This is a genomic window from Streptomyces sp. NPDC004111, assembly GCF_042874215.1.
Classification (GTDB): Bacteria; Actinomycetota; Actinomycetes; order Streptomycetales; family Streptomycetaceae; genus Streptomyces.
Window position 1 is genome coordinate 945,804 of record NZ_JBIAMU010000001.1, and the last position, 56,057, is coordinate 1,001,860.

Annotated in this window: 51 protein-coding genes (2 of these 51 cut by a window edge); 23 read left to right on the forward strand and 28 right to left on the reverse strand. The window is 74.1% G+C overall.

Going from position 1 to position 56,057, the window contains the following annotated elements; all coding sequences use genetic code 11:
• From ACFYVL_RS04245 to ACFYVL_RS04270, 6 genes are all read right to left on the reverse strand, one after another.
• Window positions 1-1,732 carry the 5' portion of a phage tail sheath family protein gene (locus ACFYVL_RS04245; protein ID WP_389241229.1) on the reverse strand. It extends 320 nt beyond the left edge of the window, so only the first 1,732 of its 2,052 coding nucleotides appear in the window; its start codon is at window positions 1,730-1,732; its stop codon lies beyond the left edge, outside the window.
• A gap of 64 nt (window positions 1,733-1,796) precedes the next feature.
• Window positions 1,797-2,690, reverse strand: coding sequence for a Pvc16 family protein (locus ACFYVL_RS04250; RefSeq protein ID WP_389241319.1), 894 nt, complete (start codon window positions 2,688-2,690; stop codon window positions 1,797-1,799).
• 5 nt (window positions 2,691-2,695) lie between these two features.
• Window positions 2,696-3,061 carry a hypothetical protein gene (locus ACFYVL_RS04255; protein WP_389241230.1) on the reverse strand — a complete coding sequence of 122 codons (366 nt, stop codon included), beginning with the start codon at window positions 3,059-3,061 and terminating at the stop codon, window positions 2,696-2,698.
• Window positions 3,062-3,344: 283 nt separating this feature from the next.
• Window positions 3,345-4,442 carry a DUF2867 domain-containing protein gene (locus ACFYVL_RS04260; protein WP_389241231.1) on the reverse strand — a complete coding sequence of 366 codons (1,098 nt, stop codon included), beginning with the start codon at window positions 4,440-4,442 and terminating at the stop codon, window positions 3,345-3,347.
• A gap of 250 nt (window positions 4,443-4,692) precedes the next feature.
• Window positions 4,693-6,852, reverse strand: coding sequence for an ATP-binding protein (locus ACFYVL_RS04265; RefSeq protein ID WP_389241232.1), 2,160 nt, complete (start codon window positions 6,850-6,852; stop codon window positions 4,693-4,695).
• Window positions 6,849-7,517 carry a LuxR C-terminal-related transcriptional regulator gene (locus tag ACFYVL_RS04270; RefSeq protein ID WP_389241233.1) on the reverse strand — a complete coding sequence of 223 codons (669 nt, stop codon included), beginning with the start codon at window positions 7,515-7,517 and terminating at the stop codon, window positions 6,849-6,851. The genes ACFYVL_RS04265 and ACFYVL_RS04270 overlap by 4 nt, the downstream gene beginning before the upstream one ends.
• A 102-nt stretch (window positions 7,518-7,619) precedes the next feature.
• On the opposite strand from ACFYVL_RS04270, the gene ACFYVL_RS04275 reads away from it, so the two are divergent.
• Window positions 7,620-8,519: a DUF4344 domain-containing metallopeptidase gene (locus tag ACFYVL_RS04275; protein ID WP_389241234.1), complete on the forward strand. Its 900-nt coding sequence runs from the start codon at window positions 7,620-7,622 to the stop codon at window positions 8,517-8,519.
• On the opposite strand, the gene ACFYVL_RS04280 is transcribed toward ACFYVL_RS04275, so the two are convergent.
• Complete coding sequence (locus tag ACFYVL_RS04280; RefSeq protein WP_389241235.1) at window positions 8,502-9,992, reverse strand: MFS transporter; 1,491 nt, start codon at window positions 9,990-9,992, stop codon at window positions 8,502-8,504. The genes ACFYVL_RS04275 and ACFYVL_RS04280 overlap by 18 nt on opposite strands.
• 176 nt (window positions 9,993-10,168) lie before the next feature.
• Between ACFYVL_RS04280 and ACFYVL_RS04285 the strand changes: the two genes are divergently transcribed.
• Window positions 10,169-10,738 (forward strand): CGNR zinc finger domain-containing protein, encoded by a 570-nt coding sequence (locus ACFYVL_RS04285; protein WP_389241236.1) that lies wholly within the window; start codon window positions 10,169-10,171, stop codon window positions 10,736-10,738.
• A 34-nt stretch (window positions 10,739-10,772) separates the two neighbouring features.
• Here ACFYVL_RS04285 and ACFYVL_RS04290 read toward each other — a convergent pair whose 3' ends face one another.
• Window positions 10,773-11,258: a hypothetical protein gene (locus tag ACFYVL_RS04290; protein WP_389241237.1), complete on the reverse strand. Its 486-nt coding sequence runs from the start codon at window positions 11,256-11,258 to the stop codon at window positions 10,773-10,775.
• A 222-nt stretch (window positions 11,259-11,480) separates the two neighbouring features.
• Window positions 11,481-12,197 (reverse strand): GrpB family protein, encoded by a 717-nt coding sequence (locus ACFYVL_RS04295; RefSeq protein ID WP_389241238.1) that lies wholly within the window; start codon window positions 12,195-12,197, stop codon window positions 11,481-11,483.
• Window positions 12,198-12,293: 96 nt separating this feature from the next.
• On the opposite strand from ACFYVL_RS04295, the gene ACFYVL_RS04300 reads away from it, so the two are divergent.
• From ACFYVL_RS04300 to ACFYVL_RS04330, 7 genes are all read left to right on the forward strand, one after another.
• Window positions 12,294-13,097 carry an alpha/beta hydrolase gene (locus tag ACFYVL_RS04300; protein ID WP_389241239.1) on the forward strand — a complete coding sequence of 268 codons (804 nt, stop codon included), beginning with the start codon at window positions 12,294-12,296 and terminating at the stop codon, window positions 13,095-13,097.
• Between the two features lie 56 nt (window positions 13,098-13,153).
• Window positions 13,154-14,425 carry an ABC transporter substrate-binding protein gene (locus ACFYVL_RS04305; protein ID WP_389241240.1) on the forward strand — a complete coding sequence of 424 codons (1,272 nt, stop codon included), beginning with the start codon at window positions 13,154-13,156 and terminating at the stop codon, window positions 14,423-14,425.
• A 103-nt stretch (window positions 14,426-14,528) separates the two neighbouring features.
• Window positions 14,529-15,113 carry a DUF6609 family protein gene (locus ACFYVL_RS04310; protein ID WP_389241241.1) on the forward strand — a complete coding sequence of 195 codons (585 nt, stop codon included), beginning with the start codon at window positions 14,529-14,531 and terminating at the stop codon, window positions 15,111-15,113.
• 78 nt (window positions 15,114-15,191) lie between these two features.
• Entirely contained in the window at window positions 15,192-16,778 is a 1,587-nt protein-coding gene (locus ACFYVL_RS04315) for a CoA transferase (protein ID WP_389241242.1), read from the forward strand.
• A gap of 179 nt (window positions 16,779-16,957) precedes the next feature.
• Window positions 16,958-17,260, forward strand: coding sequence for a hypothetical protein (locus tag ACFYVL_RS04320; RefSeq protein WP_389241243.1), 303 nt, complete (start codon window positions 16,958-16,960; stop codon window positions 17,258-17,260).
• 220 nt (window positions 17,261-17,480) lie between these two features.
• A complete protein-coding gene (locus tag ACFYVL_RS04325; RefSeq protein ID WP_389241244.1) occupies window positions 17,481-18,206 on the forward strand; it encodes a 4'-phosphopantetheinyl transferase family protein in 726 nt (241 codons plus the stop codon).
• A gap of 69 nt (window positions 18,207-18,275) precedes the next feature.
• Window positions 18,276-19,328 (forward strand): aldo/keto reductase, encoded by a 1,053-nt coding sequence (locus tag ACFYVL_RS04330; RefSeq protein WP_389241245.1) that lies wholly within the window; start codon window positions 18,276-18,278, stop codon window positions 19,326-19,328.
• A 23-nt stretch (window positions 19,329-19,351) separates the two neighbouring features.
• On the opposite strand, the gene ACFYVL_RS04335 is transcribed toward ACFYVL_RS04330, so the two are convergent.
• Window positions 19,352-20,464, reverse strand: a complete 1,113-nt coding sequence (locus ACFYVL_RS04335; protein ID WP_389241246.1) for an NADAR family protein — start codon at window positions 20,462-20,464, stop codon at window positions 19,352-19,354.
• A 16-nt stretch (window positions 20,465-20,480) separates the two neighbouring features.
• A complete protein-coding gene (locus ACFYVL_RS04340; RefSeq protein WP_389241247.1) occupies window positions 20,481-21,140 on the reverse strand; it encodes a GNAT family N-acetyltransferase in 660 nt (219 codons plus the stop codon).
• A gap of 189 nt (window positions 21,141-21,329) precedes the next feature.
• On the opposite strand from ACFYVL_RS04340, the gene cutA reads away from it, so the two are divergent.
• Window positions 21,330-21,659 carry a divalent-cation tolerance protein CutA gene (gene cutA, locus ACFYVL_RS04345; RefSeq protein WP_389241248.1) on the forward strand — a complete coding sequence of 110 codons (330 nt, stop codon included), beginning with the start codon at window positions 21,330-21,332 and terminating at the stop codon, window positions 21,657-21,659.
• On the opposite strand, the gene ACFYVL_RS04350 is transcribed toward cutA, so the two are convergent.
• The 3 genes from ACFYVL_RS04350 to ACFYVL_RS04360 all read right to left on the reverse strand — a co-directional run bounded on the left by ACFYVL_RS04350 (window position 21,620) and on the right by ACFYVL_RS04360 (window position 24,310).
• Window positions 21,620-22,984, reverse strand: a complete 1,365-nt coding sequence (locus tag ACFYVL_RS04350; protein ID WP_389241249.1) for a cytochrome P450 — start codon at window positions 22,982-22,984, stop codon at window positions 21,620-21,622. The two genes, cutA and ACFYVL_RS04350, sit on opposite strands and share 40 nt — an antisense overlap.
• Complete coding sequence (locus ACFYVL_RS04355; protein ID WP_389241250.1) at window positions 22,974-24,095, reverse strand: cytochrome P450; 1,122 nt, start codon at window positions 24,093-24,095, stop codon at window positions 22,974-22,976. The genes ACFYVL_RS04350 and ACFYVL_RS04355 overlap by 11 nt, the downstream gene beginning before the upstream one ends.
• A gap of 134 nt (window positions 24,096-24,229) precedes the next feature.
• Window positions 24,230-24,310 carry a tryptorubin family RiPP precursor gene (locus ACFYVL_RS04360; RefSeq protein WP_389241320.1) on the reverse strand — a complete coding sequence of 27 codons (81 nt, stop codon included), beginning with the start codon at window positions 24,308-24,310 and terminating at the stop codon, window positions 24,230-24,232.
• Between the two features lie 385 nt (window positions 24,311-24,695).
• On the opposite strand from ACFYVL_RS04360, the gene ACFYVL_RS04365 reads away from it, so the two are divergent.
• The 3 genes from ACFYVL_RS04365 to ACFYVL_RS04375 all read left to right on the forward strand — a co-directional run bounded on the left by ACFYVL_RS04365 (window position 24,696) and on the right by ACFYVL_RS04375 (window position 27,545).
• A complete protein-coding gene (locus ACFYVL_RS04365; protein WP_389241251.1) occupies window positions 24,696-25,217 on the forward strand; it encodes a GNAT family N-acetyltransferase in 522 nt (173 codons plus the stop codon).
• A 391-nt stretch (window positions 25,218-25,608) separates the two neighbouring features.
• Entirely contained in the window at window positions 25,609-26,766 is a 1,158-nt protein-coding gene (locus ACFYVL_RS04370; protein WP_389241252.1) for a PP2C family protein-serine/threonine phosphatase, read from the forward strand.
• Window positions 26,767-26,894: 128 nt separating this feature from the next.
• A complete protein-coding gene (locus ACFYVL_RS04375; RefSeq protein ID WP_389241253.1) occupies window positions 26,895-27,545 on the forward strand; it encodes a hypothetical protein in 651 nt (216 codons plus the stop codon).
• A 2-nt stretch (window positions 27,546-27,547) separates the two neighbouring features.
• Here the strand turns inward: ACFYVL_RS04375 and ACFYVL_RS04380 are convergent, their stop codons facing one another.
• The gene (locus ACFYVL_RS04380) at window positions 27,548-28,399 is read right to left on the reverse strand and encodes a sirohydrochlorin chelatase (RefSeq protein ID WP_389241254.1); all 852 of its coding nucleotides are present in this window, start codon (window positions 28,397-28,399) and stop codon (window positions 27,548-27,550) included.
• Window positions 28,396-29,556 (reverse strand): uroporphyrinogen-III synthase, encoded by a 1,161-nt coding sequence (locus ACFYVL_RS04385; RefSeq protein WP_389241255.1) that lies wholly within the window; start codon window positions 29,554-29,556, stop codon window positions 28,396-28,398. Before ACFYVL_RS04385 ends, ACFYVL_RS04380 begins: the two co-directional genes overlap by 4 nt.
• Window positions 29,557-29,748: 192 nt before the next feature.
• On the opposite strand from ACFYVL_RS04385, the gene ACFYVL_RS04390 reads away from it, so the two are divergent.
• The 5 genes from ACFYVL_RS04390 to ACFYVL_RS04410 all read left to right on the forward strand — a co-directional run bounded on the left by ACFYVL_RS04390 (window position 29,749) and on the right by ACFYVL_RS04410 (window position 38,018).
• Window positions 29,749-32,184: a molybdopterin oxidoreductase family protein gene (locus ACFYVL_RS04390; RefSeq protein WP_389241256.1), complete on the forward strand. Its 2,436-nt coding sequence runs from the start codon at window positions 29,749-29,751 to the stop codon at window positions 32,182-32,184.
• On the forward strand, window positions 32,181-33,488 hold the full coding sequence (locus ACFYVL_RS04395; RefSeq protein WP_389241257.1) for an NAD(P)/FAD-dependent oxidoreductase: 1,308 nt from the start codon (window positions 32,181-32,183) through the stop codon (window positions 33,486-33,488). The genes ACFYVL_RS04390 and ACFYVL_RS04395 overlap by 4 nt, the downstream gene beginning before the upstream one ends.
• A gap of 122 nt (window positions 33,489-33,610) precedes the next feature.
• The gene (gene nirB / locus ACFYVL_RS04400) at window positions 33,611-36,217 is read left to right on the forward strand and encodes a nitrite reductase large subunit NirB (RefSeq protein WP_389241321.1); all 2,607 of its coding nucleotides are present in this window, start codon (window positions 33,611-33,613) and stop codon (window positions 36,215-36,217) included.
• Entirely contained in the window at window positions 36,214-36,669 is a 456-nt protein-coding gene (gene nirD / locus ACFYVL_RS04405) for a nitrite reductase small subunit NirD (protein WP_389241258.1), read from the forward strand. The genes nirB and nirD overlap by 4 nt, the downstream gene beginning before the upstream one ends.
• Window positions 36,666-38,018 carry a nitrate/nitrite transporter gene (locus ACFYVL_RS04410; RefSeq protein ID WP_389241259.1) on the forward strand — a complete coding sequence of 451 codons (1,353 nt, stop codon included), beginning with the start codon at window positions 36,666-36,668 and terminating at the stop codon, window positions 38,016-38,018. Before nirD ends, ACFYVL_RS04410 begins: the two co-directional genes overlap by 4 nt.
• A 25-nt stretch (window positions 38,019-38,043) precedes the next feature.
• Here the strand turns inward: ACFYVL_RS04410 and ACFYVL_RS04415 are convergent, their stop codons facing one another.
• Window positions 38,044-39,135 carry a YihY/virulence factor BrkB family protein gene (locus ACFYVL_RS04415; protein WP_389241260.1) on the reverse strand — a complete coding sequence of 364 codons (1,092 nt, stop codon included), beginning with the start codon at window positions 39,133-39,135 and terminating at the stop codon, window positions 38,044-38,046.
• Between the two features lie 85 nt (window positions 39,136-39,220).
• On the opposite strand from ACFYVL_RS04415, the gene ACFYVL_RS04420 reads away from it, so the two are divergent.
• Both ACFYVL_RS04420 and ACFYVL_RS04425 read left to right on the forward strand, forming a co-directional pair.
• Window positions 39,221-39,544, forward strand: a complete 324-nt coding sequence (locus ACFYVL_RS04420) for an L-rhamnose mutarotase (protein ID WP_389241261.1) — start codon at window positions 39,221-39,223, stop codon at window positions 39,542-39,544.
• 136 nt (window positions 39,545-39,680) lie between these two features.
• A complete protein-coding gene (locus ACFYVL_RS04425) occupies window positions 39,681-40,190 on the forward strand; it encodes a protein phosphatase (protein WP_389241262.1) in 510 nt (169 codons plus the stop codon).
• A gap of 25 nt (window positions 40,191-40,215) precedes the next feature.
• On the opposite strand, the gene ACFYVL_RS04430 is transcribed toward ACFYVL_RS04425, so the two are convergent.
• Window positions 40,216-41,790: an SPFH domain-containing protein gene (locus tag ACFYVL_RS04430; RefSeq protein WP_389241322.1), complete on the reverse strand. Its 1,575-nt coding sequence runs from the start codon at window positions 41,788-41,790 to the stop codon at window positions 40,216-40,218.
• 279 nt (window positions 41,791-42,069) lie between these two features.
• On the opposite strand from ACFYVL_RS04430, the gene ACFYVL_RS04435 reads away from it, so the two are divergent.
• A complete protein-coding gene (locus tag ACFYVL_RS04435; RefSeq protein WP_389241263.1) occupies window positions 42,070-43,017 on the forward strand; it encodes an RNA polymerase sigma-70 factor in 948 nt (315 codons plus the stop codon).
• Here the strand turns inward: ACFYVL_RS04435 and ACFYVL_RS04440 are convergent.
• From ACFYVL_RS04440 to ACFYVL_RS04485, 10 genes are all read right to left on the reverse strand, one after another.
• A complete protein-coding gene (locus tag ACFYVL_RS04440) occupies window positions 43,014-44,549 on the reverse strand; it encodes an aldehyde dehydrogenase (NADP(+)) (RefSeq protein WP_389241264.1) in 1,536 nt (511 codons plus the stop codon). The genes ACFYVL_RS04435 and ACFYVL_RS04440 overlap by 4 nt on opposite strands.
• Window positions 44,550-44,672: 123 nt before the next feature.
• Entirely contained in the window at window positions 44,673-45,611 is a 939-nt protein-coding gene (locus ACFYVL_RS04445) for a DUF5829 family protein (RefSeq protein WP_389241323.1), read from the reverse strand.
• 127 nt (window positions 45,612-45,738) lie between these two features.
• A complete protein-coding gene (locus ACFYVL_RS04450) occupies window positions 45,739-46,422 on the reverse strand; it encodes an NUDIX domain-containing protein (protein ID WP_389241265.1) in 684 nt (227 codons plus the stop codon).
• The gene (locus ACFYVL_RS04455) at window positions 46,419-46,805 is read right to left on the reverse strand and encodes a DUF4406 domain-containing protein (RefSeq protein WP_389241266.1); all 387 of its coding nucleotides are present in this window, start codon (window positions 46,803-46,805) and stop codon (window positions 46,419-46,421) included. Before ACFYVL_RS04455 ends, ACFYVL_RS04450 begins: the two co-directional genes overlap by 4 nt.
• Window positions 46,806-46,846: 41 nt before the next feature.
• Window positions 46,847-47,632 carry a DeoR/GlpR family DNA-binding transcription regulator gene (locus ACFYVL_RS04460; RefSeq protein WP_389241267.1) on the reverse strand — a complete coding sequence of 262 codons (786 nt, stop codon included), beginning with the start codon at window positions 47,630-47,632 and terminating at the stop codon, window positions 46,847-46,849.
• A gap of 94 nt (window positions 47,633-47,726) precedes the next feature.
• Window positions 47,727-48,683: a class A beta-lactamase gene (gene bla, locus ACFYVL_RS04465; protein WP_389241268.1), complete on the reverse strand. Its 957-nt coding sequence runs from the start codon at window positions 48,681-48,683 to the stop codon at window positions 47,727-47,729.
• Window positions 48,684-48,752: 69 nt separating this feature from the next.
• Window positions 48,753-49,673 (reverse strand): carbohydrate ABC transporter permease, encoded by a 921-nt coding sequence (locus ACFYVL_RS04470; protein WP_389241269.1) that lies wholly within the window; start codon window positions 49,671-49,673, stop codon window positions 48,753-48,755.
• The gene (locus ACFYVL_RS04475; protein ID WP_389241270.1) at window positions 49,670-50,650 is read right to left on the reverse strand and encodes a carbohydrate ABC transporter permease; all 981 of its coding nucleotides are present in this window, start codon (window positions 50,648-50,650) and stop codon (window positions 49,670-49,672) included. The genes ACFYVL_RS04470 and ACFYVL_RS04475 overlap by 4 nt, the downstream gene beginning before the upstream one ends.
• 4 nt (window positions 50,651-50,654) lie before the next feature.
• The gene (locus tag ACFYVL_RS04480; protein WP_389241271.1) at window positions 50,655-51,941 is read right to left on the reverse strand and encodes an ABC transporter substrate-binding protein; all 1,287 of its coding nucleotides are present in this window, start codon (window positions 51,939-51,941) and stop codon (window positions 50,655-50,657) included.
• Window positions 51,942-52,034: 93 nt separating this feature from the next.
• Window positions 52,035-53,288: a Gfo/Idh/MocA family protein gene (locus ACFYVL_RS04485; RefSeq protein ID WP_389241272.1), complete on the reverse strand. Its 1,254-nt coding sequence runs from the start codon at window positions 53,286-53,288 to the stop codon at window positions 52,035-52,037.
• A 205-nt stretch (window positions 53,289-53,493) separates the two neighbouring features.
• Between ACFYVL_RS04485 and ACFYVL_RS04490 the strand changes: the two genes are divergently transcribed.
• On the forward strand, window positions 53,494-54,579 hold the full coding sequence (locus tag ACFYVL_RS04490; RefSeq protein WP_389241273.1) for an ROK family protein: 1,086 nt from the start codon (window positions 53,494-53,496) through the stop codon (window positions 54,577-54,579).
• 258 nt (window positions 54,580-54,837) lie between these two features.
• Window positions 54,838-56,057, forward strand: the 5' portion of a protein-coding gene (locus ACFYVL_RS04495) for a discoidin domain-containing protein (RefSeq protein ID WP_389241274.1). The gene runs 793 nt beyond the window's last position; only the first 1,220 of its 2,013 coding nucleotides appear in the window; its start codon is at window positions 54,838-54,840; the stop codon falls past the right edge of the window.

Consider the following 56,057-nt stretch of genomic DNA (forward strand, 5'->3'; position numbering starts at 1 on the left):
GGCGGATGTTGACGTACTGCCAGTAGCGGTTCCTGGTGGCGGTGGTGCGGGCGCCCCACACGACGGGCGAGGCCGAGCCGGGGAAGACGCGCAGGGCGTTGACCCCGGCGAGGTTGAGGGGGTCCTGGTCCGCGTTGCTGAGCAGCCGCTCCAGGCCCAGTACACCGCGCAGGTTCGTGCCCGCGGGGGCGGTGTGGACCCCGGAGAGTGCGTCGGTGCGGGCGTACACACCGGCCACGTGCCCGGACGGCGGCCACAGTTCGATCCGCCGGGTGACCGGGTTGCGCACCCGCAGCCACGGGCAGTACAGCGCGGCGAAGCCCAAGTGGCCGCCGCGCAGTCCGTCGACCTGCGCGAGCAGGCTCTCCTGGTAGGTGGGCCCGGCGGGCGGCGGCGGGCCCGGCGGCACCGAGTCGAGGATCGCGACCAGGTCGCGGCGGCCCTCGCAGTAGTCCACCAGGGCCTTCTGCGCGTCGGGGGCGGTGGCCCCGGGGATGCACACGAGGTCGATCTCCCCGTACGGGTCGAGCCCGGCGAGTTCGGCGGCCGGGGCGGCCAGCAGCCCGGCCCAGGCGGCGGCCCGGTCGTCGTCCGCGCCCCCGTGGAGCTGGACCTCGGCCGGTCGCGGGCGGGGGTCGGCGGCGGGCGCCGCGGGCGGCGGCACGGGGTCGCGGAGCACGACCAGGTCCGGAGGGACCCGCACGGACCAGTGGTGGGGATGCTCGGCGTTCATCGACAGCAAGGAGTACGTCCGGACCAGGTCGGCCAGCGTCACGGTCAGGTCGAATTCGAGCGAGGCGACCCGGACGGGAGCGCCCGAGGTGACGTACCTGCCGGCCAGCGCCTCGGTGAGGGTGATGAGGGCCCACCCGCCGGCACGGGACGTGCTCGCTTCGACGGTACGGATGTCGGGGGTGGCGCTGCCCTTGGTGACGCTGACCGTGGCGCCGCGCGGCAGCGCCTGCTCCAGCCGTACGCCGTCGGGCAGCCGCACCCGCAGTTCGCGGGTGCCCGGCCGCAGGTCGGCGGAGCGCAGGGTGCCGTCGGGGACGAAGGTCTCCGCGCCGGGCACCGGCTCGGCGAGGACGACCGTGTCGGTGCCGCGGAGCGAGGCGACGGTCCCGGAGCGTTCGACGGTGCGGGCGGGTTCGGCCGGGTCGGGGGCGGTGAGCAGCACGGGCTCGCCGACCAGGAACCCGCGGTTGTCCACGACGGGGACCGTCCTGCGGTCGGCGCCGGGGCCGGTGGCCAGGCCGCTGCCGCGCACGGCGGAGGCGGCGAAGTGGACGGCGAGGGTGGTGGCGCCCGCACCGGCGGTTTCGAGCGTGCGGGCGAGCAGGCTGTTGTCCGTCACCTTCACCGTGATCCCGTCGCCCGCCAGGCCCTCCTCGGCGGCCTCCACGTGCAGCACCGACTCGACGGAGGAGGCGGGCCTGCCGAGCAGTTCGGCGTGCGCGCGCTCCGCGGTGGAGACGCGCAGCACGAAGCAGTCCGTACCGCCGTTGAGGAAGAAGCCGTGGACGGCGGGGGCGAGGTGGCTCGGGGGAGTCCCGGTCAGGAAGTCGCCGAAGGTGGAGCGGAACGCGTCCCAGCTGCTCAGCCGGGTCGGCCGGTGGGCGGGGCCGCGCCCGGCGGTGCCGAGGAAGGCGACGGTGCTGGTGCTGATGCCCTCGATGGGGCTGCCGGGCGTGAACTCCTCGATGTAGACACCGGGGTGGCTGTACTGGACCATGTCCGACCCTCTCCTCGCTCGCGGACGGCTGCTCGCGGTCGCCCTGTCCTGACGGCCCGCACGCTCACGACAGGGCGAGGTCGTAGCGGCCGGTGGGCGACGGCACGGTGATCGCGGTCGCCGGGGGCCCGTTGCGGCCGGGCACCCGCAGCAGCAGCCGGTGGTTCCCCGGCGCCACGTCGGGGAACGTGAACTCCCCCCGCCCGTTGGACCGCACCGCCCGTACGGGGTCGCCGCCCGCGGTCTCCAGCTGCACCCACGCCCCCGCCACCGGGACACCCCCGTCCCGCACCACCCCGGCGATCTGCAGCCGGGTCCCCGCCGCCCCGGGCGTGCCGTGCGGCCGGTCCGGGTCCTTCACCCGGTACTCGGCGAACCGCGTGGTGACCTCCGGTGCCAGGTACTCCACCGCCCGCGGCACCGGGGCGGTGACCACCAGGTGCACCACGGGCCGCCAGCGGGCCTCGTCCCCCATCGCGTGCCAGAAGTCGCGGAGCGGGCCGAAGCCGCCGGGCGGGAGCACGGCGATCGGCAGTTCCTCGCCGCCCGCGGTGAGCACCTGCGCCTGCACCAGTACGGCCAGCACCTCCCCCAGCACCCCGTGCTCGTCGAGGGTGCGGGTGGCGCGGTCGGCCGACGGGCTCCACGCCGAGATGAGGTAGTGGCAGTCGACCCGCATCGGGGCCTGCTGCCGCCCGGCCGGGCCCGGCAGCGCGGACCGGAGGCGTTCGTTGGACCGCAGCTCCCGGTTCTCCCGCAGCTCGGCCAGGTAGACGTTGAGCGCACGGGCGGGGGCGAGGTGTCCGACGTCGTTCGCCCAGTCGGCGTCCGGCGGTGCGAACCCGATCTGCGCCGCCGCGACACCGCCGGGCGTGCCGGCCCCGAGGGTCGTCATCCGCTCCCGGAACAGTGCCCCGAGCGCGAGGTCCACCCCGGCCCCCACGGTGCCCGCCGTCATGCCGCTCACCACCGCGACCGTGCGGCCACGGCCCGTATCGCGTCGGCCAGTTGGGCCGGCCGGACCTCGCCGAACGGCTCCCGGTGCGAGCGCAGCCCGTACGAGGTGGTGGCCGTGCCGTCGCCGGAGACGGTGAGCACCTGCACCCGGGGCCGTACCTCCAGCAGCTCCCGGCACTCCTGGCTCAGCCCCGGCGACTCCTGCCCGAAGACGACGACCTGCGCGTCGTCCAGGTCGACGGCCTCCACGAGCGGCACCCGGCGGGGGTGGACCCGGACCACGGTCATGTCCGGCCGGGTGTCGACGACGTCCCGGATGATCTGCCGCAGCAGTTGCGGCATGTCGATCAGTACGACCCTGATCGGCGGCACGGCCCCCACCCCCCTTCGCGCACGGTTCGGCCGGGGCCAGTCTCCGCGCTGCGGGGCGGGCGGTGACATGGATCCACGGGTCCACCCGGGGTCCATGTCGGGCCCGGCCCGGGAACGGCGGCGGTCCGGGCGCGGCCGGGCGCGGTCCGGGCGCGGCCGGGCGCGCGGTGTGCGACGGGCGCGAGGGGGCGCGGCGTGCGGCCGGGCGGCGAGTGTGGAGGGGTGCGAGGGGGCGCGGCGTGCGGCCGGGCGCGAGTGTGGAGGGGTGCGGCGCGCGGCCGGGTCAGCGGGACTTGGCCGCCGCGCCGCGGAGCACGCCGGGGACGAGACCGCGGTGCACGGCGGACAGCGGGGGCCAGACGATCCGGCCCAGCAGGCGGTCGTAGCGCAGGAACGTCACCAGCGTCACCCGCCCCTCGGCCGTGCGGACGACCAGATTGCCGGTGAGGAACCAGGAGGCGGTCTCCAGCCGGATCCAGTCCTCCCCGCGCGCGGCGACCCGCCAGCCCGCCACGGTGTCCGGTCCGCGCCGGTAGTCCAGCCGCAGCCCGAGCAGTCCGCGCCAGATCAGCCGCTCCCCGGGGCCGGGCACGTCGCCGAACATCGCCCGCGCCCACTGCTCGGGGGTGCGCTCCGCGCTGTCGGTGGCGAGGGAGAACGCGTCGGCGTAGTCGAAGTCCGGCATCGAGGAGAGGGCACGCAGGCGCGGCGGAACGCGGCTCCCCACGGCGCGGGCCACCGCCCCCGCCGGGACGCGTCCGGTGCTTCCCGCGGGCTTCGCCTCCGGCCCGGCGGGCCCGAACTCCCGCCAGGCACGCTCCCACTGCCGGGTCAGCGCCGGGTAGACGAGGAGGTGGCGGAAGGGGGCGATACCGGCCATGTACAGCCGTCCGAAGGTTCCGTTCGGCTTGACCAGGACCGCCATGCGCAGTTCGTGGTCGCCGTCGCCGGCCGCTACCCAGGACAGGTGCATGACCGTGTGGACCGTCTTGTTCGCCAGTTCGCGGGCGGCCTCGTCGTCGAGTTCGTACAGCGGCTTGAGCGGCATGTCCGGGTCGTCGGGGCCCTGCGGGGCCTCGCGCAGGTCGGCGGGCATGCGCCGGCGCAGCGAATCGACCCGGCCCCCGGTACCCGCCTCCGGCGTGTCCCAGCCGAGCAGCGCGCCGAGCTTCCAGCGCACCGCGAACAGGAACCGGACCGGCGCCGTCTGCCGGGCGGGGCCGCCCGCCGCGCGCATCGCCGCGAGCATGGCGGCGAAGTCCCCCGGTCCCGCGCCGGGGGTGCGGAACGCCCAGACGTCCTCCACCCGGAAGTCGCCCGCGATCTCGTGGATGCGCCACGGCCGGCCGGTGTGCGCGCTGGTGGGGAGTTTCGTCGCCATGACTGCCTCGTCTACCTGGAAGGGGCGGAGGATCGGAGCTCTGCGTGTGCGCCGGGCCGGGCGGGGCGGTTGTCCCGGTCCGGGCCGACGCGCTGTGCCGGACCCGGCGGGCGGCTGTCCCGGTCCGGGCCGACGCGTTGTGCGGTGGCGTACAACCCTCAGGTTAGCCACTTTGTACGGTGCCGTACATCCGGGGTGGCGGTGAGCTGGGGCACACCGGGCGGGCCCGGCTCCCGGGCGCCGCGCCCCGTCAGCCGCCGCCCTCCCCGGCGGCCGGGAAGCCGCGCCCCGCCTTCTCGTACTCCCTGCGCACCGCCCGCAGCACCAGCTCCGCCGTCACCGGGGTACCGGCCGCCGCCGCGAGGTACGCGGCGGCCAGCGCGACGTTCCTGATCTCGGCACCGCTCAGCGGGAACTCCCGGGCCAGCGCCGCCAGATCGAGCGGAGCGGCGAGCGGCACCCGGCCGGGGAAGGCCCGCTCCCAGATGCTCCGGCGCCGCTCCTCCTCCGGGAACGGGAAGCGGACGACGAAGCCCAGCCGGCGCAGGAACGCCTCGTCGAGGTTCTGCGGACGGTTGCTGGCGAGCAGGGCGATGCCGTCGTACGACTCCATCTTCTGGAGCAGGTACGAGACCTCGATGTTGGCGTACCTGTCGTGCGCGTCCCGCACCTCGGAGCGCTTGCCGAACAGGGCGTCCGCCTCGTCGAAGAGCAGCACCGCGTTCGCGGTGGCCGCCGCCGCGAAGATCCGGTCGAGGTTCTTCTCCGTCTCGCCGATCCACTTGCTGACGACGCCCGCGAGGTCGATCCGGTAGAGGTCGATGCCCAGCTCCCGCGCGACGATCCCGGCCGCCATCGTCTTGCCCGTGCCCGGCGGCCCCGCGAAGAGCGCGCAGACACCCCGGCCCAGGGTGAGCCGCGCCCCGAACCCCCAGTCGTTCAGCACCCGTTCGCGGTGCGCGACGCGGGCGCACAGCTCGCGCAGCTGGTCCAGCGAGTCCGGCGGCAGGACCAGGTCCTCCCACCGGTGCGCCGCGTCCACCTTGACCGCCAGCGCGCCCAGTTCGTCGCCGGTACGGCTGCGGGCGGCGGCGAACAGCGCGTCGGGCAGGTCGTCCGGCGCCGGGGAGCGCCCGCAGCGCGGGGCGGTCGCGTCCCGGGCCAGCGACACCGCCTGGGCGATCTGCGGACCGGTCAGCCGGAAGCGGTGGGCGAGCGCGGTACGGGTGGCGGCGGGGAGGCGCAGCCCGGCCCGGGACAGCTCGGCCCGCCAGAGCTCGGCCCGCAGGGCGGCGTCCGGCGGCGGGCAGTCGATCCGGTGCACGGGGGCGGCGGGCCGCTCCGAGGCCGGAGCGGCGGGCAGCGGGGCCGCCGGCCAGGGCTCCGCTCCCGCCAGCACCACCGGGCCCGTCGAGCGGCCCAATTCGGCCATGAACGCGGAGAGTTCGGCGCGCCGGTCGTGCGCCAGGAGCACGTCGACCCCTTCGACGAAGCACGGCGCGCCCCGGAATTCCGCCTCCCGGAACAGCAGGTGGGCCTCGTCGGGACGACGGAAGAAGCCGACGGGCGCCCGCCCGAGATCCGCCACCAGCAGTACCCGCCCCGCGCGCCGCGCCGCGGCCTCGGCGACCTCGCGCTGCCCGGAGCCCGGCGCTCCGCGCAGATGGACCCGTACCGCACGCCACTCCTCGGCCGCCGCGGCCAGCAGGTCGGCCACCCGGTGGAAACCGCGACCGGACTCCTGCCCGGCCCCCTCGCCCCCGGCCGGGGACCACGCGGCGAAACCGGCCAGCCGGGCGTCAAGACCCCGGTTCCCCAGCAGGTGGGCGACGATCTGGTCGTCCAGTACGAGCGGCCGGGCGAGCAGCGGGACGGCCGCCGCCTCCGGCACGGGCCGCAGCAGCCGGCCTCGTACCAGCGGGGCGTCGCCCTGGAAGTGCTCCCTGCGCACCAGCCGCTCCTCGGCCGTCGCGCACAGCAGGTGCAGGGCGAGGTCGACGGTCGGGCGGCGCTTGGTGACCTCGTCCTGGAGGTACCCGTACAGCCGCTCGTAGCGCAGGTCCAGCTCGGGGGCGAGGGCGACGACCAGCACGTCGAGATCGAAGGCGGAGAGACCGTAACGGTCCCTGAGCACGGCCGGGCGGGTGCCGTCCGCGAACGGCTCGCCCGCCGGCCCGCCCGCGCTGAGCAGCGGTTCCCCCGGAGCCCTGCGGATCAGCCGCACCACCTCCGCCGCGTCGATGTGCAGCCCGCGGAACCTGTCCCCGGCGGCCTCGGCCCCGTACGCCTCCTCCGCGCGCACGAGGGCCGCCGCGAGCAGCGTGTCGAGGCGGCGCAGGACCGCGGTCAGGCCGAACGGGTCCGGGGCGGGGGCCCGGCCGTCCCGGGCGGCGTCCCGGGCATCCCTCACCGGGAGCGCTCCAGCCCGCGCCCGTAGGCTGCCGCCGCGGCGTCGGCCCGGCACTCCACCTGGAGCTTGTCCAGGATGTTGTGCACATGGTTCTTCACGGTGGCGGGCGAGATGAACAGCGCGCGGGCGATCTCCTTGTTGGCGAGCCCCCTGCCGATCAGGTCCAGCACCTCCAGTTCCCGGGCGGTGAGCCGCGCCCGGGGCCCGGCGTCGGGCGGGCGCCCGCCGCCGTCCGCCGCGAGCGTGCCGATCCGGCGCAGCAGCGCGGCGGCGATCCCCGGCGAGCACGGCAGCTCGTCCTTCGCCACGCCCCGCACCACGGCCACCAGTTCGTCGACCGAGTCGTCCCGGGTGACGAAGCCGCAGACGCCCGCCTCCGCCCACGCCACGACGTCCTCGTGACCGCCCACGGACAGCGCGACGACCCGCACCGCGGGCGCCCCCGGCTCCTGGGAGCCGCCGGTGAGCCTGCGGACCGCGGTCGTCTTCTCGCCCGGCGGGGCGTCGAGCAGCACGATGTCCGGGCGCACCTCCGCGACCAGCGGAACCGCGTCCTGCCAGCGGCACCGGCTGCCCACCACCCCGATGTCGGCGTGCGCCGCGAGGATGCTCGCCAGGCCTTCGCGGTACAGCCGCACCTCGGCGATCACCAGAACCCGAAGCATGTATGCAGCGGACCGCTCGGCCGCCGCTCTGTCAATGGCGCTCAGGGGGGCGTGCGGGCGGCTTCCGGGGATCGGCGAGGATGGCTCCGTGCGAATGGGCGAATGTGGGAAAAGGGACGTACGGGCCGGTCGTCCCGCGGCTGTGCGCGGCGGGGCCCGCTGGTGCTGCTGGCCGTCCTGGCCTCCCTCGTCTCCGGGTGCGGGCAGCCGGCCGCGAAGCCCCCGGCGCCGCCGGCGGACACGGCGGGCCCGGCGGACCCCGTGCGTCCGGTGCCCTCGGGGCACGGCCCGGTGCTGTCGGTGCGGTACGAGCCCCCGGCGACCGCCGCCGACCGGCGCGACGCCGCCTTCCTGCGCACGTCCCGGGCCGTCGAGGAGGCCGCCGCCGCACTGGCCGGATTCCTGCGGTGGGGAGCGCGGCGGCCGGTACCGCTCGTGGTCCGGTCCTGCGCGGGGGAAGGGCCCTCGTACGACCCGGAGGCCCGGCGCGTGGAGATCTGTTACGACGAGGTCGCCGAGACCCGCGAACTGTTCCGGGACGCCGGCGTCCGCCCGGCCGGCACCGACGCCGACGTGCGCGCCGTGCTCCTCGAAACGCTCTTCCACGAGTCGGCGCACGCCCTCGTCGACGTCCTCGGCCTCGACGTGTCCGCACTGGCGCCGGACGGCAACGAGGAGGACGCGGCCGACCGGTTCGCCGCCCTGATGCTGCTGCGCGGCGGCGAGCCCGGCGAGCGCCGGCTGCTCGCCGCCGCCGGGGCCTGGCAGGCGTCCGCCGAGGTGTACGAGGAGGCGGCGGACGATGAGCACTCCTCGGACCGGGAACGGGCCGAGGCGATCCGCTGCTGGGTGTACGGGGCCGCGCCCGCCCGCCGCCGGGCACTGGCGGCATCCCCGGACGGGCCGCTCCCCGCGACCCGGGCGGCCGGGTGCGGGGAGGAGTGGCGGGCGGCGCGCACCGGCTGGACGGGGGCGCTGCGCGGGTCAGGCGTCCTCGGCTAGCCCGGCCCTGCTCCGGTCGGTCCCGTTCTGCCCGGTCCCGGTCCGGTGCGTGCCGCTCGACTCCGCCCGGTTCAGTTCCGTCCGCGTGACGTTGCGGAGGAACGGCCACACGGTGCCGGCCACCGCCAGCGCGAAGAGCAGGAAGGCCGCCCTGGTGCCCAGCCACTCGGCGAGCACACCGATCAGCGCCGCACCCACCGGCATACCGCCCCAGGTGAGCAGCCGGGCGGCGCTGCTGTAGCGGCCCATCAGGGCGTCCGGCACGACGTTCTGCGAGATCAGCCGGGCGTTCACGGTCCACAGGGTGCCGCCCATGCCGCCGAGGAACGCGGCCGTCGCGACCGCCCACACCTGGGTGGTGAGCGCGGGCACCGCCATCATCGCCAGCGTGCCCAGGAGGTCCGCGAACATCGCCCAGCGGCGGCCGAGCAGCCGGTTCACCCAGGTGACGGTCAGCGTGCCGGCCAGCCCGCCCACGCCCAGGGCGCTGAGCACAATCCCGTACTCCTGCGGCGACAGCGCCAGCAGTTCCTTGGCGACCAGCGGCATCAGCGCCAGCCAGGCGCCCCAACTGGCGCACAGCACGGTCAGGATGAGGGACATGGTGCGCAGGAGGCGGCTGCGCCAGAGGAAGCGCAGACCTTCGGTGAGCTCACCGAGGAGGGCGGGGGAGGAGCCGGCGGAGGCGGCGGCGCCGGACGCGCCCGGCCCGCCTACCGGGTCCGGCCCGCCTACCGGGTCCGGGCTGCCGGTGGCCGCGCGGAAGCGGCCCGTCAGCAGCAGGAGCAGCAGGCAGGCCGAGAGGTACGCGACCCAGGTGGTGCCCAGCGCGAGAGCGGTGCCGGCGGCGAGGAGCAGGCCGCCGATCATGGGGCCGCAGAACTCGTTGGCGGCCGTCTCCACGCCGGTGATCCACGCGTTGGCGCGTTCGCGTCCGGCACGCGGCACGACTGCCGGGATCAGCGCGCTCTCCGAGGTCTGGGCGATCACCTCGGCGACGCCCAGCGCCGCTCCCGCGACGAACAGCGTGTGCAGGGCGAGGGAATCGGTGAGCACCGCGTGCAGGAGCCCGCCGACGGCCAGCAGCCGTATCCCGTTGGCCAGCCAGAGCAGCCGCCGCCGGTCGGCGCGGTCGACCAGCACGCCGACCGGCAGCGAGAGGAGCAGCCACGGCAGCGTGAGGGTGAGGGCGACCAGCGAGATCAGGCCGGGGGAGCCGGTGAGGCGGGTGGCCAGCAGCGGCAGGGCGATCTTGGCGATGCCGTCGGCGAGGTTGGTGACGGCGCTGAGGGCGAGCAGGACGAGCGTGTTGCGGGTGCCGCGCGGGGCGTCGCCCGCTGTGGCGTGCGGATCGCCGGCCCCGGCGGGCGCGGGGCTCGTCCCGCCGTGCGGCCCGTACGCCCCGCCGCGCGAGGGATCCGGGGCCGGAACGGCTTCCGGGGGCCCGCTGTTCAGCGTCTCCGACACACTCACGAGGCGACCCCTAACCGGCTAACGGCTTCACTGGTTATTCCTGTCGTGAAGCAGACTGCCAGAACCTGCGAGCACCGGTCAACGCTTTAGCCGGTTAGCATGGAGAGGGAACACGGAATACTGCGACCAGCCAGCCAGCCAGCCCTGCCCCGCCGATCGCTGATGGGAGCCGCCGCATGATCGAAGCCCCGCCCCCGGCCCGACTGGTCGAGGCGTTCGCCAACACCGTCGACGTCGAACTCGGCACCGACGACCTCGACACCCCGGCCCACCTCGCGGCCTGGCTCACCGAGCACGACCTGCTCCCGGCCAGCACCCGGGTCACCTCCGCCGACCACGACCTCGGCCTCCGGCTGCGCGGCGGCCTCCGGGAGAGCCTGGGCCTGCACGCGGACACCCCCGACCCGGCCCTGGTCGCCGCCGCCGACCGGGCCCTGTGCGAACTGCCGCTGCGCACCACCGCCCGCCCCGACGCCCGTACGTCCCTGGCGCCGTCCCCCGAACTCCCGCCCGTACGCACGGGGTTGGCTGCCGTCGCCATCGCCTGGACCGAGATCGGCATCACCGGCGACATCGCCCGCCTCAAGCGCTGCGCCGAGCACGGCTGCGCCTGGGTCTTCTGGGACACCTCGAAGAACCGCAGCCGCCGCTGGTGCTCGATGCGCGTCTGCGGCAACCGCACCAAGGCCCGCCGCTACGCCGCCAAACGCGCGACCGCCCCACAGCCGGAGGCGACCGCCCCGTAACAGACAGCCGTCCAGTACGGCTTCACCCGGCGGCTCAGCTGCCGGGCACCTCCATCAGGGCCACCCGGTCGCCCCGCATCACGCTGTACGGTCCGCCCGCCATGCGCTGCCGGTAGAACTTCCGGCCCAGCACTTCGAGACCGCTGACCCCCCACTCGCGCAGCACCGTGCCCTGCCGGTGCGCCGACCAGAAGTCCAGCGCCGCACCGGTCGCCCCGGGCAGGTGGAGGGCCTCGTTCCAGTACCGCAGCTCGGCACGGTCCGCCGCGTAGCGGGCGTTCACCAGGGCCGGGAAGTCGTGGGTGATCCGTTCCAGGGCGCGCCGCACCTCGGCGAGCGGGGCGGCGGGCCCGCAGACGCTCAGGGTGATGTGCCAGAGGGTGTCCGGCGCCTCGTCGGCGCCCGCCCCGGCGTCCTGGCCGGTGGCGCCGGGGGAGGTGTGGAGGCTGAGCACCCGGGCGGTGGCGGGGGCGTCCTCGGTCCCGGGCGTCCCGTCGGTGTCCCCGTGGTCGTCACCCATGCCGTTCACCCTCCCACCAACCGCTTCCGTGCACTCTCGCAGGTATCCCGCATACAACCAGCCGCACCGCACACGGAAACCGAACCTGGCCGGTTCCTCCTCGAACCGTACGTATGCGGGGCCCGCCGGTCCGCCCCCGGCCGGCGGCCCGGAGCGGTGCGGGCGGGCCCGCCCCGTACGGTCTCGTCGGCCGTCCGCGGACCATGGGCGCCACCGGTTCCCTCAACCCCCGTACGGCGCCCAGCCGGTGGCCTCGGCCCACGGCTCGGCGACCGTGACGACCAGGTCGACGACCGGGTCCTTGACGTCCGCGTACACCCCGGTGTCCGCGACCGCCTCAGCGAGCAGCCGCTTGAAGCGGGCGTACGCGGGGACGGCCTCGGGGTGCGCGCGGAACCAGTCGCGGAAGAGCAGCGCGAGCCGCTCGTTGGGCGAACCGACGCGGCGCACGTGCAGATTGACGGCCCGTAGGGCAACGGCGTCCGCGACGGCGGTGACGTCCGGGACGGCGGGCGTGCCGTCGGAGGCCGGGCGGGCGCCCTGGTCGGGCCGCCGCGTCCACAGCCGCTTCGCCCACTTCCGCGGGTCGTCGTCGAGCCCGGCGGGCACGTGGTCGTGCCGGTGCCGGGAGAGCAGGAAGCCCCGGTCGGCGAGCGGTCCGGCGAAGTCCCGCTCCGCCGCGGCCAGGTCCACGACAGCCACCTGGAGGTCGAGGACGGGTTTGGCCGCCATCCCCGGGATCGCGGTGCTGCCGATGTGCTCGACGTGCACGGCCGTGGGCGCGAGCGCGGCGCGCAGCTCGGCGGCGAGCGCGAGCCCCTGCGCCCGCCAGCCGGGCGAGGGGTCGACGAGTACGGGAACGTCGGCGGGGCCGGCCGCGGTGGCGGCGGCAGCGGACGGGACGCCCCCGGAAGCGGCGGGCGGGGTGGAATCGATCATCGGATCGAGTGTAAGTGGGCGACGGGGTGCGGCGGTTCCCCGGTGGGTAGGGTGCGGGCCGGGCAGCACTCCCACCTCGCAGGAGGCCACGACCGCATGACCGACATGGCGCAGGACGCACCGGACAGCGGCGAGCGGAGTGGACGACTCCCGGTGGAATCGCGCGAGTTCACCCTCGACTGCGACGGCGAGACCCTCAGCTGTACGGAGTCCGCCCCCACCGGCAGCCACTTGGAACGCCCCCCGTCCGGCCTCACCGCCGTCCTCCTGCACGGCGCGGGCAACGGCGACAAGCAGAGCCCCGGCCTCCTCGGCGCCCACCTCGCCGCCCGGGGTCACCGCGCGCTCGCTCTCGACTTCTCCGGCCACGGCGCCAGCACCGGACACCTCCGCGAACTCAGTCTGCGGCGCCGCTTCGCCCAGGCCCGTACCCTCGTCGACCTGCACGCCCCCGCCGGCACCCGGCTCGTGCTCGTCGGCTTCAGCATGAGCGGCCAGACCGTCGCCGACCTGGCGGCGCACTACGGCCCCCGCGTCGCCGCGGTCGGGCTCGGCGCACCCGCGGTGTACGGGGCCGGCGCCTGGCCGGTGCGGTTCGGGGACGGCTTCACGGAGATCATCCGTACACCGGACAGCTGGCGGAGTTCCCCCGCCCTGGACGTCTTCCGGACCCTGCCCGCCACCGTCCGCGCCGTGCTCGCCACCCCGGCGGTCGACGCGGTGATCCCACCCGCGGTGACCGAGGCCGTCGACGAGGCCCTCACCGCCTCGGACGCGCACTACACCCGGCTCGTGTTCCCGACGGCCGACCACCGGATGAGCCTGTGGTTCGCCGAGGACGAGGGCGCGCGCGAGGACTTCTTCGACGCGCTGCTGGGGTCCGGCGGACAACGCCGCTGACCGGACGGGCCGTTAACCGCTTGCCCGGGGGCGAGGGTGCGGCTGCAATGTGCGCCATGAACACACCGCCGTCACCCTCGTCACCCGTACCGTCCTCAGCATCACAGCCCCACGCGTCACAGCCCCCCGCGTCACAGCCCCCCGCGTCACAGCCCCCCGCGTCACAGCCCCCCGCATCGCCGTCCCCCGCACCGGCCGCACCCGTACCGCCGTCTCCCCGGGAGTCCGTCCGGATCGGTGCGCTCGCCCCGCTCACCCGGCCGGGCTGGACCGAGGCGGGCCGCCACCTGCTCGCCGGGCTCGAACTGGCCGCCCGCGAGGTCAACGACGCGGGCGGGATCGACGGCAGACCACTGGAACTGCTGGTCCGGGACACCGCCGCCGACCCGGTGCGGGCCGGGGCGGCCGTCGACGAACTGGCCGGGCTGGGCGTGGCGGCACTCGTGGGGGAGTACCACAGCGTGGTCGCCCGCACGGTCGCCACCAGGGCCGACGCCCTGGGGCTGCCGTACCTCTGCTCCTCGGCGGTGCTCGACGTGCTCACCGGGCAGCCGGCCCACGAGGGTCCCCCCGCCGGGGCGGCGCCGGGCGCCGGGGGGTGGGTGGCGCGGATCGCCCCGCCGCAGTCCCGCGGCTGGCGGATCTACGCGGACCACCTGCGCGGCGCGGGCCACCGCCGGATCGCCGTGGCCACCCAGCCGAGCGCCTACTGGGCCTCGGGCACCCGCATCCTGCGCGACCACCTCGCCCCGCACGGCGGAACCGTCCTCGAACTCGACGCGAGCACGCTCGACCCCGCGGCGCTGTGCGACGCCCTCGCCGAACACGGCGCGACCGCTCTCCTCCTGCTGGTGGGCCACCCGGAACCGGCGGTGCCGATCGTCGAGGCGGTCCGCAAGGACGAGCGCCTCGCCGGGCTCCTGCTGGGCGCTCCCGCCGGGCAGCCGGAACTCCCGGGATGGGGAGAGCTGCTGGGCGCCGCGGGCACCGCGATCCCGTTCCTGCGCTACCTGCCCGAGCACCCGACGCCGCTCGGCGCCCGCGTCGGGGCGGCCCTCCGCGAGCGGCTGGGCGAAGAGCCCTCCTTCGTCGCGTTCGAGGGCCACGACACGGTCACCGTGCTCGCCGCGGCCCTGCGCGCGTACGGCACGGACCGTGCGGAGATCGCCGCGGGCTGGCCGCGCATCGCGGTGGAGGGCACGCGCGGGCCGATCCGGTTCTCCCGGACACCGGGCATCGACGTGTGGCAGTGGACCGGGACTCCCATCCAGGTCACCGACCGCGACCCGGCGGACCCGGGCACCTTCCGCGTCCTGCGCACCGGCTGACGGGCCGGGGCACCGCCCCTCCCGCGTCCCGCGCGCACACCGGCCGACGGTGCCCCGATACCCCCTTCGCCGAACCCGCACCCCAGCAGATTGAGTTGACCCCATGACCGCCTCCGCGCTCCACACCTCCCTCGCTTCCCTCACCCCCCTCGTCTCCCTCGCCGAGGCCGCGCCCGGCCCCCCGCACCCGTACCCCCTCATCCGCGGCGGCGGCCTCTTCCTGCTCTGCGTCGGCCTCGGCTTCCTGCTCGGCTGGATATTCCAGCGCCGGTGGGTGCCCTTCGCCATCGGCGGCGGTGTGGCCGGATTCGTCGCGAGCGGGCTGAGCGCACTGCTCCCGTCGCTCGGCTCGCCCTCCTTCGTGCAGATCGCGGGCCTGGCAGGTTCCTTCGTTCTCGAAATGGGCCTGATCTATCTGGTCGTCACCCGCTACCAGAAGCAGCAGCAGGACGAACGGACGCTCATCCTGAGCATCCTGTTCGTGGTGGGTCTGCACTTCCTGCTCATGGGCCTGGCCCACGGCCCGTTGATGACCCTCCTTGGCGTCGCCACCTCGGCCAACGCACTGATCGGGCTGTACGCGGCCAAGAGGGTTCCGGTCCGCGCGCTGGGCGTGACCGACGCGCTGCTGAAGCTCGGCTTCGGCGCCTGGATGCTGCTGGCGTATCCGGCGGTGACCTTCGCCTGACGCACCGCCCGCGCACGCCGCGTGATAGCTGGCTCACACCTTCGCTCCGGGGCGCCGTCGGTGCTGCATGCTGGCGACATGACGTACAGCGACGGCGGGACCAGGGACGAGCGCGGCGACGACCGGGACCACCCCGGCCCCGGGGCCGACACCGCGACGGCCCATGCCTGGGCGGCCCTCGGCGGCCGGCCCGACCTGGTGACGAAGGTGTCGTACGCGCGGGACGCGGGCGACGTGCTCCCGGCCCGGCTGCCGGTACGGGAACTGGCGCGGGCCACGGTCGGTGCCTGCTCCCTGGCCGCCGCCGAACTCGCGGCGGCACGCGGCGCGGCCCCGGACGTGCCCGCCGTACGGGTCTCCGAGGGAGCCGTCGCCACCGCCTTCCACAGCGAACGCGTCCTGCGCATCGACGGCCGCGCACCGACCAACTTCGCCCCGCTGTCCGGCTTCTGGCGCACCGCCGACAGCTGGGTGCGCACACACGCCAACTACCCCCACCACCGCGCCCGCCTGCTCGCCGCCCTCGGCATCCCGGACGACGGGACCCGTGACGACCACGCACAGGCCGAGGCGCTCGCCACCGAACTGAAATCGCGTACGGCACACCAGGTGCAGGAAGCGGTGTACGCGGCCGGCGGCCTGGCGGTAGCCCTGGCACCTGCGCCGGACCGCACAGGCCACACGGACCGACCGGACCGCACGGGCCGTCCGGCACCCGCACCGGACCGCACCGGCAGTGCGGCACCCGCACCGGAAGGCCCCGGCGGCCCCAGCGGCCCCGGCGGCCCGGTACCCGCGCTCCCGCTCGTCGAGCGCCACCGTCCCGCATCCGCCGCCCGAGGACCCCGCCTCCCCGACGCCGCGCTCCCGGCGGCGGGCGTACGGGTCCTGGACCTGACGCGGGTGCTCGCCGGACCGGTCGCGGCACGCACGCTCGCCCTGCTCGGCGCCGATGTGCTCCGCATCGACTCGCCCGGCCTCCGCGAGGACGCCGACACCCACACCGACACGGGCATGGGCAAGCGCTCGACCCTCCTCGACCTCGGCACGCCCGGTGACAGCGCGACCTTCGAGCGACTGCTGGCCTCCGCGGACGTCGTCCTGTCCGGATACCGCCCCGGGGCCCTGGACCGCCTCGGTCTGGCCCCCGAGGCGCTCATGGAGCGCCGTCCCGGCCTGATCGTGGCCCAGCTGTGCGCCTGGGGCTGGAACGGGCCGTGGGCGGGACGGCGCGGCTTCGACAGCCTCGTCCAGGTGGGTACCGGAATCGCCTCGATCGAGGGCGAGGGCCCGGAGGGGAGGCCGGGCGCGCTGCCCGCGCAGGCCCTGGACCACGGTACGGGCTACCTCGTGGCCGGCGGCGTACTGCGCGCCCTGACGGAGCGTCAGGCGGACGGCGGAGGAACCCACTTGAAGTATTCGCTCGCCGGCACCGCGTCCTGGCTCATGCACGGCCTGCGCCCGGACGGGGACACGACCGACCCGCACCCGGCCACCGCGGACCGGCCCTCCGGGAGCGACACCCCCGACCGCTGGCTGACCACCGCCGAATCCCCGTACGGCACCCTCACCCACGCCCTCCCGCCCGTGAGCTACTCGGGCTCGCCGGGCAACTGGAGCCGGTCCGTGAGCAGTTGGGGCACCGACCGGCCGGAATGGCTGTGACGGGGGACGCCACGGCGAACGCGGACGCGACGCACCCTCTCCCGCCGGGCCCTTTTCCGTCAGGCCCGCCCCCGTCAGGCCCGCCCCCGCCAGGACCGTTCCCGCCGGACCCCGTCCGGGACCTCCGGGCGACATACGCCCGCCAGGCCGGCTGCCCCTGCGACTTCGCCTCCGTCACGGTGGACTTCGAGCCGTGGGAGGACGGCGTGGCCTTCGAGATCGCGGCGGACGCCCGGCTGCCGGACGACCCCGGGACGGTGCCCGGGTACCTGGCCGCCCTGGAGACAGGACTGCGCGAGGAACTCGCGGCCGTCGGCGCCGCGCGCGGCGTACGGGTGGCGGTGGCCGTCGTCGTACGCGGCATCCGTATCCACGAGGTGGACTCCCGGGACCGCTCCTTCCGCGAAGCCGGCCGGGTCGCCGTCCGCAACGCCGTGCACCGGCTGTACGGGCCACCGCCGCGCCCGAAGCGGAAGGCCTGACGGGCGGGCGGGCCACTCGCGGGGAGCGGCGGCCGACGGGGCCGGGGAGCCGCTCCGAACCCACCCTTCCGCAAGCCTTAAAGTGTCCCTTCAGCCCTTACGAACCACCGCCTCAGCACCGGCCCCAGCCCACCCGAACCCATCAGGAAGGCCCCGCCCGATGTCGTCCGTACCTCCGCGAGCCCGCCCAGCGCAGCAGGAGGAGGACGGCCCCGGGGCGATGAGGCCCCCCGCCGTGCCGCGCACGCTGCGCCCCGGCCCCTTCGAGGGCGCCCTCGTGCTCCCCGGAGCGGGCGCGGACGTCTGGCAGCTGAGCATCGCCGAGTACGGCGACGGCACGGCCGACGGCTCCCTCGACCTGCTGGACGCCACCGAACGCCAACGGCACACCGACTTCCGCAGGGACGTCGACAAGGCCCGCTACGCCGCCGCCCACATCGGCCTGCGCCACCTGCTCGGCGCCTACCTCGGCCGGGCGCCCGGCGACATCGTCCTGGGCCGCGAGCCCTGCCCGCTCTGCCCCGAACCGCACGGCCGCCCCTGCGTTCCCGGCGCCGACCTCCACTTCTCCCTCTCGCACAGCGGCGACCTGGTGCTCCTCGCGTTCGCCCCGACCGCCGTCGGCGTGGACGTCGAACTCCTCACCGACACCGGCCAGGCGGACGAGGTCTCCGGCGTCCTGAATCCCCGCGAACGCGCCGAACTCGCCGCCCTGGCCACGGACGACGCCGCCAGGCTCACCGCGTTCGGCCGCTGCTGGTGCCGCAAGGAGGCCTACCTCAAGGGCACCGGAACCGGCCTCGCCGTACCCCTGGACGCCACCTACGTCGGCGCCGGCCCGCGACCGGGCGACATCCCCGGCTGGCTCCTCACCGACATCGAGGTCCGCGACGGCTACGCGGCAGCCCTCGCGACCGCCAACCCGGAGCCGCGCCACGGGACTTGACCTCAAGTCCACTCCAACTCCTAGAGTGCGCAGCCAGCACGGAATCGGACGAAACAGGGGGACCCCACCATGCGTTACCGCACGCTCGGCGGCACCGGGATCGAAGTCAGTGCCTACTGTCTCGGCACCATGATGTTCGGCTCGGTGGGCAATCCCGATCACGACGACTGCGTACGGACCATCCACCGGGCGCTCGACGCGGGCATCAACTTCGTGGACACCGCCGACATGTACTCGGCGGGCGAGTCCGAGGTGGTCGTGGGGAAGGCCCTGCGGGGTGCGCGGCGCGACGGCACCGTGCTCGCCAGCAAGTTCCACTTCCCGATGGGGGAGGGGCGCAACCGGGGCGGCAACTCGCGGCGCTGGATCGTGCAGGCCGTCGAGGACAGTCTGCGGCGGCTCCAGACCGACCGGATCGACCTGTACCAGGTGCACCGGCCCGACGACACCACCGACATCGAGGAGACCCTCGACGCGCTGGCCGACCTGCGCAGGGAGGGGAAGATCCGGGCGTTCGGCTGCTCGACCTTCCCCGCCGAGTACCTGGTCGAGGCCCACCACGCCGCGGACCGCCGCGCACTGCCGCGCTTCCGCACCGAGCAGCCGCCGTACTCGCTGCTCGCCCGCGGCATCGAGAGCAACGTGCTGCCGGTCGCGGCGCGTTACGGCATGGGCGTGCTGACCTGGAGCCCGCTGGCCTCCGGGTTCCTGTCGGGGAGGTACCGCAAGGGCCGCCCGGTGGACCTGGACGGCGGCCGGGCCCGGCTCCACCCGAAGCGGTTCGACCCCGCGATCCCGGAGAACCAGGTCAAGCTCGACGTCGCCGACCGGCTCGCGGAGGTAGCGGAGGGGCTCGGCCGTACGCTGCCGGAGCTGGCCGTCGCCTTCCCGCTCGCCCACCCGGCGGTCACCTCGGTGATCATCGGCCCGCGCACCGAGGACCAGTTGGACGGCCTCCTCAAGGGTGCCTCGCTGGTGCTCGACGACGCGACCCTCGACCGGATCGACGAGATCGTGCCGCCCGGCACCAACCTGTACCACCCGGACGGCGTGTGGCGGCACCCGGCACTCGACGACACCTCGGCCCGCCGGCGGCCGGAGGGCGAGCGGTCGGCCGCCTGAGCCGCGAAAGCGCCCCGCCCCGCTCAGAGCCCCGCCCGCTCCGCCCGCAGCTCCGACCGTACGAGTTCCAGGAGCCGGCCCGTCCAGTTGCGTCCCGTCGCGCCGCCGCGCCCCCAGAAGCGGGGGGAGTCCAGGTCGCCGTAGTGCAGCGGGGCGTCCCCGGTGCGCAGCAGCTCCTCGGCAAGCGCCGGGTGCTGGGCGAACTTCGCGCGCAGCAGCCGGGACATCACGGTCAGCCGCAGATCCGCCCAGTGCGGGCGGCGCGGGGACTCCTCGGCGAGTTCGCGCGCCGCGCGCAGGGTTCCGGCGCCGCGGATCAGGTCCCGGCGGGCGGGGTCGTCGGTCGACAGCGCCCAGTAGCCGTGCCCCACGGTCGGATACGTGACGCCGTCGAGCAGCACCGGAGCCGGGTACTCGTTGCGCAGGGCCGTCGTACCGGCCTCCGCCTGCGGGCGGAAGACGCCGAAATGGGGGTCCAGGGGGACGGTGGGCGAGCGCGGCTCCCGCGGTCCGTCCGCCTCCCGGCGGCGCTCGGCCACCCCGCGCCAGTGGTCCCGCTCGGCGAAGTACGCGACGGCGTCGGCGTACTCGTCCTCGTCGACCGGCTCGTCCCACCGGTGGAACGTGCCGCCGGGGCCCGCGGCCAGCACCCGCAGCGGTACGTCCCTGGCGTCCATGTCCCCGAGCGCGAAGACCCGTACGGTCTCCGGCATCTCCAGGTACGCGGTACGCAGCAGGGCCCGGTTGGCCTCCGTGGGGTCGGCCAGGAAGGAGTCGGCGGCGGCCAGGCAGCGGTCGGTGGAGGTGGGGCGGCCGTTCAGGCGCTCGATCTCGTCGCGCACCTCGCCGAGCAGGTCCTCCCGCGTCGTGTACGAGCGGACCCCGGTGAACGTCCAGGAGCCGATCCCGTACACGGACGCCTCGCCGCCCTCCGGCAGTTCGGTGGCCACCCACCCCGAGCGCAGCTTCTCGTCGAACTCCTCCAGCGTCACCAGTCCCCAGCAGTCGATCAGACCGTCGGCGTAGATCACCAGGTCGGTCAGGTGGTGGCCGCCGTTCCTGATGAACGCGTGCCGCCAGGTGCCGGGGACGCGCTCGCCGTCGACGTCGCGGAAGGTGGGGTTGCGCGGTGCCATGGGAACAGATCCTTCCTCAGCCGCGCCCGCCCGCCGGTTCCGGGGCCGGGTCGGTGGCCAGCCGGGCGTGCAGGTGCTCGTCGTGGTACGCGCCGTCGCCGAAGCGGTACGAGGCGCGCAGGACGCCCTCGGCGGGGAAGCCGGAGCGGGCGGCGACCCGGCAGGAGGCCTCGTTCTCGACGGCGTGGGCGAGTTCGAGGCGGCGCACGCCCGCCGTGGCGAACGCCCAGTCGGCAGCCGCGATGGTCGCCCTGGTCGCCAGACCCCAGCCGCGCGCGGCGGGCAGCAGCCAGTAGCCGATCATCGCCAGGCCGTCCGCCCGGTCGGTCCAGCGGACGGTGAGGGCGCCCAGCAGACCGGGCACGGTGTCCGTGGTGGCGGTCAGCCGGGTGTTCTCCACGATGGCGAAGGTGGCGACGTTCCCGGCGTCCCAGGCGTTCTCACGGACCTCCAGCCACTTCGCTGCGGCGTCCCGGTCGGCGGCCGGGAGGGGGTTCCACAGGGCTATCTGCGGATCGTTGGCGGCGGCCACCAGAGCGTCCAGCGTGGTCGGCTCGTCGATGTCGTCCCGGCTCCACGGCCGCAGCACCACCTCGTCGAGTTCGAGGGTGGTGCGCACGAAGTCCTGGGGAGAGGGCGCCGGGGCGATGCCCGCGGCGGAGGCAGAGGTGCTCATGGAGCCTCTTTCTACCCGCAGTTCGGACACCGCCGCCAGGGAATATCCGACAAAGTCACTGGTCAGCCGGAGGGGACTGCCGAGCTGCGTGCGTCTTCCCCCCCCCCTCTCCAGCCGGGCCACGGGGCCAGCACCTCCACGCGTGCCCGCACCCGTGTGCGCGGGCCGCCGTGTGCGTACCCTCGCGCCATGACGACGACTCCCGCGTACGCCGTGCTGACCACGACCACCGACACCGAGGAGAAGGCCGGGGCTCTCGCCGACGCCGTCGTCGGGGAGCGGTTGGCCGCCTGTGCGCAGATCTGTCCGGTGTCCTCCGTGTACCGCTGGGAGGGGGCGGTCGTGCGGGGGCAGGAGTGGCGTGTCGACTTCAAGACGCGTGGTGACCTGGTGGCCCGGCTCGCGGCGCGTGTCGGGGAGTTGCACGACTACGACACGCCGGAGGTGGTCGTCGTACCCGTCACGGACGGCAGTGCGGCCTATCTGGAGTGGGTGTCGGCGGAGACGGCCGGGGACTGACTCGCCGGGGAGGGCGCTGCCGGGGTGTCCGGCCGGCGGCGCAGTCGGACCGGTAGCGTGCGCAGGCCCCGGTGGCGGGCGTTGGGCTGCCACGGGCTGCCGTCGGCCGGTCCCGCTCCGTACCGCTCGGCCGGGCGCAGTTCCGGGTAGCGGCGCAGTACGTGCGTGAAGGCGATCTCCGCCTGGAGCCGGGCCAGCGGGGCGCCGAGGCAGTGGTGGATGCCGTGGCCGAACGCCAGGTGGCGGGAGGCGTCGCGGGTGATGTCGAAGCGGTCGGGGTCGTCGAAGACGGCCGGGTCGCGGTTGGCCGCGAGCAGGCCGATCTGGACGAACTCGCCCGCCGGGATCGTGGTGCCCGCGATCTCTACGGGCTCGGCCGTGTACCGCAGCGACGCGATGCCGGACGGGCTCTCGTGGCGCAGCACCTCCTCGACCGCGCCGTGCACCAGTGACGGATCGGCGCGCAGCGCGGCGAGCTGGGCGGGGTGCTGGAGGAGGGCGTGGAAGCCGTTGGCGATGAGGTTGACGGTGGTCTGGTGACCGGCCACCACCAGCAGGAACGCCATGGAGGTGACCTCCTCGCCGGAGAGGCGTTCCCCGTCGTCGCGTGCGGCGAGCAGAGCGGACAGGAGGTCGTCGGCGGGGTGCTCCCGCTTTTCCTCGACGAGTGCGCGCAGATGGGCGAGGAGGGATTCGGCGGTGCGGACGGAGATTTCGGCGTCGGTGCCGTTGGTCCCGCTGGTTCCGTCGGTCTTGTTGGTTCCATTGGGCTCGTGGTTTTCTTCGGGGCTCCGGGTGTTGCCGCGGACGCGTACGTGCCGTGCGGAGCCGGGTGCGCCGAGAAGATCGAGGACGACCGCCAGCGGCAGTGGCAGGGCCAGCTCCCCGATCAGCTCCACCTCCTCGGCCCCCGCCGCGTCCCACCCGTCCAGCAGCGCCGTCACGCGTGCCTCGACCAAGGGCCGCAAGGCGGCGGTGCGGCGGGCGGTGAACGCCCCCTGCACGAGCCTGCGCAGCCGGGTGTGCCGGGGCGGGTCCGAGTTGAGCATGTGCGCGGTGAGCCCGCGGCCGGGGCCGCCGCCGGTGAGCCCCAGGTGCGCGGCGAACCGTTCGGTGGCGGCGTCCTTGCGCAGCCGGGGGTCGGCGAGCGCGGCCCGGCAGTCGGCGTGCCCGGTGATCAGCCACCCCTCCAGCGCGGCGTCACCGGGAAAGCGGACCTTGTGCACACCGCCGCCGCTCTCCCGCCAGCGCCGGTAGTGCGCGTGCTGGTCGGCGAAGAAACCGTCCCCGACCGGAGCGCAGCCGTCCGTTTCCTCAGGCGGCACGCCGCTCCCTGACGACGCGCACCTCGTCCACCCCGAGCAGCCCGGCCAGCGGGACCTTCGCCGACCGCTGGTCCGGGCTCACGGTCAGCCCTTCGCTGCGCAGCAGGTCCAGCAGCAGTTCGGCGAGCGGCATCACCGCGTGCCGGCCCCAGCAGCGCTCCGAGCCGTGGCCGAACCCCAGGAACCCGGGGGCGGTGTCCGGGTCGAGCGTGTCCCAGCGCTCGGGGCGGAACTCGTCCGGGTCCTCCCACAGCGCCGGGTCCCGGTGCGAGAGCAGCGGCAGTACGAGGATGTCGTCGCCGGGGCCGATGGCCGGGTCGAAGCCGGGGTACTCCGGGGACGCGTTGCGCAGCATGTTCCACGAGGGGGGCAGCAGCCGCATCGCCTCGTACAGGATGTTGCGGTTCGACGTTGCCTCGTCGAACGGCGAGCCCAGCCACAGCGCGTTGGCCACCAGCGTCGAGACGGTGAAGCAGACCGGGGCGGCGGCCCTGCGGTACATGCCCATCGCATAGCGGCGGTTGTGGTAACCGTCGGCTTCGGTCACCATACGTGCGAGGGCGGTCAGTTCGGTTCCCGGCCGCGGTGCGAACGGGCGCGGGAAGGCCGCGCCCGCGGCTATCACCGACCAGGTGAGTTTCGTCGTCAATTCAAGATTTCGGCTCATCAGAATACGCAGCCGATAGGGGTCGTTCCCCAGAATCAGATCCCGCAGGAACTTGTGGCCGGTAATCGGCCACGGACCGGAGAGGTCCACATTTCCGGGCAACGGCTTCTTCAGTCCCTGGCGTACGTCGCGCCCGACGGTCCGCATCACCGAAGCCGCCTCGGCCGGCGCGATCGAACGCCCCTGGAGCGGCTTGAAGGTGGGCCGTTCGGTCTCGGTCGCCTTGCGGGCGGACAGGATCCGGTCGGCGAGTTCGTGCCCGGCGACCCCGATGGTGTCGGGCTCCAGCCGGAACACCTCCTTGCCCCGGTGCTCCCGCAGCAGCGCGGCCAGCCGCGGTGCGAACAGGGTGGTCCGCAGGGTGGCGGGGTGCGGGGCGGCGCCGCCGGAGCCGGAGCCGGGGCCGGGGTGTTGCGGGAGTTGCGGGCGTGAAGGCTGCGTCATGGTGGAGGTCTCCGAGAGAGCCGGCGTCCCGCGGGCGGCGGGCGCGGTCCGGCGGGCGAAGCCGGGGCCTTGGGGGTGCGCGGAGGGGGTGCGGGCCCGCCCCGGAGCGTTCCGGAGGCGGGCCCGCGGACGTCCTAGTACCAGATGTACCAGGCGCTCGCCTTGAGGCTCTTCTGCGGGGTCATGGCATTCCGGATGGCAAACAGAACCTTCATTTTCTGCTCCCTGTCTCCCCTTTATATGGGGCGTAATTGGGCACACCGGTGCCCTTTGTGAGGGCGGTGCGCTGGTGGCCGTATGAATGTTCCGCGAATCGCTGAACGGTTGCTGAACATATGATCAACGCGACCGTTGATCAAGGCTTGGTGCGACTTCTTTTCCTGTTCATGGGAATTGACTCGGCGAAATTTCCGGTGCCGGAAGGGGGGAGGGCGGGAAGGGTTTATTGACGCGCCCTCTGATTGCCGGACGCGTCGTCGCGGGCACCGTCCGGGCATCGGCCGGGGGCTGTTCGGGCACCCGCCGAGTGCCTCCGGGGTGCTGTCCGCCCACCGTCGGGGCACCGTCCTGCGCGGTGGACGACCGCGCGATCATGTCCGCATGAGCGATCACTTGGCCGCGGTGCGGCTCTCCGGCTACGACCGGACCGACCAGACACGGATACTCGGCGACGCCCCCGACCCCTTCGGCGTCGCGGACACCGGGCTGACCTGGCTGCCCAAGGAGGAGCACTTCGGACTCGTACGGCCCGACGGCCGGCTCGTCGCCCACGCCGGACTGCTGCGGATCCCGCTGTCGATCGGTGACAGGGACACCGAGGCGGTGGGCGTGGGCGGGGTGGCCGTCGCGCCCGACGTACGGGGGCGGGGGCTGGCCCGGCGGGTGGTCGGCGCGGCCCTGGAGCACGCGCGGACGCTGGGACCCGAGCGGGCCCTGCTCTTCTGCCGTCCGCCGCTCGTCCCGCTGTACGAGAAGCTCGGCTGGCGGCCCGTCGTCGGCGAGGTCCGCGTCGAACAGCCCCAGGGCCCGGTAATCATGCCGCTGCGCACGATGTGGCACCCGCTGCACGACGGCACGGACTGGCCCGGGGGCGCGGTACGGCTGAGGTCGTACCCGATGTGAACGTGCGTGCGCGGCGGCCGGTTTGACCAGCGGTGGAGGCCGGGGCCCGGATGGCCCGGGGCCGGGCGGCCTGGGACCGGGCGGCCTGGGACCGGGCGGCCTGGGACCGGGCGGTCTGGCAGGCCGGACGGTCTGGGGCCGGACGGTCCAGCAGGCCGGACGCTCCGGGACCGGAGGGACTGCGGTCGGAAGGCCGCGGGCGGAGGGCCTGCGGCGGGCGGGCCCGTTGCCGGGGGAGCTGCGGCCGGAGGGCCCGCTGCCGGGGGACCTGTGGATCCCCGGCGCGGGCCCAAGGTCCGTGCCCGTGGAGACCAAAGGCCCGTTCTTCCCCGGCCCCGGACGGACAGCATGGAATTCCCGACCGTCGGCCAGCTGCTCCAGGACTTGTGACATGCCTTCACGCTTCTCCAGTCCACTGTTCGCCCACCCGGGCGAACAGCCCGGAGTGCCGCGGTCACCCCTGCTGTACCTGCTGCCCTGGACGGTCTGGCTGCTGGCCCTCGTCGCCGAGGTCCTGACCGGCCACTGCATCCGCCTCAGCCCGGTCCTGGCCGCCGTCCCCCCGCTCGCCGCGCTCGCGCACGGCTGGCGTGCGGTGGTCCTCTCCGGGGCGCTGGCCTGGCTCTCCCAACTGGCCTTCCGGTGGATCGAACCACCGCCCCCGGAGGACGCCAGTCCGCTGACCACCGGCATCGCCATGATCGGCATCACCTGTGCCAGCGCCCTGGGCTGCATGGCCAGACAGCGCGGCGAGGAACGCATCCGGCGCATGCGGTCGCTCGCGGGCGGCGTCCAGCGGGCGGTGCTGCGGCCCATACCGCCGCAGATCGGCGGCTACCGGGTGTCCGGCTTCTACCAGGCGGCCGAGCACGACGCCCGGGTCGGCGGCGACTTCTACGAGGCGCTGGAGACCCCGTACGGACTGCGCATCGTCCTGGGCGACGTGTCGGGCAAGGGGCTCACGACGGTCGACGCGACCGTGACCCTGCTCGGTGCGTTCCGCGAGGCCGCCGAACGCGAGGAGGACCCGGCGGACGTGGCCCGCTGGATGGACCGTTCGCTCGCCCGCCGCCAGCGGGCCACCGGGGACCACCGGTTCGCCACCGCGCTCATCGTGGAGGCGCACCCCGGCGGGCGGCTTCGGCTGGTCAACTGCGGCCACGTACCGCCCTGGCAGGTGGACGCCGACGGCGCCACGGAACTCGCGCTGCCGCCCGGTGCGCTGCTCGGCCTCTTCGACCACCTCCTCACCGAACCGCTCGCCACGGTCCCCCACACCCTCGCGCCGAGCGCGTCGCTGCTCGCCGTCACCGACGGGGTGACGGAGGCGCGGGACGCGGCGAGGGCGTTCTACGACCCGGCAGGCACCCTGCGCGCCCGGGGCCTGGGCGCCTGCCCGACCGCGGTCAGGGACGCCGTACTGACCGGCCTCGCCCACCACACCGGCGGGCGGCTCTCCGACGACGCGGCGGCCCTGGTGCTGGCCGGATCGGACGGTTCCGGGCGTACCATCGCCGCCGGAAGCGGGGGCGACCGACCGGCGAAGTGAGAGGCGGGACGGGCATGGGCCTGCCGGGCAGGGACAGCATGCGGTACGGGGGCGGGCGGTTCGCCGGGTACGGGGTCGGCTCGGAGGGGCCCGCACCCCGTGGAACACCTCGGCCCGACCCCCAGGCCGTGAGACCGGCGCTCGTGATCGGCGGCACCGGGATGCTCGCGGGCGTCGTCAGGCACCTGACCGCCCACGGCCGCACGACGGCCGTCCTGGCCCGCGACCACCGGACCCTCACGGCCCTCGCCGAGTCCTGCACGGGACCGGGACGCGTGGTGCCGGTCGCGGCCGACTACACGTCCGGCGCCCGGGAGTTGCGCGACGCGCTGCGCGGAGCGGCACGGCCGACCGGGCCCTTCGGGCTCGCCGTCCTGTGGGTGCGCACGCCGCACCGGCCGGACGTGCACCGGGCGGTGGCCGGGGTGCTCGCGGCCGACGCGCGCGTCGTGGAAGTGGTCGGCAGCGCGGCGGCGGACCCGGCGGGGCCCGCCCCCGAAACCCCGGAGCCCTTCCGGAACCGCCCCTACCGCAGGGTGGTCCTCGGCTTCACCGACCGGGACCGGTCCGGACCGGGCGCCGGCTCCGGTGCCGGCGGCACGCGGTGGCTCACGCACCGGGAGATATGCGAAGGAGTCCTCGCCGCGCTGCGGGGGCCGGAGGGTCCGTGCACGGCCGGTCGGAAACCGGACGCTCCGTGCGCGGGCCACGAGCCGTTCGGATCGTGCGAAACGTACCTCGTGGGCAGGGTCCGGCCCTGGTCGGACCGGCCCGGGTAGCCTCACGAAAGGGATGAAGGGCGCATAATGGGCGCGGCGTTGGCCTCGTCGTAGCGGGTCAGGACGAGTCGGGCCACTGCCTCGTGCGCGCCGAGTGGGGGTGCGGCGGCGGACTTTGCGAATACTTGGGATTCAGTCCCTTCAGTCCCTCCGGGTCCCGCGCCGGTCGCTGGCCTGGTGTTTTCGAGGGACGGAACGGGCCCACCCCCGGTCCCCGGGGACGGAGCTCCGGTCCCTGGGGCCGTACTTGCGGCCGTTGCCGCCCGGCGGGCGAAGTGGCCCGGGGTCATCAGATAGGTCGACACCGTCACCTCCCGGTGGCCCTCCGCACGCAGCGCCGCCACCGCCTCCGCCGGAGTGGGCGAGCCCCCGCACAGGTACGACGGGACCGTGGGGCGGCCCAGATGAGCGCCCAGCAGCGCGGCCATCGTGGCCGTGTCCTCCTGCGACCTCGGGTCCGAGGAGCCGGCCGAGGCCAGCACGACGGGCCCCGAGGCGGGGGCCCGGCACTGGGCCAGCCGGTCCGCGAGCGCGTGAGCGAGCAGCGGGTCGGGGCCCAGCGCACCCGCCACCCTGGCCCTGACCTGCGGGGCGTCCGCCAGGGCCGCGGGAATGTCGACCTTGATGTGGAACCCCGTGCCCAGCAGCAGCGGTACGAGGACCACCTCGCCGCAGAGCCCGGCGAGCACCTCCGCGAGGCTCGGCCGTGCCACGTCGACGTACGCCAGCCGCACCGTAAGCCCCGGCCGAAACTCCCGCACCAGGTCGACCAGCGCCTCGGTGGTGGCGGTACCGGCCGGGTCGCGGGTGCCGTGGGCGACGGCGAGCAGGGGGCGGGCCGGGGGCGCGGTCACCGGGGGTCCACCGCCAGGCGGTAGCCGCGCTTGGTCACCGTGCGGACCAGCGCGGAGTACGGCCCGAGGGCGGTGCGCAGCCGGGCGACCGCCGCCTCCACCGTGTGCGCGTCGCTCGGGCGCGGCGCGTCGGGGTCCGGGGCCCAGGCCCTGCGCAGGAGTTCGGCCCTGCTCAGCACGGTGCCGGGGCGCTCCGCCAGCGCGCGCAGGATCGCCGCCGGGAGCGGGGTGAGGTGGACGGTGCCGGAGCTGCCGGAGACGGCCGTGCCCTGGAGCGTCAGACTGCCGCCCCCGAAGGGCACCGTACGGCGGTGCCTGGCGGGCAGCTCCTGGTCGAGGGTGCGGACCAGCGAACCGAGCCGCCCGCGCTCCGGCCACACGCACGGCACGTCGGCAGCGAGCAGCGGGCGTGCGCACACCGGCCCTATGCAGGCCGCCAGGACGTGCGTACGGAGCGCGTCCAGCAGCTCGTCCCGGCGGCCCGTCTCCGCCGCCGCCCCGAGGAACGCCTCGATCGCCGGAGCGCTGGTGAAGGGCAGCGCGTGCACCTCGCCCCGTACCGTTGCCTCGACCAGCCGCCGTACCGCTTCGGGGTCGGCGGCCGCACCCCACCGGTAGACCGGCACCTCCACCACCTCCGCCCCGCGCGCCCGGAGCGCGGCCGTGAACTCCGGGAGCGCCGCCCCGTGTTCCTGGACCGCGACACGACGCCCCGCCAGCTCCTGGCCGAGCAGCCAGACCAGCATCTCGTCGACGGCCTCCGACGCGGGGGCGTAGCTCTCCCGCAGCCCGGACGCCCGGATCGCGCCGGTCGCCTTCGGCCCCCGGCTGACCACCGTCGCCTCCCGGCAGGCCGCCACGAGCCGTGCGCCCGTCCCCCACCCCTCGGCCGCGCTCATCCAGCCGCGCCAGCCGACCCCGGTGGTCGCGACCACGAAGTCCAGCGGCGCCGCCAGACACGCCTCGGTCGCCCGCCGAACCAGCGCGTCGTCGTCCAGGGGCACGATCCGCAGCGCGGGCGCGGAGAGGACCCGCGCGCCCCGGCGGCGGAGCAGGGTCTCCAGCTCGTCGCGGCGGCGGTCGGCGGTCACTCCCACGGTCAGGCCGACCAGCGGGCCCTCCGGCGGAACTTCGGTGGCGGGCAGTGCTGCTGTCATGCGCCGACCCTGACCGAACGTTGTTAAGCCGCTGTTACGGACGCGTCTCGCGGCGGTGAGAGCGCCGCATCCGCACGCTACGGGCGTGTGTCCCGCGCCTCGCACCCCGCCCCGTGCCGGGTGAGCGATACGTACCGTCCGCGCAACGCACGGGATGCGGGCGCGTAACGGCACGCGGGCACGGTGGGCCCCATGAACGCGACCCCGACAACGCTCCCGGTGGTCCCGGCGGCCCTCCCCGGCGGCCCGGCCCCCGCATCCGCCGACGCCCCCGCCGACACCCACTGCCCGTACTGCTCCCTGCAGTGCGGGATGCGGCTGCGCGCCACCGGCGAGGCCGCCCGGCCGGTGGAGATCGTCGAGCGCCCGGACTTCCCGGTGAGCCAGGGGGCCCTGTGCGGCAAGGGCATCAGCGCCGCAGCCGTCCTCGCGCCGGGCGTCCGGCTCACCACCCCGCTCGTCCGGGACGAGAAGGGCGGCCCGCTGCGGGAGGCCGGCTGGGAGGAGGCCCTGGACCGGGCCGCGGCGGCCCTGCGTACGACCGCCACCCGGTACGGCAGGGACGCGGTCGGCGTGTTCGGCGGCGGCGGTCTCACCAACGAGAAGGCGTACCTGCTCGGCAAGTTCGCCCGGGTCGCGCTGCGCACCGCGCACATCGACTACAACGGCCGCTTCTGCATGTCGTCGGCCGCCGCCGCGCACAAGGCCGCCTTCGGCCTCGACCGCGGGCTGCCGTTCCCCCTGTCCGACGTGGCGCGCACCGGCTGCGTGATCCTCGTCGGCAGCAACCTCGCCGACACGATGCCGCCCGCCGTCCGCCACCTGCGGGAACTGAGGGAAGGCGGCGGCCGGCTGATCGTCGTCGACCCGCGCCGCACCAGGACCGCCGACCTCGCCGACCTGCACCTCGCGCCGGTGCCGGGCACCGACCTGGCACTCGCGCTGGGGCTGCTGCACCTGGTGGTCGCGGGCGGCCACGTGGACGAGGAGTTCGTCGCCTCCCGCACGAGCGGCTACGAGGCGGCCAGGGCGGCGGCGATGGCGCACTGGCCGGAGCGGGTGGAGGCGATCACCGGGGTGCCGGTGGCCCAACTGCGCCGCGCGGTCGACCTGTTCGTCTCCGCCGGGACCGGCATGGTGCTCACCGCGCGCGGCCCCGAGCAGCAGAGCAAGGGCGTCGACACGGTCGGCGCGTGGATCAACCTGTGCCTGGCCACCGGCCGGGCCGGCCGCCCGCTGTCCGGCTACGGCTGCCTCACCGGCCAGGGCAACGGCCAAGGTGGCCGCGAACACGGCCAGAAGGCCGACCAGTTGCCCGGCTACCGCTCGATCACCGACCCGGCGGCCCGCGCGCACGTCGCCCGTGTCTGGGGCGTCGACCCCGCCGACCTCCCCGGCCCCGGCGTCTCCGCGTACGAACTCCTCGACGCGCTCGGCACGAAGGGCGGGGTGCGCGCCCTGTTCCTGATGGGCTCCAACCCGGTCGTCTCCGCCCCCGACGCCCGCCGGATCACCGCCCGCATCCGCGCCCTGGACACGCTGGTGGTCTGCGACGTGGTGCTCTCCGAGACCGCCGAACTCGCCGACGTCGTACTCCCGTCGGCCCAGTGGGCGGAGGAGACCGGCACCATGACCAACCTGGAGGGCCGCGTCATCCTGCGACGGGCCGCGGTACGGCCGCCCGGCCAGGTCCGCACCGATCTGTACGTCCTGCACGAACTCGCGGCCAGGCTCGGGCACGAGGAGGGCTTCCCGTACGACCCCGAGGAGGTCTTCGCGGAACTCCGCGCGGCCTCGTCGGGCGGCCAGGCCGACTACGCGGGGATCAGCTACGAGCGGATCGCGGCGGAGGACGGCGTCTTCTGGCCGTGCCCGGCGGCCCCGGACTCGGTTCTGGCCTCGGACTCGGACTCGGACCCGGCCCCGGACCCGGACCTGGCCTCGGATTCAGACCCGGCCCCGATCCCGGCTCCGGCTTCGGCCCCGGCCCTGGCCCCAGCTCCAGACCCGGCCTCGGCTCCGGCTCCGGCCCCGGCCCCAGACCCGGACCTGGACCTGGCCTCGGATTCAGCTCCGGCCCCGGGCCCTGCTACGGCCCCGGGCCCTGCTCCGGCCCCGGCCCCGGCCCCCGGCACCTCCCACCCCAGCACCCCTCGCCCGCGCACCCCCCACCCCGGCACCCCCCGCCTCTTCCTCGACCGGTTCGCCACGCCCGACGGCCGGGCCCGGTTCGCCGATGTGTCGCACCGGCCCGCCGCCGAGGAGCCGGACGCCGCGTATCCGCTGTACCTGACCACCGGGCGGGTCCTCGCCCAGTACCAGAGCGGTGCCCAGACCCGGCGCACCGCCGAGCTGAACGGGGCCGCGCCGGGCCCCTTCGTCGAACTGCACCCCCGGCTGGCCGCCCGGCTCGGTGTGGCGGACGGCGAACTGCTCGCCGTCACCAGCAGGCGCGGGCGGGCCACCGCGCCCGCGCGGGTCAGCGGGGCGATCCGTCCGGACACCGTGTTCATGCCGTTCCACTGGGCGGGCGAGGGCCGCGCGAACTCCCTCACCCACGCCGCGCTGGACCCCACGTCGCGGATGCCGGAGTTCAAGGTGTGCGCGGTGAAGGTGGAGAAGGCATGACGCCGGTACGCGTGGCCGTGGCCGGGGCGGGCATGGCGGCGGCCCGCCTCGCCCGCCAGACCCTCGCCCAGGCGCCGCCCGGCACCGTGGAGTTCACGCTGTACGGCCACGAGCCGTACGCCCCGTACAACCGCGCCCTGCTCGCCGGCGTCCTCGACGGCCGGTACGCGCCCGACGCCCTCGCCCTGCCGACCGGCGGAGCGGACGTGCTCACGGGCACGGAGGTCGTCGCCCTGGACACGGCGGCCCGCACCCTGCGCACCGGCACGGGGGAGAGCGCCGGCTACGACGTGCTCGTCCTCGCCACCGGGGCGAACCCGGTACTGCCGCCGATCCGCCGGCTGCACCGCCCGGAGCCCGGCACCGTCCCCGGCGCCCCCTCCGGCCACCCGTCGCGCGAACTCAAGGACGGGGTGCACGCCTTCCGCTCCCTCACCGACTGCGTACGCCTCGCCGAGGCGGCCCGAAGCGCCCGGCGGGCCGTCGTCGTCGGCGGCGGGGTGCTCGGTGTCAGCGCCGCCCGCGCGCTCGCCGCCCTCGGTATCCCCGTCGAAGTCGTGCACCAGGCACCGCATCTGATGGAGCGTCACCTCGACGAGGAGGCGGGCGCCACCGTCCGCCGCGCCCTCGAAGGCATGGGTGCGGCCGTGTACACCGGCAACCGGGCCCGCGCCCTGCACGGCGACACCGCCGTCACCGGGGTCGCCCTGGCCAACGGCCACGTGCTCGACTGCGACCTGGTCGTGCTCGCCTGCGGGGTCCGCCCCCGCACCGGACTCGCCCGCGCCGCCGGGATCGAGGTGCGGCGGGGCATCGTCGTCGACGACACCCTCGCCACCTCCGCGCCCGGGGTGTACGCCGTCGGCGACTGCACCGAACACCGGGGCGCCGTCCACGGGCTGACCGGCCCCGCCTGGGCGCAGGCCGACGTGCTGGCCGCCCGTCTCTCCGGGGCCCGCCCAGGCGCCGTGTACACGGGCGCCGGAGTGCACGGACTGGCCCGGCTCACCGCCGGAGCCCTCGAAATCGCCGCGTTCGGCGAGGTCGCGGACACCGCGGGGGACGCGCTGCGGCTCGCCGACGGCACCCGGGGCACGTACGGCTCGTACAAGAAGCTCGTGATGCGCGGGGACCGCCTCGTCGGCGCGATCCTCGTCGGCGACCTCGCCGCGGTCGGGGAGCTGACCCGCACCTACGAGCGGGGCGAGCCGCTGCCGTCCCGCCCCCTGGACCTGCTCACCGGGCCGGAACCCCCCACTGCCACCACCGCACCGACCGCCACCACCGAAGGAGCCGTGCTGTGAAGGAATCGACGGGCAAGGAATCGACGGGCGAAGAGCCGACGGGCGAAGAGCCGGCGGGCCGGGAACCGCGGGGCGAAGCGCCGCAGGGCGCGGAAACGCGGGGCAGGGGGGCCGCGGGCACCGTGCCCGCCGCCCCCGGGACCCGCCGCCTCGTGCTCGTCGGGCACGGCATGGTAGGCCAGCGCTTCCTGGAGGCGTTCGCCGAACGCGACGGCGCCTCGGGCTGGCAGGTCACCGTACTGGCCGAGGAACCCCGCCCGGCCTACGACCGGGTCCACCTCACCTCCTGGTTCGACGGCACCACCGCCGACGAACTCTCCCTCTGGGAGCCCGGGTTCGGCGAGAAGTACGGCATCGACCTGCGGCTCGGCGACCCCGCCGACCGGATCGACCGGGCCGCCCGCACCGTCACCGCCCGCTCCGGAGAGGTCTTCGGATACGACGCGCTGGTGCTGGCCACCGGCTCGTACCCGTTCGTGCCCCCGGTCCCCGGCCACGACGCCGAGGGCTGCTTCGTCTACCGCACCATCGAGGACCTGGAGGCGATCCGGGCCGCCGCCGACCGGGCCGGGACCGGGGCGGTCGTCGGCGGCGGACTGCTCGGGCTGGAGGCGGCGGGCGCCCTGCGCGCGATGGGCCTGGACACGCACGTCGTCGAGTTCGCGCCGCGCCTGATGGCCCTCCAGGTCGACGAGGGCGGCGGCGCCGTGCTCCGCGACAAGATCCAGGAACTGGGCGTCACCGTCCACACCGGCGCCGGCACCCAGACCGTCGAGGCCGACAGCGCGGGCCGGGTCCGGGGCATGGTGCTCTCCAACGGCGAGACCCTCGACACCGACCTCGTCGTCTTCTCGGCCGGCGTACGCCCCCGCGACCAGCTCGCCAGGGACTGCGGGCTGCCGGTCGGCGCACGCGGCGGCATCGTCGTCGACGCCCGCTGCCGCACCGAGGACCCCGCCGTCTGGGCGATCGGCGAATGCGCGCTCGCCGTCGACGGCCGGGTGTACGGACTGGTCGCGCCGGGCTACGCCATGGCCGAGGCCGTCGCCGCGCAGATCACCTCCGGCGAGGGCGAGTTCACCGGCGCCGACCTCTCCACCAAGCTCAAGCTGCTCGGCGTCGACGTCGCCAGCTTCGGCGACGCACAGGGCGCCACCGAGGGCTCCCTCGAAGTCCTCTACGCCAACAGCCGCGAGGGCGTCTACAAGAAGCTGGTCATCGGCACCGACGGCGCCCTCCTCGGCGGAGTCCTGGTCGGCGACACCGAGTCCTACGACCTGCTGCGCCCCCTCGCCCTGGGCGGAGCCCCGCTCACCGCCCCGCCCGAGCAACTGGTGCTGCCCGCCTCGATCGGTGCCGCGCCGGGGCCGGTGGCGCTCCCCGACGAGGCCGTGGTCTGCTCCTGCCACAACGTCACCAAGGGCGCGATCCGCGCCGCCGTCGCCGAGAACGGCTGCACGGACGTGCCCGCGGTGAAGAAGTGCACCCGCGCGGGCACCGGCTGCGGCTCCTGCGTGAAACTCCTCGGCACCCTCGTGACGGACGAACTCGCCGCACAGGGCGTCGAGGTGACCACCGACCTGTGCGAGCACTTCAGCCACACCCGGGCCGAGATCTACGAGATCGTACGGGTCAGGCGCATCACCACCTTCGCCCGGCTCCTGGCGGAGCACGGCCGGCCCGGCCGGACCTCCGACGAGGGCTGCGAGATCTGCAAGCCCGTCGTCGGCTCGGTCCTCGCCTCCCTCGGCCCCGCCCTCGGCGACGGTGTGTCCGGCCACATCCTGGACGGCGAGCAGTCCGCCCTCCAGGACACCAACGACCACTTCCTCGCCAACCTCCAGCGCAACGGCTCCTACTCGGTCGTCCCACGCATCCCCGGCGGCGAGGTCACCCCCGCGGGACTCATCACCATCGGCGAGATCGCCCGCGACTTCGGCCTCTACACGAAGATCACCGGCGGCCAGCGGATCGACATGTTCGGCGCCTCCGTCGACCAGCTCCCCGCCATCTGGCGACGGCTGGTCGATGCCGGCTTCGAGTCCGGCCACGCGTACGGAAAGTCGCTGCGCACGGTCAAGTCCTGCGTGGGCCGGACCTGGTGCCGGTACGGAGTCCAGGACTCGGTCGCCCTCGCCATCGAACTCGAACTCCGCTACCGGGGCCTGCGCGCCCCGCACAAGCTCAAGTCGGCGGTCAGCGGCTGCGCCCGCGAATGCGCGGAGGCACAGAGCAAGGACTTCGGCGTCATCGCCACCTCGGCCGGCTGGAACCTCTACGTCGGCGGAAACGGCGGCACGACCCCGCGCCACGCCGACCTCCTGCTCGTCGACGCCGACCGCGAGACGCTGCTGCGCACCATCGACCGGTTCCTGATGTTCTACGTCCGCACTGCCGACCGCCTGGAGCGCACCGCGCCGTGGATCGAACGGATGGAGGGCGGGCTGGACCACCTGCGCGCCGTGATCGTCGACGACTCGCTCGGCATCTGCGCCGACCTCGACGAACTGATGCAGCGTCATGTCAGTTCCTACGAGGACGAATGGCGCGCCACGCTGGAGGACCCCGAGCGGCTGGCCCGCTTCGTGTCCTTCGTCAACGCCCCGGGCACCCCCGACCCGACCATCCGCTTCGTACCGGAACGCGACCAGATCCGTCCGGCGGACCCGGGTGCGGGAGCGGACACGCTGGTGGCGGGACCGAAGCTGGAAGTGAGGACCCTCGCATGAGCACGGCCGCCACCCCTGTCGCCGCCGCCACCGCCGCCGCCACCGCCGTCTCCACCGCTGCCGTGCCGCCCGTGGTCATGGTCGAGGTCGAGACCGAGGCCGGCTGGACCGCCGTCTGCCCCTACGACTCCCTCACCCCCGGGCGGGGCGTCGCGGCCCTCGTCGACGGCGCGCAGATCGCCCTCTACCGGGACCGGACGGGAAGGGTGCACGCGGTCGGCAACCGCGACCCGTTCAGCGGCGCCCACGTCCTCTCCCGCGGTCTGCTCGGCAGCCGCGACGGGGTGCCCGTCGTCCTCTCGCCGATGTACAAGCAGGCCTTCGACCTGCGGACGGGCAACTGCCTGGACGAGGAGTCGGCCCCGGACGGCAGCCCCGCCACCCTCCCCACCTGGGCGACCCGCCTCACCCCTTCCCCCGACCCCTCCTCGACACGTTGGGCGACCCCATGACCACCACCCTCCTGCGCCCCCCGTCCCGCCGCCGTCCCGCCATCGACCAGTGGCAGCCGGAGGACCCCGCCTTCTGGGCCGCCACCGGCGCCAGGGTCGCCCGGCGCAACCTCGCCTTCTCCGTGCTCAGCGAGCACATCGGCTTCTCCGTCTGGAGCCTGTGGTCCGTCCTCGTCCTCTTCCTCGGACCCGAGTACGGCATCGACCCGGCTGGCAAGTTCGTCCTGACCGCCGTCCCGACCCTCCTGGGCGCCGCCCTCCGGCTCCCGTACACCTTCGCCGTCGCGGTCTTCGGCGGGCGCAACTGGACCGTGATCAGCGCGCTCGCGCTGCTCGTGCCGACCCTGCTCACCGCGTACGTCCTCGAACCGGGCGTCTCGTACTCCACCCTCCTGTGGGTGGCCGCCGTGGCCGGTGTCGGCGGCGGCAACTTCGCCTCCTCGATGGCGAACATCAACGCCTTCTACCCCCAGCACCTCAAGGGCCGCGCCCTGGGCATCAACGCGGGCGGCGGCAACCTCGGCGTCCCCGCCGTCCAGCTGCTCGGGCTGCTCGTCCTCGCCACGGCGGGCGCCGCCCACCCCCGGCTGGTCCCGCTCGTCTACCTCCCGCTGATCGTCCTCGCCGCGGTCGCCGCCGCGCTGCGCATGGACAACCTGCCCGCCCTGCGCAACGACCGGGGCGCCCTGCGCGAGGCCGCCCGCGAACCGCACACCTGGGTGATGTCGCTCCTCTACATCGGCACCTTCGGCTCCTTCATCGGCTTCGGCTTCGCCTTCGGACAGGTGCTGCTGGTGCAGTTCGGGGCGGACTTCCCGACACCGGTCAGCGCCGCGTACCTCACCTTCCTCGGGCCGCTGCTCGGGTCCCTCGTCCGGCCGGTCGGCGGGGCGATGGCCGACCGCTGGGGCGGTGCGCGCGTCACCTTCTGGAACTTCGTCGCGATGGCCGCCGGGGCGCTGCTCGTCCTGCTGGCCTCGACGTCCGGCTCGCTGCCGCTCTTCCTGACAGGTTTCGTCGCCCTCTTCGTCCTCAGCGGCGTCGGCAACGGGTCGACGTACAAGATGATCCCCGGCATCTTCCACACGAAGGCCGCCCGCGAGACGGCGGCCGGGGCGGATCCGGCTCATGCGGAGGCCCGCTCCCGCCGCCGCGCAGGTGCGGTGATCGGCATCGCGGGGGCGGTCGGCGCGCTGGGCGGCGTACTGGTGAACATCGCCTTCCGCCAGTCCTTCCTGACGGCGGGCACCGGCGAGGCCGCCTACCTGGCCTTCCTCGCGTACTACGTGCTGTGCCTGGGCGTGACCTGGACGGTGTACCTGCGCAAGGGGAGCGGGGCGGAGGGCTGAGCGGGGCGGGGGCCGCGGTCCGGATTCAGCCCGCGGCCCCCCGTGTCCGGTCGGGAGCCGGGCCCCTGCGCCTTCCCCTGGCCCAGGCCCCGCGCAGCCTGGCCGGCCACTTCCGGGTGTCGCGCGGCTCCACGTACGGTTCGGCGTCGTCCGGCAGTCCGTCGCTGATCGCCCGCTGCCTGGCCAGCTCCGCGTCGAACTCCAGCCCCAGCAGCACCGCCAGGTTGGACAGCCACAGCCACACCAGGAACACGATCACGCCGGCCAGGGTGCCGTACGTCTTGTTGTACGAGGCGAAGTTGGCCACGTACAGCGCGAAGCCGCCGGAGGCCGCCAGCCACAGCAGCACGGCCAGCACACTGCCGGGGCTCACCCAGCGGAAGCCGCGCCCGCGCACGTTCGGCGCCGACCAGAACAGCAGGGCGATCATCAGCACCACCAGCAACAGCAGCACCGGCCACTTCGCGATCGACCATACCGTCACCGCCTGGGACCCGAGCCCGATCGTCTCCCCCGCCCACTCGGCGAGCGAGCCGGTGAAGACCACGATGACCGCGCTGGCCGCCAGCAGCAGCATCAGCAGCACGGTCAGCCCGACCCGCAACGGCGTCACCTTCCACACCGGGCGCCCCTCGGGCATGTCGTAGATGGCGTTCGAGGTGCGGATGAACGCGCCGACGTACCCGGACGCGGACCACAGCGCCGCCACCAGACCCACCACGGCGACGACCCCGCTGGTACCGCCGCTGCCCTGGAGCTGCTGCACCGCCTGCGTGAGGATGTCCTTGACGGCACCGGGCGCCAGCGACCGCACGTTGTCGAGCACGGTCCGCGTCGCCGACTCGCCGATCACACCGAGCAGCGAGACGAGCACCAGCATCGCCGGGAACACGGACAGGACCCCGTAGTAGGTGAGCGAGGCGGCCCGGTCCGCCAGTTCGTCGTCCAGGAACTCCTTCCCGGTCCGCCGTAGGACGGCCCACCAGGAGCGGGTGGGCAGATCCGTGGGACTCGCCGGAGCAGTCTCCTGCCGCCCCTCCCGCACGTCCCGCTCCTCCCACGCTTCCGGCTCCTTCGCGTCGGCCGGACCGGGGATGTTGCCTCCACTGGCTGTCATGGCACGCGGGTACCCCCGGCGGACTCCGCGTACCTTTCCCATCCTCCGCTTTTCCTATAGCTTCCCGACCTGGAGGTGATCTTGCATGGAGCGGATCGCGCAGGTCATCCGGGTCCGGCCGGAAAAGGTCGCGGAATACCGGAAGTTGCACGAAGCGGTACCCGAGGCGGTCCTCGCCCGGCTGCGGGCCAGCCACATCGCCAACTACTCGATCCACCTGCTGGGCGACCGGCTCTTCAGCTACTTCGAGTACCACGGCGAGGACCTCGCCGCCGACCTCGCCGAAGTCGCCGAGGACGAGGCGACCCAGGAGTGGTGGAAGCTGACCGACCCCCTCCAGGAGCGGGTGCCGGAAGCGGCGGAGGGCGAGTGGTGGGCGCGTGCCGAACAGGTCTTCCTGATGGAGTGAACCAGGACCGCCCGCCGGGTGCCGGAACGGACGCCCCGGCCCCCGACCCTTTGCGGCCCGGCGAAGTCCGCGGGACGATGCGCACCGGGACCCGGAACGCGGGGGCGTCCCGGCTCCGGCGCGAAGGAGGCCGCAGATGAAGGTCCGTCAGCAGGGGAACGGCCCGGAGCCGCGGGCACCGTGGGACGAGATCGTGCCGGGCCTGTGGATGGGCGGGCACTACTGGGACGGCCCGGCGGGAGAAGCGCTGCCGGCCGTCGTGCACGACGAGTTCGACCTCGTCGTCAGCCTGTTCACCCGACCCGGCCACGGGCCCTCCCCGGACGTCGAGCACCTGGTCGGGGAGATCCCGGACGATCCGCTCAACGCCGAACAGCTCGCCACCGTGCAGGAGTTGGCGGAAGCGGTGGCCCGTGCGGTCCGGGCCGGGCGCGTCACCCTGGTCCGCTGCTCGGCCGGCTACAACCGTTCCGGTCTCGTCGTGGCGCAGGCGCTCGTGGAGCTGGGGCACGTGCCCGCGGAGGCGATCGGCCTCGTCCGGCGCAAGCGGTCCGCCCAGGCACTGAACAACGCCACGTTCGAGGGCTACCTCACCGCCGGCCTGGAGACGGCCCGCCTCCTGACCGACCTGGACGCGCCCGCCTGACCGGGCGCGTCCGGACGACCCCCGCTCAACGGGGCCGCACGGTAGGCGCGTTGTGCAGATCCACCATCGTGCGCACCGCGGGCGGGAGCCAGTCGTCGGCCGCCGGCGCGTGCTCGCCGGTCAGCTCCCGCAGGACCTCGGCGCAGGTCGGACGGCGCGCGGGCTCGGCGTCCAGGCAGCGGGCGACGAGCGGGGCGAGGGTGGACGGCAGCAGTTCCAGGGGCGAGCGGCAGGCGGAGTCGTCCGGGGAGGGCGCCGCGCCGGCGGCGTGGCAGAGCACCATGCCGTAGGCGTAGAGATCAGTGGCGGAGCTGGTGGCCGCGCCAGCGAGCTGCTCCGGTGCGAGGAAGCCCCGGCTGCCCATCACCATGTGGGTGCGGGTCAGCGCGGCACTGTCGAAGGCGCGGGCGATGCCGAAGTCGATGACGCGCGGTCCGGTGGCGGAGACGATGATGTTGCCGGGCTTGAGGTCGCGGTGGATGATGCCGGCGCCATGGATGCCCTCCAGTGCTTCGGCGACCCCAAGTGCCATGCTGTGCAGGGTCCTTGGCGGCATCGCACCGTGGAGTCGCAGTACGTCGTGCAGCGAGGGACCCGGGATGTACTCGGTGACCAGCCACGGGCTTTCGGCCTCGGCGTCCGCGTCCACCACGGCCGCGGTGTGGAATCCGCCCACCCGCCGGGCAGCCTCGATCTCCCGGGCGAAGCGCTCCCGGAACGTCGGGTCGGCCGCGAACCGGCCGTGCACCACCTTGACCGCGACCATCCGCTCACCGGGCGACCGGCCCAGGAACACCGTCCCCATCCCGCCCTCGCCCAGCCTCGCGGTGAGCGTGTAGCGGTCGACGCGGCGCGGGTCGTCCTCCCGCAGCGGCTGGGGCGCGCCCTCCTGCCCGCGCGGTGGGGGCGGGGTGGGCGACGGCGGTACGGGCGGTCCGGAGCCGGGCGCGGTGGCGGCGACCCGGTGGGCCAGGATCGCCGCCACGTCCCGCTCGGTCTCCGCCTCCAGCAGCGCCTTCTCCCGCATCGCCTCCGCCTGCAGGATCGACGCCCGCTTGTCGCGATCGGCACGCAACTGCTTCTCCAGCGAGTCCTGGACGGAGGTCGGCGGTTCGACCGCCTTCAGCTCGGCGCGGTGGACCAGGACGCCCCACGGCAGGGCCGCCTCGTGGAGGACCCCGCGCAGCGCCGCGTTGATCTCGGCACGGGAGGTCAGGAGGCGGTCCAGGTCCATGCCGCCGACGATGTCGCGCAGCGTGGAGCGGGAGAGCTGCTCGATCGCCTGGAGGTGGTCGGCCACCTCGTACGTCGCGGCCCGGGGATCGGTGACCTCGTAGTACACGCAGTGGTCGATGGTGCAGACGACGCCGTTGCGGATGAACGTCGGCTGCGGGGGGAACGACACGACCTGCTCGCGGAGGTCGATCCGGTGGCGGACGGAGTCGACGAACGGCACCACGAAGTGCAGGCCGGAGCGCAGGGTCCGCGAATAGCTGCCGAACCGCACCACGATGCCCGCGTGGGCCTCGGGAACCACCTGGACCGCCTTGACCAGGGTGACGACGAGCAGCAGCGCCAGCAGCACGGCCGACAAGAGCACGAGGGTCAAGGGGGGCCTCCACGCTCCGGGCACCCCCGCCCCTGCGCCGGAGATGCGTTCCTGCCGAGTCTTCCAGGAACGGGCGGGGGCGAACCCCTGTGCGGGCACCGTTTTTGCCGGGCCGGCCGGTGGGCGTCGGAGCGGCGGGGCGGCGGGGCGGCGGTGACGGATTTTCGTGGGCGTCGTCCGGGACCGTGTCACAGGGGCTCGGGCCGACTCGTCCCAAGGGGTGGGGGCGGTACCCGCACCGCGGGAGAGACCCGGAGAGAGGGGAACGACGTGACCGAGGCCGAGGAGTTCGAGGTGTTGCGGCCGTTGCTGTTCTCGCTCGCCTATCGCGTTCTCGGCAGTGTGGGGGAGGCCGAGGACGCCGTGCAAGAGGCGTGGCTGCGGTTCGACGCGGCGGCGACCCGGCCCGTCTCCACCCGGGGCTTTCTGTGCACCACGGTGACCCGGATCGCCATCGACGTGCTGCGTTCGGCGCGGGTGCGGCGCGAGGAGTACATCGGGCCGTGGTTCCCCGAGCCGCTGCTGAGCGACCCCTACCAGGATCCGGCACGCGCCGCCGAGCTGGCCGACTCCGTGTCGGTGGCGGCGCTCCTGCTGCTGGAGCGGCTCAGTCCGCTGGAGCGTGCGGCGTTCGTGCTGCGCGAGGTGTTCGGCTTCGGGTTCGACGAGGTGGCCGAGGCGGTGGGGCGGTCAGAGGCGGCCTGCCGGCAGCTCGTCGTACGGGCGCGGCGGCACATGCGGGACGGGCGGCCGAGGTTCACGGCGGACCGGCGGGAGCGGCAGGAGCTGGCGACGCGCTTCTTCGACGCGATGCGGGACGGTGACGTGGACGGGCTGCGGAGCCTGCTGGCCGCCGACGTACAACTCGTCGGGGACAGCGGCGGCAAGGCCCCGCGGCTGCCCCGGGCCGTGGTGGGCGCGGACGGCGTGGCCCGGGTGCTGGGCTCCTTCTTCCCGATGATGGGGCGCATCAGGGTGACGTTCGAGACGCGGGAGATCAACGGGCAGCCCGGGGCGGTCTTCCGCGACCGGGACGGCAGGGTCCTCAACACGCTGGTCCTCGACGTCGTCGACGGGCGGATCGGGGCCGTGCGCGGAGTGGCCAACCCCGACAAGCTCGGCCACCTCGGACCGGTCGCCGACGCCTGGGCCCTCGACCGCGAGGCCAGGCGGACGCGCCGCCGAGGAGACGCGCCGCCCTGCTCTCCCGTCCGCTAGCCCTCCCGGCGGCCGTCCACCGTGCGGGGCAGGCCCAGCGGGTTGCCCTCGCGCAGTTCCGGCGGGAGCAGTGCCTCCGGGGTGTTCTGGTACGCGACCGGGCGCAGCCAGCGCTCGGTGGCGGTGAGGCCGACCGAGGTGGAGGTGGAGGTGGTCGCCGGGTAGGGGCCGCCGTGGTGCTGGGCGGGGGCCACCGCGACGCCGGTGGGCCAGGAGTTGACCAGGACCCGTCCGGCCAGCGGGGCCAGCCGGGCGAGGAGGTCCGCCGCGCTGCCCGACGACGCCTCCTGCGCGGAGACGTGCAGGGTGGCGGTCAGGTTGCCGGGCAGCCTCCCCAGCACCGCGTCCGCCTGCGCCTGGTCCTCGTACCGTACGACGACGGTGACCGGGCCGAAGCACTCCTCCAGCAGCAGGTCGTGCGGGCCGTCCTCGGCGGCGAGCCGGTCCGCGGGCACCGTGAGGAGGGCCGCGGCGACCGTGTGCGCGTCGCCGGGGGCGGGGGCGACGGGCGTCTCGACGGAGGGCAGCCGGGAGCGCTCGCCGACCCCGGAGACGAAGGCGTCCCGCATCCGGTGGTCCAGCATGACCCCCGGCGCGACGTCCACCAGGGACTGGCCGAGTGCCTTCACCAGCCGGTCGCCCGCCGCGTCCGCCGGAACCAGCACCAGCCCCGGCTTCACACAGAACTGCCCGACGCCCATCGTCATCGAGGCGGCCAGCCCCGTCCCGATGTCCTCCGCGCGTTCGGTGGCGGCGGGCCCGGTCACCACGACCGGGTTGAGCGAGCCGAGTTCGCCGTGGAAGGGGATCGGGCGGGGGCGTGCCGCCGCGGCGTCGAAGAGCGCGCGCCCGCCCCGTACCGAACCGGTGAAGCTGGCCGCCGCGACCAGCGGATGCGCGACCAGCGTGACACCCGCGTCGAAGCCGTGGACCAGACCGGCGACGCCCGCGGGCAGACCGTGCCGGGCGGCGGCCCGGCGCAGCACCGCGACGGTGGCCTCCGAGGTGGCCGGGTGGTCGGGGTGGGCCTTGACCACGACCGGGCAGCCCGCGGCGAGCGCGCTCGCGGTGTCGCCGCCCGCGACGGAGAAGGCGAAGGGGAAGTTGGAGGCCGCGTAGACCGCGACGACGCCCAGGGGCACCTTGTAGCGGCGCAGGTCGGGGACCGGGGGAGTGGCCGAGGAGTCCGGGTGGCTGATGATGACGTCGAGGAACGAGCCCGCGTCGACGGCGTCCGCGAACTGCCTCAACTGGTAGCAGGTGCGCGTGAGTTCACCGCCAAGCCGGGTGGTGCCGAGCGCCGTCTCGGAGTCCGCGAGGGCCACCAGTTCGGGCCGCGCCTCGTCCAGGAGACCGGCGGCGGTGCGCAGGAAGGCGGAGCGCACCGCCCGGTCGGCGAGCGGGCCGAGGGCGGTGCGGGCGGCGCGGACCGCGGCGTCGACGGCCGCCTCGGTGGCCTCCTCCGCCGCCTGTTCGCGCCGCTCGCCGGTTCGCGGGTCGATGCTCCAGACGGGTACGGGTATTGCTGACACCGGGGCTCCTGTTCCTGCGGCTCGCCTACGGGGTTCGACATTCCGAACGCCGTTCACCATTTCGGCTGTTTACGGCAGGCTAGGCAGGCGCGGGAAGACCGGTCAAGGGTGATCACCGCCGGGTCAGCGGCCGGCGCCCGCCGTGGTGCCGAAGGTCCACACGGCGCGCTTGCCCGGTCCCACCACGAGGTCCGAGTTGCCGATCCGCTCCACGTGCCGGTGCGCGACCGCCCGGTTGAGCCCGAACACGATCTTCTTCAGCCCCGCCCGGTCGCGCGGCACGGAGTCCAGCCGGATCGTCGTGGTGCCGCCCCTGGCGATCACACCGCCGCCCTTGACCGGCCGGACGTCGAAGCCGCCCGCCCGCAACAGCGGCACCGTGTTGGCCAGGTCGCGCGCGGTGACCCCGAGCCGGATCGACGTCACGTCGCGCATCAGGTGCTTGCGGTAGTCGTCGCGGAGGTAGCGGTCCCTGCCGACGTCGCCGGGGTAGCGGGCGGGGCCCGTCTTGCCGCGCGGATCGGCGAAGTACTCGGGCCGGTACTCCATGCCCCAGGTGCCGAAGGCGTCGTACTCGCCGGTGGTGAAGACGGCGTCGAACCACGGCACCGGCTTCCCGTCGCCGAAGTCCCGGGTCTGCTGGAACAGCAGCGGGTCGCTGATCCCCGACTCGCGCAGCCGCTGGATCACGGTGTCCAGGTCGCCGTCCCGCTCGGTGGAGATCCCCATCCCGGCGGCCCCGAGCACCCCGTCCTGGCCGGGCAGGTCGCCCACCCCGAAGAGTTCCAGATAGGTCTCGCGGCCCAGCAGGTAGCGGCCGGTCCAGACCTGCCCGCCGGAGCCCGTGGTCGTACGGACCTCGAAGTCGGCGAACGTGCGCAGATAGGCGGAGTGCTCGATGGCGTCGGCGGTCGCCCGGTCGAGCACGCCGTAGGCGTGGTTGTAGAAGAGGAGTTGCCGTCCGGCGGCGGCCGGGTCCCTCCCCGCATCCGTGGTCCGGGCGGCGCTCACGCCGCCCTGGACCACCCCCACGGTGAGGATCACGGCAAAGGCGATGATCATTCGCAGAACATGGCGAATCAACATGCGAGGGATCGTAAACCGAAAAGAACCGGCTTCACAGCCTCAGGAACGAGACACGCCCGCCGTGCCGGAAACCGACGTCCGCCGCGGGGCCGCTCGCGCGGGGTCAGCCGAGCGGGGCGAACGGGCCTTCCAGGGCTGCCCATTGGAGCAGCATGATGGTCTTCGCGTCGGCGATCTCGCCCGTTCTGATCCGGTGCAGGGCCTCGGTGAAGGGGAGTTCGAGGGTCGTGATGTCCTCGCCCTCGGCCGCCACGCCGCCGCCCGCCGAGGTGGCGGTGTGGCGGCCGTAGGGGGCGGCGAAGAAGTGCAGCCGTTCGGTGACGGAGCCGGGGCTCATGTAGACCTCGAAGACGCGCTGCGGGGTGCCGACCGTGTGGCCGGTCTCCTCGGCGGCCTCGCGGCGGATCGCCTCCTCGGGGCCGTGGCCGTCCAGCAGCCCCGCGGCCGTCTCGACGAGCATGCCGTCCGGGTGGCCGTTGACGTACGCGGGCAGCCGGAACTGCCGGGTGAGCAGCACGGTGGCGCGCTGCGGGTCGTACAGCAGGATCGTCGCGCCGTCGCCCCGGTCGTAGGTCTCGCGCTGCTCGCGGCTCCAGCTCCCGTCGCTGTGCTGGAAGTCGAAGGTGGTCCTGCGCAGCACGTACCAGTCGCAGGACAGCACCTCCACGTCCCGGACCCGCACCCGGGGGTTGCCGGTCAGGTCGCGGCCGTGGGTGTCGAGGGCGGTCCGGCCGCGGCGGTCGGGGACGTCGATGCCGGGGGTGCCGGGGGAGTCGGTGTGGTTCATGAGGTGGTCGCCGCCGGGATCTCGCCGAGGTCGGTGAAGACCCGCGCGCCCTGGGAGCGGGCCTGCGCGACCATCCGGTCCGCGCCCTCGGAGGGGCCGCCGATCCGCAGCACCGCGTCGCAGCGGGCCAGCAGCCGCTCCGCCACCGGGTGGAAGATCTCGTCGTAGAGGCCGTCGCCGGGGCCGGTGCTGCCGGCCGTCTCCAGCAGGGGCAGCGCCAGCGCCTCGCCGGTGACCGGGAGGTGGCCGGCCCGGAAGAGGGCGAGCGCGGTCTCGTTCATGGCGGTCACGTGCGCGTGCAGCTTGGCGGGGTCGTCGCCGGTGCCGGATCTGTAGGGCCCGGCGACGAGGATCATCAGCGGGCCGTGGGGTGCGGTGGTCATGGCTGTCTGCTCAACTCCTGGTGGTGCGGCGGGTACGGGGGTCAGACGAGGCGCGTGTGCACGCCCGCCTCCCGCAGAGCCGCGAGGGTTGTCGGTCCGTGCGGGTGGGTGGCCGCGTCCTCGGCGGCGGTGTCGGTCACGAAGGTGTCCACCGCGCCCGGCGCGGCGACCCTGCTGAAGGAGCGGACCCCGAGTTTCGTCGCGTCCGCGACCGCCACCGTGCGCGCCGACTGGGCGAGCCCGGCCTGTTTGACCGCGGCGTCGTCGAGCGAGAACTCCGACCAGCCGTGCTCGCCGTGCACCCCGCCGATCGACATCACGAAGCAGTCGAACGCGAGGGCTTCGAGGGTACGCAGCGCCAGCGGCCCCACCAGCGAGCGTTCGCCAGGGCGGGAGCGCCCGCCCACCACGAGCAGCTCGATGCCGGGCCGGTCGGCGAGGCGCACCGCCGCCTGGATGCTCAGCACCGCGACGGTCAGCGGGCCCCGGGCCGCCAGGTGCTCGGCGACGTGCACGGTCGTCGTGCCCGCGTCGAGCAGCACCCGCGAGCCGGGTTCGACCAGTTCGGCGACGGCCCTGCCCAGCCGGTCCTTGGTGGCGGACTGCCACGGCTCCCGGGCGGCGAACCCGGCGCCGTCCTCCCGCGCCCGGGTGGCGACCGCACCGCCGTGCACCCGCTCGACCAGGCCCTGGCGCTCCAGTTCGGCCAGGTCGCGGCGGACGGTCATCTCGGACACCCCGAGCCGGTGCGCGAGCTCGGACACGGCGACCCGGTCCGAGCCCTGCACGAGGCGCAGGGTCACATCAAGGCGATTGGCGACTCCCATGCCCCCTTTCTAACACGAGATTGTTCGAGTGAACATTTGAGTGTGCGTTTTTTCGGGTGCGTCGCTCAGCCGCGTCCCGCGCGTGGGGGGGTGCTCAGGCACGCCCCGCGAGTACGGAGACCACGTACCGCGCCGTCTCCGCGATCAGCGCCTCCTTCGGCTCCGCCTCGTACCCGGCCCGGTCGGTCAGGACCACCAGGACGAGCGGGGCGGCCCTCGGCGGCCACAGCACGGCGATGTCGTTGGCCCGCCCGTAGTTGCCGGTGCCGGTCTTGTGGGCGACGGTCCAGGAGGCGGGGACGCCGGCCAGGATGCGCTGCTGCCCGGTGCGGGTGTGCAGCAGCCAGTCCTTCAGCAAGGCGCGCTGCCGGGCGGGCAGCGCGTCCCCGAGCAGGAGGCCGCGGTGCAGGCCGGCGGCGGCGCGCGGGGTGGTGGTGTTGCGCGGGTCGCCGGGGCGGGCGTTGTTGAGCTCGGGCTCGTACTGGTCCATCCGGCTGACGGAGTCGCCGAGTCCACGCAGGTACGAGGTGAGCCCCGCGGGTCCGCCGATCTCGCGCATCAGCAGGTTGCCCGCGGTGCCGTCGCTGTGGCGGACGGCGGCGTCCATGAGTTCCCGGACGGTCATCCCGGTGCCGATGTGCTTCTCGGCGACGGGGGAGATGGAGTTGACCTCGGCCCGGGTGAAGGTGACGCGCTTGTCGAGATGGGCTGGCGGACGCGCGTGCAGCACCGCCGCCGTCGCGAGCGTCTTGAAGGTGGAGCAGAAGGCGAACCGGTCGTCGGGCCGGTGGGCCAGGGCCGTCCCGCTCCCGGTGTCCAGGGCGTACACCCCGAGCCGCGCGCCGTGCGCGCGTTCCAGCGCGGCGAACCGTGCGGTGTGCCGGGCGGCCCCCGCCGCCTCGGTGGCCGTGGCGGACGCCGATGGCGGTGCCGCGGACGGGGAGCCCGGGGCGCCGGACCCGCTCCCGGAGCCGCAGCCCACCAGCCCGAGCGGCAGCACCGCCCCCGCTCCCAGCACCGCACGACGGGTCGAACCTCCGGACGCGGCCATCACCTGCTCCTCCCCGCACGCCCCGAGCGGGCGGCAGTGCGGAACGTACGTGGTGGCCGGGTGTCCGTGCTACTTGCCGATGCCCGCCGTCATCCCCTCCACGATCCGCCGCCCCAGCCACAGGTACAGCACGATCATCGGGTACACCAGGATCGTGATCCCGGCGAACAGCGCCCCCCAGTCGGAGCTGTACTGCATGCTGCCGTACAGGCTCAACAGGGCCGCGGGCAGCGTCCGTTCCTCCGGCAGCGGGGTGATCAGGAGGGCCAGCAGCGTCTCGTTCCACAGCCCGATCACATTGAGCACCAGCACCGTGGTCATGGCCGGGCGGGCGATCGGCAGCACCACCTGGACGAACGCGCGCAGCGGACCCGCGCCGTCCAGCTCGGCCGCCTCCTCGATCTCCTGCGGGAGCGAGCGCAGATAGCCGGTCAGCACGAAGACGGTGAACGGCAGCGACAGCACCACCTGGAAGACCAGCAGCGTGATGCGGTTGTCCCACCAGCCCGTCACCCAGTCGATCATGAAGCTGCTCACCGAGAGCTTGACGACCACGATCGGGATGACGACCGTCTGGAGCGGAATGCTCATGCCCATCGCGAAATAGCCGGTCAACGGCCCCGCCACCCGCCGCGTGGAACGGGCGAGGACGTACGCCGCCGGGGCGGCCAGCGCCACGATGAGCAGCGAGCCGACCAGGGTGAGCAGCGTGCTGGTGAGCGCCGCCGAGGAGAACCCGGCCGCCTTCCACGCGGTGCCGTAGTTGCTCCACTGCGGACTGTCCGGCAGCCCGAACGGCGACAGCCAGACCTCGCCCGACTCCTTCAGCGACTGGATGCCCACCCAGCCGACCAGGGCGAGGTTGAAGGCCACCCACAGCCACAGCGCGAGCGAGGTGACCCGGGGGACGAGGAGGTCGCCGAACAGCCGGCGCGGCGACCACACCGACGTACCCCGCCCGCCACTGCGTACAACGGTCTCAGCACTCACGACAGCTCCACTCGCTCACGACGGGTGATTCGACGGGTCAGCCAGACCAGCACCGTCGTCACGATCAGTACGAACACGCCCATCGCGGCGGCCGAACCCAGCTCCGGCGCACCGCCGTTGTTGGTCACCGACAGGAACTGCTGCACCGCCACCGTCCGCGCCTGCAACGGCGGGCTGCCCGGGGTGCCCGCCGTCGTGAAGGCGATCACGATCTCGAACACCTTCAGGCTGTTCACCACCCACAGCACCGCGCACACCGCGAACACGTCCCAGGTCAGCGGCAGCGTGATGTAGCGGAACTGCTCCCACTTGGTGGCCCCGACCAGCTTCGCGTCCTCGTAGAGGTACGGCGGGATCGAGTCGGCCGCCGACATCATCAGCGCCACGTAGAAGCCGGTGCTCGACCACACCAGGCCGCCGATCACGCACCGGAACACCATGTCGGGCCCCAGCCACGGCTGCGGGTCCAGGCCCACCCAGCCGAAGACGGTGTTGACCACGCCCTCCGGGTTGAGCAGGAACCCGATGGCCGCGCCCACCGCGATCATCGAAATGATCATGGGCAGGAAGACCACCGACCGGATGAACCCCCGGCCCTTCGCCTGCCGCAGCACCACCATCGACAGGAAGGTGAAGCCGAACACCGCCACCCCGCCGCCCAGCGCCAGCACGAAGGTGTTGACGAAGGACGTGCGGAACGCGTCGTTGTCCAGCAGCGCCGTGTAGTTGGACAGCCCCCGCCACTCCATCGCGGAACCGGGCCCCGCCCACTTGTTCAGGCTGACCCAGAACCCGTACAGCGCGGGCAGCACGAACAGCAGGCTGTAGCCGAGCAGCGCGGGGAGCAGGAACGGCCAGAAGGCGCGCTCCCGGGCCGGCCGGAGCCTCCGGCCCTTCTCGTGCGGTGCGGACCCGCTCGCCGGAGCCGACTGCTCCGCCTCCCCGACCGGGCCCGGGGTCAGTGTGCTCGTACCCATCGCGTCAGCTCTTGTTCTTCAGGTACGAGGCCGTCGCGGCCTTGCCTTCCTTGACGAACGCAGCCGCGTCCGACTTCCCCGAGACCAGCTTGTCGTCGATCGGCAGGAACACGTCGTTCCACCACTTCTGGTCGGCCGCGGCCCCGTCGTACGTCCGGTGCGTGGCCTTCGCGTCGGCCACGTCCTTCTGTATCCCGGCCAGGTGCGCCGGGGCGGGCACGTCACCGCGCGCCGGGATGCTCAGCGCGCCCTCCGACAGGGCCTGCGCGTACTTCTTCTGCAGCGCGAAGGCCAGGAACTCCTTTGCGGTGTCCGGGTTGTGGCCCTTGGCGTTCACACCCCAGCCGAGGGTGCCCACCTCAACCGAGTCCTTGCCGCCCACCGGCAGCTGGAAGGACGTCACCCTGGCGTCGGCCGGCAGCTTCGGCTTGGTCTCACCGGCCAGCCAGGTGCCGTTGATGTTGAGGTCGTACTTGCCCTGCGCCCAGCCGTCCTGCGCCGCCGGGAACTTGGTGGCCATGAAGTCCTTCTGGAAGTAGCCGCCCCGGGCGAGCTGCTCCACCTTCCTGGCCGCCGCCAGGACCTCCGGCTTGTCCCAGGCCGCCGGGTCGGTGGCGAGCGCCTTCATGCTGCCCTCGCCGTTCGCCCGTACCAGCGCGCTGTAGAACCAGTACACGTTGTAGAAGTTGATCGTGCCGTCCTGGGCGAGGGGGGAGCGTCCCGCCTTCTTCGCCGTGTCCAGGTAGGCGACGAAGTCCTCCCAGCTCTTGGGCGTCTTCACCGGGTGCTTGGCCGCGTCGAACCACACGGCGGTGGAGATCACCGTGTGCGGGACGAAGGCCAGCCCCTTGTCCGTGCCGGACGCGTCCCGCACCGCCTGCGACAGCACCTCGGAGACCGGCTTGCCCTCGCCCGGCACCTGCTTCTTCAGTACGTCGTCGAGCGGCGCGGCCAGGTTCTGCGCGGCGAACCGGTCGATGGTGTCGGTGGAGGTGTCGAACAGGTCGGGGCCCTGGCCGGCGGCCATCTCGGTCGCCAGGTTGTCGTTGCCCTTGCGGCCCACGAACTTCACGTCGACCTTGGTGCCGGTCTCCTTCGCGAAGTCGTCGAAGAGTGCCTTCATGGCCTTGCCCTGCGGCTCGTCCGCGCCCCAGGAGGAGCGGTAGACCAGTTCCTTGTTGGCGGCGGCGCTGTCCCCGCCACCGTTCTTCTTGCCGCACGCGCCCACACTCAGGGCGAGCGCGCCCACGGTCAGGACGGCCGTCAGCTTGCGCATGGTGATGCCTTTCATCGCGTCATCGGGACTGCAAGGACTTGCGTACGTGTGTGGGGGTGCCTGCGGTGCGGCAGGGGTGCTGCGAGGGTCCGGCCAGAGGGGCCGGGGCTAGGTGGGCGAATCCAGGGCGACCACCGTCCCGGTGTGCCGCGCCCGTTCCGCCGCCCACACCACGCGGTGCGTGGCGAGGCTCTCGTACCCGCTGGTGAGGACCAGGGAGGGGTCCCGCTTGTCGATGGCGTCGACGAACGCGTCGAACATCGTCGCGTCCCCGCCGCCGTGTCCGGCCGCCGCCGAGGCGTCCGCCCCGGCGCCGGTCTCCACCACCGCCACCGTGTCGGTGAGGAAGTCGTGCACGCGCAGGGTCACCCCGTCGCCCTCGATCGACCCGCGGGTGCCGAAGATCCGGGTCTTGCGGTGCTCCAGCGCGGCGAACGCGGTGACCGTGCAGGTCGCGTTCGTACCGTCGGCGAACTCCATGCTCACCACCTGGTTGTCCAGGACGTCGTTCCCGCCGGCGTACGCGCACCTGCCGTACGGTCCGTCCGCGAGCGCGGCGAGCACGCCCTCCTCCGTACGGGCCCCGGTGACCGCCGACAGCGGCCAGAACTCCTTCTCCGGGTCGCCCAGGCAGTCCAGGTAGATCCGCTTGGCGGAGTACGCGCAGTCGCGCTCGACCGGGCAGGTCAGGCAGGAGTCGGTGGCGCCCTCGGGACGCTGCTCGGGCCGGAAGTGGGTGAGCGCGCCGAACGAGCTGACCCGCACCGGCAGTTCACCCTTGACGTAGGCGATCCAGTCGAGGTCGTGGCAGGCCTTGGCCAGCAGCATGGGCGCCGACTCGTCCTCCCGGCGCCAGTTGCCGCGCACGAACGAGTGGGCCTGGTGCCACCAGCCGATCTGCTCCAGGTGCTGGATGTTCACGACGCTGCCGATCCGGCCGCCGTCGATCAGCTCCTTGAGGGCCGCGGTGTACGGGGTGTAGCGCATGACGTGGCAGACCGCGAGCAGGACGCCGTGCCGGTCCGCCGCGTCGGCGATGGCACGCGCCTCGTCCTCGCGGTGCGCCATCGGCTTCTCCAGCAGGATGTCGTACCCCAACTCGGCGGCCCGGACGGCCGGTTCGCGGTGCATCCGGTCCTGGGTGGCGACGATCGCGGCATCCGCGAGCCGCTCCCGCGCCAGCAGATCGCGCCAGTCGGCGAACACCCGCTCCGCCGGTACGCCGTGCTCCTCGGCCATCGCGCGGCGCCGGACCGGATCGGGCTCGGCCACCGCGACGACCTTGGCCCGCCCGGTCTCCAGGGCGCGCCGGGCGTAGCTCTGCCCGCGCAGCCCCGCGCCGATGACGGCGAGTGTGACCATGGGAGTCCTTCCGAACGAACTGGCTCTTCTGACGGGTGACTTCTGGATGTGACGTCTGGATGACGTGCTTGCCAGTTACTAATGAAGACTGTTTTTATTTCTCCGTACAGATGCTGTCAAGGGAGAACGTGGTGACGTTTTGACACAGCACGGAGGCGATACCTCGCGCTTGCGCCGGATCAACCTGGTCACTACGTTGCGCACGGTGCGTGACGGGGGCCCGGTCAGCCTCACCGAACTCTCCCGGCGGGCGGGCCTGTCCAGGCCCACCGTGGAGAGCCTCGTGGAGGAACTGCTGGCGGCCGGCTGGCTCAGGGAACTCCCGCCCGAAACGGGGCAGATGGGACGTCCTGCGCGGCTGGTGGCGTTCCACTCCACCGGCAGGCACGTCCTCGGGGTCGACATCGGCTCGTACAGCGTGCGCGCCACCGTGGCCGCGCTCGACGGCACGGTGGTGACCGCCTGTACCCGGCCGGTGGACGCCGGGTGCGGGCGGGCCGAGCGGCTGAACGGCACCCGCGCGGTCGTGGAGGAGGCGCTGAAGGAGGCCGGGCTGTCGGCGGACGGGATCGCCGCCGTCTGCGTGGGCACCACCGGAGTCGTCACCGCGGAGGGTGTGGTGCGGCTGTGCGTGGGCCTGCCCGACTGGGTGGGCGTGGACCTCGCGGCCGAACTGGGCGCCGGTTTCCGCTGCCCGGTCCTGGTCGAGAACGACTGCAACCTCGCCGCCCTCGCGGAGAACTGGACCGGTCTCGCCCAGAACGTCACCGACCTGGTCTTCGTCCTCTCCGGGGTGCGTACCGGCGCCGGAATGCTGATCGACGGCCGCATCCACCGGGGGCGCAGGGGGGCCGCGGGCGAGATAGGGGCGCTGCCGCTGGTCGGCTGGCACCGGGCGCCCTCGCACCTGGCGGGCTGCCCGGGGCTGCCGCCGGGCACCCTGCCGCAGGAGGTCGCGGAGCACGTCTTCGGACGGGCCAGGGACGGGGATCCGGCGGCCCGTTGGGCGGTGGAGCAGTACGCGCACGACCTGGCGGAGGGGATCGCGGCGCTGGTCCTGACGGTCGATCCGGCGCTGGTGGTGGTCGGCGGCGGGCTGTCCCGCTCGGGGGACGTGCTGGTGGAGCCGCTGCGGCGGCACCTGGACCCGCTGTGCCTGGAGCCGCCGGAGCTGGCGATCTCGGCACTCGGTGAACGGGCGGTCACCCTGGGCGCGGTCCGTCACGCCCTGAACCACTTCAACGCCCGGCTCTACGACATCGACACACCTCTCCCGCGTCCGACCCCTTGACGCGGGGGCGTCTCACCCCGCCATATATGAAAAGTCTTTGGCGAACCCACCTCTGACGCCGCCCACCCCCCGGGGCCGCACCCTCCCCCCCCGCCGCCTCCTTGGGCGACGGGGCCGCCCCCGGGGGCGGAACGGGCGGGCAAGGGGGCGGCCCCCGGCGGAGCCGAACCCTTCCGCCCCGCCCCGCCCCACCTCCGCCCCAGCCCCACCGCTCCACTCCAACCCCACCCCTCCCAGGACCAAGGAGTAGCAGCCCCCATGACCCCCACCAGACGCACCTTCCTCACCACCGCCTTCGGCGCCACCCTCGCCCTAGCCGCCCCCGGCACCGCCTCCGCCGCGACCAGCCCCGCCGCACAGGCCACCCCCACCGCCTCCGCCACGGGCGGCACCGGCACCACGTACTACGTCGACTCCCAGTCCGGCAACGACACCGCCGACGGCACCACCCCCACCACCCCCTGGCGCACCCTCCCCCGCGTCAACCAGCACACCTTCCAGCCCGGCGACACCCTCCGCTTCGCCACCAACCGCACCTGGACGGGGCAGTTGGCCCCCAAGGGCTCCGGCACCGCCGCCGCCCCCGTCACCGTGACCTCGTACGGCACCGGCACCAAACCCCTCCTGGCCGGCAACGCCGCCGTCCCCTCCACCGTCCTGCTCGAAAACCTCAAGCACTGGACCCTGGACGGCCTCGAAGTCACCAACGGCACCGGCGGCACCTCCTGGCGCACCGGCGTCGAGGTCCGCGCCAAGGACATCGGCCCCGTCCCCGGCATCGTCCTGCGCAACCTCTACGTCCACGGCATGGACGGCATAGCCCAGGTCGGCAAGGGCAACATCGGCTCCGCCGGCATCCTGGTCAACGTCCGGGGCAACACCACCCCCACCTACTTCACCGGCATGCTCATCGAGAACAACGAGATCGCCGACACCAAGGCCTACGGCATCACCACCTGGTCCACCTGGATGCGCCGCGAGGGCTGGAACGAACTCTGGGGCGAACTGGGCATCCCCACCACCGAGTACGGCACCTTCACCCCCAGCACCGGCCTGGTCATCCGCAACAACTACGTCCACGACGTCGGCTCCGGCGGCATCAACCCCAACCAGGTCGCCGACACCCTCATCGAGTACAACACCGTCGCCCGCCCCACCTCCACGACCACCAACGTGGGCATCTGGTGGTCCGGCGCCGACCGCACGACCGTGCAGTTCAACGAGGTGTACGGGACCCGGTTCGGCGGTCGCGGCCTGGACTGCACCGCCTTCGACGCGGACGCCTCCTCGCACGACAGCCTGATCCAGTACAACTACAGCCACGACAACGGCGGCGGCTTCTTCATCTCCGTCTCGCTCGGCACCGCCCCCGCCAGCGCCGTCATCCGCTACAACATCAGCCAGCACGACGGCAACGAGATCTTCACCTTCTCGACGAACACCGACGGCGTCGACATCTACAACAACACCATCTACGT

Coding starts and splice junctions, on each gene's coding strand:
- ACFYVL_RS04305 (WP_389241240.1), top strand. CDS start 13,154: ATGAACACACCGCCGTCACCCTCGTCACCCGTACCGTCCTCAGCATCA.
- ACFYVL_RS04475 (WP_389241270.1), bottom strand. CDS start 50,650: ATGGGTACGAGCACACTGACCCCGGGCCCGGTCGGGGAGGCGGAGCAG.
- ACFYVL_RS04455 (WP_389241266.1), bottom strand. CDS start 46,805: ATGACCACCGCACCCCACGGCCCGCTGATGATCCTCGTCGCCGGGCCC.
- ACFYVL_RS04480 (WP_389241271.1), bottom strand. CDS start 51,941: ATGAAAGGCATCACCATGCGCAAGCTGACGGCCGTCCTGACCGTGGGC.
- nirD (WP_389241258.1), top strand. CDS start 36,214: ATGAGCACGGCCGCCACCCCTGTCGCCGCCGCCACCGCCGCCGCCACC.
- ACFYVL_RS04335 (WP_389241246.1), bottom strand. CDS start 20,464: ATGGCACCGCGCAACCCCACCTTCCGCGACGTCGACGGCGAGCGCGTC.
- ACFYVL_RS04395 (WP_389241257.1), top strand. CDS start 32,181: ATGACGCCGGTACGCGTGGCCGTGGCCGGGGCGGGCATGGCGGCGGCC.
- ACFYVL_RS04365 (WP_389241251.1), top strand. CDS start 24,696: ATGAGCGATCACTTGGCCGCGGTGCGGCTCTCCGGCTACGACCGGACC.
- ACFYVL_RS04310 (WP_389241241.1), top strand. CDS start 14,529: ATGACCGCCTCCGCGCTCCACACCTCCCTCGCTTCCCTCACCCCCCTC.
- bla (WP_389241268.1), bottom strand. CDS start 48,683: ATGGCCGCGTCCGGAGGTTCGACCCGTCGTGCGGTGCTGGGAGCGGGG.
- ACFYVL_RS04325 (WP_389241244.1), top strand. CDS start 17,481: ATGAGGCCCCCCGCCGTGCCGCGCACGCTGCGCCCCGGCCCCTTCGAG.
- ACFYVL_RS04415 (WP_389241260.1), bottom strand. CDS start 39,135: ATGACAGCCAGTGGAGGCAACATCCCCGGTCCGGCCGACGCGAAGGAG.
- ACFYVL_RS04260 (WP_389241231.1), bottom strand. CDS start 4,442: ATGGCGACGAAACTCCCCACCAGCGCGCACACCGGCCGGCCGTGGCGC.
- ACFYVL_RS04385 (WP_389241255.1), bottom strand. CDS start 29,556: ATGACAGCAGCACTGCCCGCCACCGAAGTTCCGCCGGAGGGCCCGCTG.
- ACFYVL_RS04410 (WP_389241259.1), top strand. CDS start 36,666: ATGACCACCACCCTCCTGCGCCCCCCGTCCCGCCGCCGTCCCGCCATC.
- ACFYVL_RS04445 (WP_389241323.1), bottom strand. CDS start 45,611: ATGATCATCGCCTTTGCCGTGATCCTCACCGTGGGGGTGGTCCAGGGC.
- ACFYVL_RS04390 (WP_389241256.1), top strand. CDS start 29,749: ATGAACGCGACCCCGACAACGCTCCCGGTGGTCCCGGCGGCCCTCCCC.
- ACFYVL_RS04355 (WP_389241250.1), bottom strand. CDS start 24,095: ATGACGCAGCCTTCACGCCCGCAACTCCCGCAACACCCCGGCCCCGGC.
- ACFYVL_RS04360 (WP_389241320.1), bottom strand. CDS start 24,310: ATGAAGGTTCTGTTTGCCATCCGGAATGCCATGACCCCGCAGAAGAGC.
- ACFYVL_RS04285 (WP_389241236.1), top strand. CDS start 10,169: ATGATCGAAGCCCCGCCCCCGGCCCGACTGGTCGAGGCGTTCGCCAAC.
- ACFYVL_RS04315 (WP_389241242.1), top strand. CDS start 15,192: ATGACGTACAGCGACGGCGGGACCAGGGACGAGCGCGGCGACGACCGG.
- ACFYVL_RS04295 (WP_389241238.1), bottom strand. CDS start 12,197: ATGATCGATTCCACCCCGCCCGCCGCTTCCGGGGGCGTCCCGTCCGCT.
- ACFYVL_RS04340 (WP_389241247.1), bottom strand. CDS start 21,140: ATGAGCACCTCTGCCTCCGCCGCGGGCATCGCCCCGGCGCCCTCTCCC.
- ACFYVL_RS04460 (WP_389241267.1), bottom strand. CDS start 47,632: ATGGGAGTCGCCAATCGCCTTGATGTGACCCTGCGCCTCGTGCAGGGC.
- ACFYVL_RS04370 (WP_389241252.1), top strand. CDS start 25,609: ATGCCTTCACGCTTCTCCAGTCCACTGTTCGCCCACCCGGGCGAACAG.
- ACFYVL_RS04275 (WP_389241234.1), top strand. CDS start 7,620: ATGTGGGAAAAGGGACGTACGGGCCGGTCGTCCCGCGGCTGTGCGCGG.
- ACFYVL_RS04450 (WP_389241265.1), bottom strand. CDS start 46,422: ATGAACCACACCGACTCCCCCGGCACCCCCGGCATCGACGTCCCCGAC.
- cutA (WP_389241248.1), top strand. CDS start 21,330: ATGACGACGACTCCCGCGTACGCCGTGCTGACCACGACCACCGACACC.
- ACFYVL_RS04420 (WP_389241261.1), top strand. CDS start 39,221: ATGGAGCGGATCGCGCAGGTCATCCGGGTCCGGCCGGAAAAGGTCGCG.
- ACFYVL_RS04250 (WP_389241319.1), bottom strand. CDS start 2,690: ATGACGGCGGGCACCGTGGGGGCCGGGGTGGACCTCGCGCTCGGGGCA.
- ACFYVL_RS04290 (WP_389241237.1), bottom strand. CDS start 11,258: ATGGGTGACGACCACGGGGACACCGACGGGACGCCCGGGACCGAGGAC.
- ACFYVL_RS04300 (WP_389241239.1), top strand. CDS start 12,294: ATGACCGACATGGCGCAGGACGCACCGGACAGCGGCGAGCGGAGTGGA.
- ACFYVL_RS04485 (WP_389241272.1), bottom strand. CDS start 53,288: ATGGTCACACTCGCCGTCATCGGCGCGGGGCTGCGCGGGCAGAGCTAC.
- ACFYVL_RS04270 (WP_389241233.1), bottom strand. CDS start 7,517: ATGCTTCGGGTTCTGGTGATCGCCGAGGTGCGGCTGTACCGCGAAGGC.
- ACFYVL_RS04425 (WP_389241262.1), top strand. CDS start 39,681: ATGAAGGTCCGTCAGCAGGGGAACGGCCCGGAGCCGCGGGCACCGTGG.
- ACFYVL_RS04330 (WP_389241245.1), top strand. CDS start 18,276: ATGCGTTACCGCACGCTCGGCGGCACCGGGATCGAAGTCAGTGCCTAC.